The organism is Flavobacterium hungaricum (genome assembly GCF_015182285.1).
Taxonomy (GTDB): Bacteria; Bacteroidota; Bacteroidia; order Flavobacteriales; family Flavobacteriaceae; genus Flavobacterium; species Flavobacterium hungaricum.
This window is the reverse complement of the sequence record NZ_PRDM01000004.1, coordinates 634,387-692,057: the sequence shown is the minus strand read 5'-3', so window position 1 is coordinate 692,057 and position 57,671 is coordinate 634,387. Positions and strand designations below refer to the sequence as shown.

Annotated in this window: 54 protein-coding genes and 1 pseudogene (2 of these 55 only partly in view); 23 read left to right on the top strand and 32 right to left on the bottom strand. The window is 33.8% G+C overall.

Annotated elements, in window-relative coordinates:
• The 9 genes from dnaJ to C4F50_RS19210 form a co-directional block, all read left to right on the top strand.
• A protein-coding gene (dnaJ, locus tag C4F50_RS19250) for a molecular chaperone DnaJ (protein WP_194140264.1) crosses the window boundary here: on the top strand, positions 1–288 show its final stretch. The gene continues 822 nt to the left of window position 1, outside the view; only the last 288 of its 1,110 coding nucleotides appear in the window; its start codon lies beyond the left edge, outside the window; the stop codon is at positions 286–288.
• Between the two features lie 164 nt (positions 289–452).
• Positions 453–1,382 carry an ABC transporter ATP-binding protein gene (locus tag C4F50_RS19245; protein WP_194140263.1) on the top strand — a complete coding sequence of 310 codons (930 nt, stop codon included), beginning with the start codon at positions 453–455 and terminating at the stop codon, positions 1,380–1,382.
• 30 nt (positions 1,383–1,412) lie between these two features.
• Positions 1,413–2,729 (top strand): ABC transporter permease, encoded by a 1,317-nt coding sequence (locus tag C4F50_RS19240; RefSeq protein ID WP_194140262.1) that lies wholly within the window; start codon positions 1,413–1,415, stop codon positions 2,727–2,729.
• A 202-nt stretch (positions 2,730–2,931) separates the two neighbouring features.
• Positions 2,932–4,095: a sigma-54-dependent transcriptional regulator gene (locus C4F50_RS19235; protein WP_194140261.1), complete on the top strand. Its 1,164-nt coding sequence runs from the start codon at positions 2,932–2,934 to the stop codon at positions 4,093–4,095.
• Positions 4,096–4,144: 49 nt separating this feature from the next.
• Positions 4,145–4,813, top strand: a complete 669-nt coding sequence (locus C4F50_RS19230; RefSeq protein ID WP_194140260.1) for a DEAD/DEAH box helicase — start codon at positions 4,145–4,147, stop codon at positions 4,811–4,813.
• Between the two features lie 187 nt (positions 4,814–5,000).
• Positions 5,001–5,711, top strand: a complete 711-nt coding sequence (locus C4F50_RS19225) for an alpha/beta hydrolase (RefSeq protein WP_228012085.1) — start codon at positions 5,001–5,003, stop codon at positions 5,709–5,711.
• A 28-nt stretch (positions 5,712–5,739) separates the two neighbouring features.
• A complete protein-coding gene (locus C4F50_RS19220; RefSeq protein ID WP_194140258.1) occupies positions 5,740–5,958 on the top strand; it encodes a putative signal transducing protein in 219 nt (72 codons plus the stop codon).
• Between the two features lie 118 nt (positions 5,959–6,076).
• Positions 6,077–6,880, top strand: coding sequence for a Cof-type HAD-IIB family hydrolase (locus C4F50_RS19215; RefSeq protein ID WP_194140257.1), 804 nt, complete (start codon positions 6,077–6,079; stop codon positions 6,878–6,880).
• A 6-nt stretch (positions 6,881–6,886) separates the two neighbouring features.
• The gene (locus C4F50_RS19210; protein ID WP_194140256.1) at positions 6,887–7,414 is read left to right on the top strand and encodes a GNAT family N-acetyltransferase; all 528 of its coding nucleotides are present in this window, start codon (positions 6,887–6,889) and stop codon (positions 7,412–7,414) included.
• Positions 7,415–7,497: 83 nt separating this feature from the next.
• Here the strand turns inward: C4F50_RS19210 and C4F50_RS19205 are convergent, their stop codons facing one another.
• Positions 7,498–8,022 carry a hypothetical protein gene (locus C4F50_RS19205; RefSeq protein ID WP_194140255.1) on the bottom strand — a complete coding sequence of 175 codons (525 nt, stop codon included), beginning with the start codon at positions 8,020–8,022 and terminating at the stop codon, positions 7,498–7,500.
• 481 nt (positions 8,023–8,503) lie between these two features.
• On the opposite strand from C4F50_RS19205, the gene mtaB reads away from it, so the two are divergent.
• Positions 8,504–9,838 (top strand): tRNA (N(6)-L-threonylcarbamoyladenosine(37)-C(2))-methylthiotransferase MtaB, encoded by a 1,335-nt coding sequence (gene mtaB, locus C4F50_RS19200; RefSeq protein ID WP_194140254.1) that lies wholly within the window; start codon positions 8,504–8,506, stop codon positions 9,836–9,838.
• Between the two features lie 191 nt (positions 9,839–10,029).
• Here the strand turns inward: mtaB and C4F50_RS19195 are convergent, their stop codons facing one another.
• The 11 genes and pseudogenes from C4F50_RS19195 to C4F50_RS19145 all read right to left on the bottom strand — a co-directional run bounded on the left by C4F50_RS19195 (position 10,030) and on the right by C4F50_RS19145 (position 21,178).
• Positions 10,030–10,536 (bottom strand): hypothetical protein, encoded by a 507-nt coding sequence (locus C4F50_RS19195; protein WP_194140253.1) that lies wholly within the window; start codon positions 10,534–10,536, stop codon positions 10,030–10,032.
• 84 nt (positions 10,537–10,620) lie between these two features.
• The gene (locus C4F50_RS19190; protein WP_194140252.1) at positions 10,621–11,337 is read right to left on the bottom strand and encodes a 3-ketoacyl-ACP reductase; all 717 of its coding nucleotides are present in this window, start codon (positions 11,335–11,337) and stop codon (positions 10,621–10,623) included.
• A 114-nt stretch (positions 11,338–11,451) separates the two neighbouring features.
• Positions 11,452–12,039, bottom strand: coding sequence for an LURP-one-related/scramblase family protein (locus C4F50_RS19185; RefSeq protein ID WP_194140251.1), 588 nt, complete (start codon positions 12,037–12,039; stop codon positions 11,452–11,454).
• A 263-nt stretch (positions 12,040–12,302) separates the two neighbouring features.
• Positions 12,303–14,449 (bottom strand): annotated as a pseudogene (locus tag C4F50_RS19180) (vWA domain-containing protein).
• 77 nt (positions 14,450–14,526) lie between these two features.
• Positions 14,527–15,486, bottom strand: a complete 960-nt coding sequence (locus C4F50_RS19175; RefSeq protein WP_194140250.1) for a hypothetical protein — start codon at positions 15,484–15,486, stop codon at positions 14,527–14,529.
• Positions 15,487–15,488: 2 nt separating this feature from the next.
• Positions 15,489–15,989, bottom strand: coding sequence for an RNA polymerase sigma factor (locus tag C4F50_RS19170; protein WP_194140309.1), 501 nt, complete (start codon positions 15,987–15,989; stop codon positions 15,489–15,491).
• 168 nt (positions 15,990–16,157) lie between these two features.
• Entirely contained in the window at positions 16,158–16,583 is a 426-nt protein-coding gene (locus C4F50_RS19165; protein ID WP_194140249.1) for a CPBP family intramembrane glutamic endopeptidase, read from the bottom strand.
• A gap of 355 nt (positions 16,584–16,938) precedes the next feature.
• Complete coding sequence (locus C4F50_RS19160; RefSeq protein WP_194140248.1) at positions 16,939–19,095, bottom strand: prolyl oligopeptidase family serine peptidase; 2,157 nt, start codon at positions 19,093–19,095, stop codon at positions 16,939–16,941.
• Between the two features lie 81 nt (positions 19,096–19,176).
• Positions 19,177–20,013 (bottom strand): DUF6929 family protein, encoded by an 837-nt coding sequence (locus C4F50_RS19155; RefSeq protein WP_194140247.1) that lies wholly within the window; start codon positions 20,011–20,013, stop codon positions 19,177–19,179.
• Between the two features lie 337 nt (positions 20,014–20,350).
• Complete coding sequence (locus C4F50_RS19150) at positions 20,351–20,701, bottom strand: hypothetical protein (protein ID WP_194140246.1); 351 nt, start codon at positions 20,699–20,701, stop codon at positions 20,351–20,353.
• The gene (locus tag C4F50_RS19145) at positions 20,702–21,178 is read right to left on the bottom strand and encodes a hypothetical protein (protein WP_194140245.1); all 477 of its coding nucleotides are present in this window, start codon (positions 21,176–21,178) and stop codon (positions 20,702–20,704) included.
• 213 nt (positions 21,179–21,391) lie between these two features.
• Between C4F50_RS19145 and C4F50_RS19140 the strand changes: the two genes are divergently transcribed.
• Positions 21,392–22,270: a PPK2 family polyphosphate kinase gene (locus C4F50_RS19140; protein WP_194140244.1), complete on the top strand. Its 879-nt coding sequence runs from the start codon at positions 21,392–21,394 to the stop codon at positions 22,268–22,270.
• Between the two features lie 131 nt (positions 22,271–22,401).
• Here C4F50_RS19140 and C4F50_RS19135 read toward each other — a convergent pair whose 3' ends face one another.
• Complete coding sequence (locus C4F50_RS19135; RefSeq protein WP_194140243.1) at positions 22,402–22,923, bottom strand: hypothetical protein; 522 nt, start codon at positions 22,921–22,923, stop codon at positions 22,402–22,404.
• 192 nt (positions 22,924–23,115) lie between these two features.
• Between C4F50_RS19135 and C4F50_RS19130 the strand changes: the two genes are divergently transcribed.
• The 3 genes from C4F50_RS19130 (at position 23,116) to C4F50_RS19120 (ending at position 26,818) form a co-directional block, all read left to right on the top strand.
• Positions 23,116–24,501, top strand: a complete 1,386-nt coding sequence (locus C4F50_RS19130; RefSeq protein WP_194140242.1) for an MATE family efflux transporter — start codon at positions 23,116–23,118, stop codon at positions 24,499–24,501.
• A gap of 109 nt (positions 24,502–24,610) precedes the next feature.
• The gene (locus C4F50_RS19125) at positions 24,611–24,838 is read left to right on the top strand and encodes a DUF8828 family protein (protein ID WP_072973177.1); all 228 of its coding nucleotides are present in this window, start codon (positions 24,611–24,613) and stop codon (positions 24,836–24,838) included.
• Positions 24,839–24,883: 45 nt separating this feature from the next.
• Positions 24,884–26,818 carry an LTA synthase family protein gene (locus C4F50_RS19120; protein WP_194140241.1) on the top strand — a complete coding sequence of 645 codons (1,935 nt, stop codon included), beginning with the start codon at positions 24,884–24,886 and terminating at the stop codon, positions 26,816–26,818.
• A gap of 75 nt (positions 26,819–26,893) precedes the next feature.
• On the opposite strand, the gene meaB is transcribed toward C4F50_RS19120, so the two are convergent.
• The 3 genes from meaB to C4F50_RS19105 form a co-directional block, all read right to left on the bottom strand.
• Positions 26,894–27,982 (bottom strand): methylmalonyl Co-A mutase-associated GTPase MeaB, encoded by a 1,089-nt coding sequence (gene meaB / locus C4F50_RS19115; protein WP_194140240.1) that lies wholly within the window; start codon positions 27,980–27,982, stop codon positions 26,894–26,896.
• A 196-nt stretch (positions 27,983–28,178) separates the two neighbouring features.
• The gene (locus C4F50_RS19110; RefSeq protein WP_194140239.1) at positions 28,179–28,820 is read right to left on the bottom strand and encodes an NAD(P)-dependent oxidoreductase; all 642 of its coding nucleotides are present in this window, start codon (positions 28,818–28,820) and stop codon (positions 28,179–28,181) included.
• Between the two features lie 58 nt (positions 28,821–28,878).
• Positions 28,879–29,286: an RrF2 family transcriptional regulator gene (locus C4F50_RS19105; RefSeq protein ID WP_194140238.1), complete on the bottom strand. Its 408-nt coding sequence runs from the start codon at positions 29,284–29,286 to the stop codon at positions 28,879–28,881.
• Positions 29,287–29,403: 117 nt separating this feature from the next.
• Between C4F50_RS19105 and C4F50_RS19100 the strand changes: the two genes are divergently transcribed.
• Complete coding sequence (locus tag C4F50_RS19100; protein WP_194140237.1) at positions 29,404–30,315, top strand: AEC family transporter; 912 nt, start codon at positions 29,404–29,406, stop codon at positions 30,313–30,315.
• Positions 30,316–30,490: 175 nt separating this feature from the next.
• A complete protein-coding gene (locus C4F50_RS19095; protein WP_073408764.1) occupies positions 30,491–31,129 on the top strand; it encodes a peroxiredoxin in 639 nt (212 codons plus the stop codon).
• Positions 31,130–31,323: 194 nt separating this feature from the next.
• Here C4F50_RS19095 and C4F50_RS19090 read toward each other — a convergent pair whose 3' ends face one another.
• From C4F50_RS19090 to C4F50_RS19080, 3 genes are all read right to left on the bottom strand, one after another.
• On the bottom strand, positions 31,324–33,561 hold the full coding sequence (locus tag C4F50_RS19090; protein WP_194140236.1) for a cation:proton antiporter domain-containing protein: 2,238 nt from the start codon (positions 33,559–33,561) through the stop codon (positions 31,324–31,326).
• 173 nt (positions 33,562–33,734) lie between these two features.
• Positions 33,735–35,081 carry an adenylosuccinate lyase gene (purB, locus tag C4F50_RS19085; protein WP_194140235.1) on the bottom strand — a complete coding sequence of 449 codons (1,347 nt, stop codon included), beginning with the start codon at positions 35,079–35,081 and terminating at the stop codon, positions 33,735–33,737.
• 181 nt (positions 35,082–35,262) lie between these two features.
• Entirely contained in the window at positions 35,263–35,952 is a 690-nt protein-coding gene (locus C4F50_RS19080; RefSeq protein ID WP_194140234.1) for an SIR2 family NAD-dependent protein deacylase, read from the bottom strand.
• 146 nt (positions 35,953–36,098) lie between these two features.
• Between C4F50_RS19080 and cysC the strand changes: the two genes are divergently transcribed.
• From cysC to C4F50_RS19060, 3 genes are all read left to right on the top strand, one after another.
• Positions 36,099–37,328 carry an adenylyl-sulfate kinase gene (cysC, locus tag C4F50_RS25710; RefSeq protein WP_228012083.1) on the top strand — a complete coding sequence of 410 codons (1,230 nt, stop codon included), beginning with the start codon at positions 36,099–36,101 and terminating at the stop codon, positions 37,326–37,328.
• A gap of 9 nt (positions 37,329–37,337) precedes the next feature.
• Positions 37,338–38,306, top strand: coding sequence for a sulfotransferase family protein (locus tag C4F50_RS19065; protein ID WP_194140233.1), 969 nt, complete (start codon positions 37,338–37,340; stop codon positions 38,304–38,306).
• A gap of 62 nt (positions 38,307–38,368) precedes the next feature.
• The gene (locus tag C4F50_RS19060; protein WP_194140232.1) at positions 38,369–39,040 is read left to right on the top strand and encodes a TrmH family RNA methyltransferase; all 672 of its coding nucleotides are present in this window, start codon (positions 38,369–38,371) and stop codon (positions 39,038–39,040) included.
• 81 nt (positions 39,041–39,121) lie between these two features.
• Here the strand turns inward: C4F50_RS19060 and C4F50_RS19055 are convergent, their stop codons facing one another.
• The 7 genes from C4F50_RS19055 to C4F50_RS19025 all read right to left on the bottom strand — a co-directional run bounded on the left by C4F50_RS19055 (position 39,122) and on the right by C4F50_RS19025 (position 46,924).
• A complete protein-coding gene (locus C4F50_RS19055) occupies positions 39,122–40,039 on the bottom strand; it encodes a YARHG domain-containing protein (RefSeq protein ID WP_194140231.1) in 918 nt (305 codons plus the stop codon).
• Positions 40,036–40,671 (bottom strand): DUF2306 domain-containing protein, encoded by a 636-nt coding sequence (locus C4F50_RS19050; RefSeq protein ID WP_228012082.1) that lies wholly within the window; start codon positions 40,669–40,671, stop codon positions 40,036–40,038. Before C4F50_RS19050 ends, C4F50_RS19055 begins: the two co-directional genes overlap by 4 nt.
• Positions 40,672–40,831: 160 nt before the next feature.
• Complete coding sequence (secA, locus tag C4F50_RS19045) at positions 40,832–44,173, bottom strand: preprotein translocase subunit SecA (RefSeq protein WP_194140229.1); 3,342 nt, start codon at positions 44,171–44,173, stop codon at positions 40,832–40,834.
• 85 nt (positions 44,174–44,258) lie between these two features.
• Entirely contained in the window at positions 44,259–44,480 is a 222-nt protein-coding gene (locus C4F50_RS19040; RefSeq protein ID WP_007138072.1) for a DUF2795 domain-containing protein, read from the bottom strand.
• A 263-nt stretch (positions 44,481–44,743) separates the two neighbouring features.
• Entirely contained in the window at positions 44,744–45,313 is a 570-nt protein-coding gene (locus tag C4F50_RS19035) for a cob(I)yrinic acid a,c-diamide adenosyltransferase (RefSeq protein WP_194140228.1), read from the bottom strand.
• A 207-nt stretch (positions 45,314–45,520) separates the two neighbouring features.
• Entirely contained in the window at positions 45,521–46,069 is a 549-nt protein-coding gene (locus tag C4F50_RS19030; protein ID WP_194140227.1) for a hypothetical protein, read from the bottom strand.
• 162 nt (positions 46,070–46,231) lie between these two features.
• The gene (locus C4F50_RS19025; RefSeq protein WP_194140226.1) at positions 46,232–46,924 is read right to left on the bottom strand and encodes an ABC transporter ATP-binding protein; all 693 of its coding nucleotides are present in this window, start codon (positions 46,922–46,924) and stop codon (positions 46,232–46,234) included.
• Between the two features lie 289 nt (positions 46,925–47,213).
• Between C4F50_RS19025 and C4F50_RS19020 the strand changes: the two genes are divergently transcribed.
• Positions 47,214–47,873 (top strand): DUF6565 domain-containing protein, encoded by a 660-nt coding sequence (locus tag C4F50_RS19020; protein ID WP_194140225.1) that lies wholly within the window; start codon positions 47,214–47,216, stop codon positions 47,871–47,873.
• A gap of 80 nt (positions 47,874–47,953) precedes the next feature.
• On the opposite strand, the gene C4F50_RS19015 is transcribed toward C4F50_RS19020, so the two are convergent.
• The 6 genes from C4F50_RS19015 to C4F50_RS18990 form a co-directional block, all read right to left on the bottom strand.
• Entirely contained in the window at positions 47,954–48,352 is a 399-nt protein-coding gene (locus C4F50_RS19015) for a helix-turn-helix domain-containing protein (RefSeq protein WP_194140224.1), read from the bottom strand.
• A 229-nt stretch (positions 48,353–48,581) separates the two neighbouring features.
• Positions 48,582–49,361: a class I SAM-dependent methyltransferase gene (locus C4F50_RS19010; protein ID WP_194140223.1), complete on the bottom strand. Its 780-nt coding sequence runs from the start codon at positions 49,359–49,361 to the stop codon at positions 48,582–48,584.
• Between the two features lie 24 nt (positions 49,362–49,385).
• Positions 49,386–49,871, bottom strand: coding sequence for an FKBP-type peptidyl-prolyl cis-trans isomerase (locus C4F50_RS19005; RefSeq protein WP_194140222.1), 486 nt, complete (start codon positions 49,869–49,871; stop codon positions 49,386–49,388).
• A 69-nt stretch (positions 49,872–49,940) separates the two neighbouring features.
• A complete protein-coding gene (locus C4F50_RS19000) occupies positions 49,941–51,803 on the bottom strand; it encodes an ABC-F family ATP-binding cassette domain-containing protein (RefSeq protein WP_194140221.1) in 1,863 nt (620 codons plus the stop codon).
• A gap of 315 nt (positions 51,804–52,118) precedes the next feature.
• On the bottom strand, positions 52,119–53,741 hold the full coding sequence (locus C4F50_RS18995) for a serine hydrolase domain-containing protein (RefSeq protein ID WP_194140220.1): 1,623 nt from the start codon (positions 53,739–53,741) through the stop codon (positions 52,119–52,121).
• A 442-nt stretch (positions 53,742–54,183) separates the two neighbouring features.
• Positions 54,184–55,158: a T9SS C-terminal target domain-containing protein gene (locus tag C4F50_RS18990; RefSeq protein ID WP_194140219.1), complete on the bottom strand. Its 975-nt coding sequence runs from the start codon at positions 55,156–55,158 to the stop codon at positions 54,184–54,186.
• Between the two features lie 279 nt (positions 55,159–55,437).
• On the opposite strand from C4F50_RS18990, the gene C4F50_RS18985 reads away from it, so the two are divergent.
• The 3 genes in view from C4F50_RS18985 to C4F50_RS18975 are tightly spaced (at most 11 nt apart) and all read left to right on the top strand, a layout consistent with a single transcriptional unit that may run on beyond the window.
• Positions 55,438–55,863 carry an adenylyltransferase/cytidyltransferase family protein gene (locus tag C4F50_RS18985; protein WP_194140218.1) on the top strand — a complete coding sequence of 142 codons (426 nt, stop codon included), beginning with the start codon at positions 55,438–55,440 and terminating at the stop codon, positions 55,861–55,863.
• A gap of 11 nt (positions 55,864–55,874) precedes the next feature.
• Complete coding sequence (gene gmd, locus C4F50_RS18980; protein WP_194140217.1) at positions 55,875–56,966, top strand: GDP-mannose 4,6-dehydratase; 1,092 nt, start codon at positions 55,875–55,877, stop codon at positions 56,964–56,966.
• Positions 56,967–56,973: 7 nt separating this feature from the next.
• A protein-coding gene (locus C4F50_RS18975) for an oligosaccharide flippase family protein (protein ID WP_194140216.1) crosses the window boundary here: on the top strand, positions 56,974–57,671 show its 5' portion. It continues 586 nt past the right edge of the window; only the first 698 of its 1,284 coding nucleotides appear in the window; the start codon lies at positions 56,974–56,976; its stop codon lies beyond the right edge, outside the window.

Sequence of the window (57,671 nt, the reverse complement as noted above, 5' to 3'; positions counted from 1 at the left end):
TTAGGAGTTTCTAAAGATATTGATGCGATCAACGGAAAAGTTCGTATCAAACTGGAAGAAGGAATTCAGTCTGGAAAAATCTTAAGATTAAAAGGAAAAGGAATTCCAAGTTTAAATGGTTACGGAAGTGGTGATTTATTAGTTCACGTAAATGTTTGGACTCCAAAAACTTTGAACAAAGAACAAAAACAATTTTTTGAAAATGCTTTAAATGATGAGCATTTTGTTCCAAGTCCAGAAAAATCAGAAAAATCATTTTTTGAAAAAGTAAAAGACATGTTTTCATAACTGGAACTTTTTTGAAATGTTTAAATAAAAATGAAAACCCATTCTAATGTAAATTTTAGGATGGGTTTTTTGCTTATTCATACTTAGAATAGCATTGAATTAATTATTTTTACATCCGCGCTGTGCGCAAAGGTCAATTTGACATAGAAAATCGATAAAAATACATGAGCAACTTATTAGAAGTACATAAAGTCGTAAAAAAATACGGTGATTATGTAGCGCTTAACGAAGTTTCATTAAATGTGCCAAAAGGGAGCATTTATGGGCTTTTAGGTCCAAATGGAGCTGGAAAAACTTCCCTTATTAGAATCATCAACCAAATTACAATGCCGGATAGCGGTGAAGTAATTTTGGATGGAGAAAAACTGCAGCCCAAACATGTACAGACTATCGGATATCTGCCAGAAGAAAGAGGGTTATACAGTACCATGAAAGTTGGGGAACAGTGTTTGTATCTCGCGCAGATGAAAGGACTTTCTAAAGCCGAAGCCAAAAAACAACTCGATTATTGGTTTGACCGTCTAGGAATTCAGGGCTGGTGGAACAAGAAAATTCAGGAACTTTCTAAAGGAATGGCGCAGAAAATTCAGTTTGTGGTCTGCGTGCTGCATAAACCTAAATTACTGATTTTAGACGAACCCTTTTCCGGTTTTGATCCTGTAAACGCCAATGTGATCAAAGACGAGATCTTAGCCTTAAAAGAGCAGGGATCAACGATTATTTTTTCTACTCATAGAATGGAAAGTGTTGAGGAACTTTGTGATCATATTTCATTGATTCATAAATCGAATAAATTAATTGAAGGGAAAGTTGGGGATGTAAAACGACAATTTAGAACTAATAGTTTTGAAGTCGGAATTTTAACCAATAATGTCGAAGGTTTAATGTTTGACATTACCCAAAAGTTTACAGTTTCGCCGGCTAATTTTAAATCACTGAATGATGATTTGAAATTGAATATCCAAATCGGAAATGCTGCTCCAAATGAATTGTTGAATATCCTGACACAACGCGGGCAAGTAACCCATTTTGTAGAGAAAATCCCGAGTATCAATGATATTTTTATTCAGACAGTAACCGAAAATAAAATCTAAAGTCAACAATCTAAAATCTAAAATAAAGAAATGAATATTATTTCATTAATTATAAAAAGAGAGTTTATCGCAAAGGTTCGTAATAAATCTTTTGTGGTCATGACTTTTTTAAGTCCGCTGCTTTTTGTGGCGGTGGCCTTTTTTATTGGATATTTAAGTTCGATGAAAGCTGAAACCAAACGAATTGCAATTCACGATGAAACGGGTTTATTTGCCAGTGACTTTTTGAAAGAGAATAAAAAAGGAGGCGAATATCGATATCTTAATTTATCTGAGATCAGTGTCAGTGCCTTAAAAGACAGTATTGCCAAAGAGAATTTTAGCGGGTTACTCGTAATTCCTAAAACGGACTCGGAAAAAGAACTGGAATCTAAAATTGAATTTATTTCTAATAACAGTCCGAGTATTTCTTTTATCGAAAATACGCAGGACGTTATTGCTTCAAAAATTACTAAAATAAATTTAGAGAAAGCAAAACTAGATACTTTGGCCATAGAGAAAGCACAGGCTGCTGTGAATATTCATTTAGCCAAAGCTTCTGGAGAAGAAAGTTTAAAGGGATTAAACGAAATAAAAATCGGAATCGGCGGCGCGTTTGGATACCTGATTATGATGTTTATTATCATTTACGGAAACATGGTAATGCGAAGCGTAATTGAAGAAAAAACAAACCGTATTATCGAAATCATTATTTCGTCTGTAAAACCATTTGATTTAATGATCGGAAAAATTGTAGGAACTTCACTTGCCGGCATACTTCAATTTATGATTTGGGCGATTATAGGTTTGGGATTAATGTTTGCCGCATCTGCATTTTTTGGTGTCAATGTCGGACCGACAGCGAGAATTTCGCCAGAACTGATGCAGTCGGCGCAACAAGAACTTTCGGGAACGGCACAAATGTATATAGCCGAACTATGGAATCTGCCTATTTTGAGTATCATCATTGGCTTTGTAGTTTATTTTATAGGCGGTTACTTTTTGTACAGTTCGTTTTACGCAGCAATTGGAGCGGCGGTTGACAATCAAACCGATTCACAGCAATTTTTACTGCCAATCATAATGCCGCTTATTTTAAGCGTCTATATCGGATTTTTTACAGTTGTTAATGATCCGCACGGAAGCGTTGCGGTTATATTCTCGATGATTCCGCTTACATCACCAATTGTTATGCTGATGCGTATTCCGTTTGGAGTGCCGTGGTGGCAAATTGCAATTTCGGTATCATTATTGTTTGCAACGTTTTTCCTTGTGGTTTGGTTCGCTGCAAAAATTTACCGAGTAGGTATCTTAATGTACGGCAAAAAACCAACGTGGAAAGAATTGTATAAGTGGCTCAAGTACTAGCTTTTTAAAGTTGCAAAGGTTCTGAGTGACAAAGGTTCAAAGGTTTTTTTTGAATTTTGTAACTTAGAAATGAACAGCTCAAAAGTATACTAGGACTTAAAAAAAAGATATTACGAATAACAGTTTGAAAGGAATTAATAGTGACAAAGATTTGAAACTTTGTGCCTCTGAACCTTTGCAACTTTGAACCTTAGAAAAAAAAATGAGTAAAATCCTAATTATAGAAGACGAAGCGGCGATCAGGAGAGTTTTGGTAAAAATTTTATCAGAAGAAAATGATTCTTATCAAGTAGATGAGGCCGAAGATGGTGCGGCTGGACTTGAAAAAATTAAAAACAACGATTACGATTTGGTTTTGTGCGATATTAAAATGCCAAAATTAGATGGAGTTGAGGTTTTAGAAGAAGTGAAAAAAATCAAACCAGAGATTCCGATGGTGATGATTTCCGGACACGGAGATATGGAAACGGCGATTCATACCATGCGTTTGGGGGCATTTGATTATATCTCGAAACCGCCAGATTTAAACCGTCTTTTGAATACAGTTCGTAATGCTTTAGACAAAAAACAACTGGTTGTTGAAAACAAAATCCTAAAGAAAAAAGTCAGTAAAAATTACGAAATGATCGGGGAGAGTGAGTCAATCAATCATATAAAAGTAATGATTGATAAGGTTGCACCAACCGAGGCGAGAGTTTTGATTACAGGTCCAAACGGAACTGGAAAGGAATTAGTAGCACATCAATTACATGAAAAAAGCGAACGTGCTAATTTTCCTTTAATTGAAGTAAACTGTGCAGCGATTCCAAGCGAATTGATCGAAAGTGAATTATTCGGACACGTAAAAGGAGCTTTTACATCGGCTGTTAAAGACCGAGCAGGAAAGTTTGAAGCGGCAGACAAAGGAACTATTTTCTTAGATGAAATTGGAGACATGAGTCTTTCGGCGCAAGCCAAAGTATTACGCGCCTTGCAGGAAAGCATGATTACTCGTGTTGGTGCCGATAAAGATATTAAAGTAGATGTTCGTGTTGTGGCAGCGACCAATAAAGATTTAAAAACAGAAATTGCCGAAGGCCGTTTCCGTGAAGATTTGTACCATAGATTGGCAGTAATTTTAATTAAAGTACCGCCGTTGAACGAAAGACGTGATGATATCCCAGCTTTGATTTCGCATTTTGCAGAAAAAATAGCTTCAGAACAAGGAAATGCAGTTAAAGGTTTTTCGGCACAAGCGATAACATTATTGCAGGAATACGATTGGACAGGAAATATTCGTGAACTTCGTAATGTGGTTGAAAGATTGATTATTCTTGGCGGCAGCGAAATCTCTGAAACTGATGTCAAAATGTTTGCAAGCAAATAATGATTTAGTTTTCAATCAGAAATCTAAAATCTAAATTCTAAAATTAGAAATGAAACTAAAAAAAATAAACGAAAAGCTGCAGGACGGCTTAATTGAAAATGGTTTAACAGAAGCAAATGCTTTGCAGTTAGAGACTTTTTCAACTATTAAAAGTGGTGCAGACTGTATCATTATTTCGCCAGAAGGAACTGGAAAAACAACGACTATTGTCTTAAATGTGATTCAGCAATTGGCTGGAAAAACAGAAGAGTCACCTCGTGCTTTGATTATTGTAGAAGATAAGCCGAAGGTTTTGGAAATGGTAGAACTTTTCAATAAATACGGTAAATATACTAATCTCGAAGTTTACGGCGTGAATGAAAAAGGGGATATGGATTATGATAAAAACTATATTTCGACAGGAATTGATGTTTTAATTGGAACACCAGTCAAATTAAACGATATGTTTACAACGGCTGGTTATAATGTAAACCGCCTAAAAATGCTGATTCTGGATGATGCCGATCCAATTTTGAAATTGCGCAACGAAACAAAAATCATGCGGATTTCTAACAGTATCGCCAAAGTACAGCGTATTATTTTTGCTGAAGAATTGACAGAACGTGTCGAAATCCTGGCAGATAAAATGCTGATCGAACCTTATCTTTTTGATATGGATGAAGAAGGTGAAGAAGAACTGGATGAGGAGGAAGAAGATATTGAAGAAGAAGAAGAGTAATTGTAAATTGATCTAAATTTTTCGGTCTCAGTTTTTAGTAGTAATACTGAAAACTGAGACTTAAAATTTTATAGTAGAAAATATGGAGGTTTTTAAAACGCTTAAATTTTTGATAATTATTCTCTTGTGTACTTTCCTTGTGATTTATATTTTGATTATCTCATATGTCTATTTTAATCAGGTTGGAATGGTTTTTCAAAGTACCGCACTTCCAAAAGATTATAAATTTGATTACGTTCAGAACTTTGAAGAATTAAATATAAAATCGTTCGACGAAACGAACCTTAATGGTCTTCTTTTTAAAGCAGAAAATTCCAAAGGACTCATTTTTTATCTTCATGGAAATGCCGGAACGCTCGAAACTTGGGGGAAAATTGCTAAAGTATACACCAGTTTAGGATATGATATTTTTATTTTGGATTACAGGAGTTTTGGAAAAAGCGAAGGAAAAATTGAAAATGAAGAGCAGTTGAATAAAGATATTGCTGTAGTATATAAAGAGTTAAAAAAACGCTATGCCGAAAATAGCATCATAATTACGGGATATTCTATTGGCTCAGGTTTGGCGGCAATTTTGGCATCAGAAAACAATCCAAAAGCATTGATTCTGCAGTCGCCTTACTACAGTTTTACAGAATTGTCGGGGACAAGAGTTCGGTTTTTTCCAAATTTCATGAAAAAATTTCAGATGGAAACGTATCGATATCTTCCAAAAGTTAAAGCGCCAATTTATATTTTTCATGGTAAAGAAGATCATTTGATTCCGTACGATAATGCTGTTCGTTTAAATACGGCTTTAAATCAAAAAGCACATCTTTATTTACTCGAAAATCAAGAGCACATTGGGATGAATGAAAATGGTGTTTTTCAAAAACAGCTTAGTATAATTTTAAAATAAAGAATAAATAATAATAAAACATAATGTTATGGGATTAATGAAGGTATTTTCAGGAAGTGAAGTATTAGCAATTGCTTTGCAGGAAAGATTAGAAGAAGCAGGGGTTGACACAGTAAAAAAAGACAATATTCAATCGGCAAGATTAGGCGGGTTTGGCGGCACAGATTTAGCAGTTGAATTGTTTATTCAGGAGACAGATTATGCAAAAGCAAATCCTGTTGTAGAACAGTTTAGAATGAGTATTTAAAAAGTGTTCAGTGGTCAGGATTTTAGTTTGCAGTCTGAGAAAATATTTTCTTCAAAGAGTAAAAACTAAGTTTAAAACTGAACACTAAAAAAACTGAACACTGAAAACTAAAAAAAAAATGCAATACAAAATGATTGTGCTCGACATGGATGATACCTTGTTGACAGACGACCACAAAATTTCAGATTTAAATAAAAAAGTACTTTTAGAAGCGCAGGCAAAAGGTGTTTATGTAGTTTTGGCTTCAGGAAGACCCACTATTGCGATGACTTCTTACGCCAAAGAATTAGAATTGGATCTAAACGATTCGTATATGCTTTCGTTTAACGGAGCCATAATAAGCCGTGTAAAAGATGATTTGGTTTTGTTTGAACAGAAATTAACAGTGGAACAAATTCATGACTTATACGACTACAGTGTTAAAATGAATACGCATATTATCACGTATTTGGATAATGAAATAATCAGCGAAACTGATTCTGAATATATCGAAATCGAAAAAGAGATAACCGGCATGGTGCATCGCAAGGTTTCGAGTTTTAAAGCGTATGTGGACAGACCCGCTGTAAAGTGTATTTTACTGCAGGATCCTGAATATTTGAAAACGGTTGAAAAAGACCTGATTGATTTTATGCCTCATTTGAGTGTTTCAACATCCAAGCCTTTTTTCCTGGAAGTTGCCCAATTAGGAATTGATAAAGCGGCCAGTTTAAAACTTTTGGCAGAAAAGCTGGGAATTCATCAAAGTGAAATTATCGCTGTTGGAAACGCAGGAAATGACTTAACAATGATCGAATACGCAGGATTGGGGGTTTGGGTTGATAATGTTACGCCAGAATTGCGTGATAAAGCAGATTTAATTGTATCTTCAAATAATAATGATGGAGTTGCTGAGGTTGTACAGCGTTTTATTTTAAATTAAAAAAAGATGAAAACAATTGAAACAGAACGTTTGATTTTAAGAGAGTTGCTGCTTTCTGATAAAGAAGGTATGTTTGAATTGGATTCGAACCCCAATGTGCATTTGTTTCTTGGCAATAGACCTGTAAAACATATTGAAGAAAGTGTAGAGCAGATTGAGAATATTCAAAAGCAATATGCCGCTTTCGGAATTGGACGATGGGCGGTTATTTTAAAAGAAACTAACGAATTTATCGGATGGTCCGGAATTAAATATATTACATACGAAATCAATAATCATAAGAATTTTTACGAATTAGGATATCGTTTTATAGAAAAACACTGGGGAAAAGGATATGCCTCTGAAGCTGGAAAAGCTTTTGTAGAGTATGCTTTTAATGAATTGAAAGCAGAAGCACTTTATGCGTATGCAGATGCAGGAAACGAAAACTCCAGAAAGATTCTAGAAAAATTAGGTTTTCATTTTGTGAATTCGTTTACTTATCAAGAAGAACTAGAAGTTTGGTACGAACTCAAAAATCCAAACTCAAACTAAGAAATGTATCCCAAATCTTTACATACTTAAAAGTCAGTAAAGATTTGGAAACAATTCAGAGTTAAAAAATATATTTTGAAATATTATTTTTTAGCTACAGAAACAAAATATTTATTTCCGTCACCCATAGTCAATTTTACACGCTCGTCGCAAAGATCGATTGCAAAGCTAGCACTTTCGTAACAGCTGCAAGTAGTGTTTTTGTCTTTAGACATTTCTGTTTTACAGTTGTTGTTTTTAAAAGTTGCCAATTGCGGTGTATACAAGCTAACTAAGTCAGTTGAAGCTGTTACAAGCGAAATAATACTTGCTGAATTATTGTTTGTGATTCTGTAAACAATTCTATCCGTATAGTTTACTTCATTTACAGTTACTTTACGAATATAAGTGTAAGCCGTAGAACCTTCACCTGGCTCTTTAACTTCAAATTTAAACCCAACTGCGCGAATAGCAACATCAAATTGCTGCTGCGAGTTAAAGCTCGCCCAAGTCGTTAATGTGCTAATGGTAGGAAATGGATTTGTGGCAGGGACATTAGTATTAGTTTGCGCTTGCGAACTAAATAAGGTTAAGAACATCAAGCAGATCGTGGGTAAAAATGCTTTCATAAAGCGTGGTATTTATATAATATTTTGCCTACTCTCTTTGGTTTTCGGCTTTCCCATTTCATTTTGTAACACAAAACAACAACATAACGAGTAAAATTCAAAATTGTTATGTGTGAATTATTATTTAATTAATCAAATCTTGTTAAAATTCTAAAATTTGAATTATTTTAGTGAGATTCATAACAAAGGTAAATGTAAGAAATTTTGATTTTAAATCCATAAAAAACGCACTTAATCGATAAAAAATGCTTTTAATCGACAATTTTGTCGTTTTATTCTTATTTAATGTTAAAACCGCAAATTTACAGGACGCAATTTAGTCAAAATTTGCCTTTCAGCTGTGTTTTTTCTTAAAACCTGTAAATGTTTTTTTAGCAAAATAATGGAGGTAAATGTTTATTAACTTTCTTTTAATGAATATTGTTTGTAAATTTGCAGCCTTAAATTTTTTGACAACGATTTCATTAATTTAAGATCAATTATGGAAAACAGAAAAAAAGTTGCCTTTTATACCCTGGGTTGTAAACTGAATTTTTCAGAAACTTCTACAATCGCCAGAAACTTTAACGACGAAGGTTTTGACCGCGTTGACTTTGAAGAAATCGCAGATATCTATGTAATCAATACTTGTTCGGTTACAGAAAACGCAGACAAACAGTTTAAACAAGTGGTGAGAAAAGCCATGAAGCTTAACGAAAAAGCTTTTGTTGCCGCGGTTGGTTGTTATGCGCAATTAAAACCAGAAGAATTAGCTGCTGTAGATGGTGTAGATTTGGTTTTGGGAGCAACAGAAAAATTTAAAATCACAGACTACATTCATGATTTGAGCAAAAACGATATGGGTGAAGTGCACTCATGCGAAATTGCCGAAGCCGATTTTTATGTTGGAAGTTATTCTATCGGCGATCGTACGCGCGCATTTTTGAAAGTGCAGGATGGCTGCGATTACAAATGTACGTATTGTACAATTCCATTAGCAAGAGGAATTTCAAGAAGTGATGCTTTAGAAAATGTTCTTAAGAATGCCAAAGAAATCTCTGCTCAAAATATCCGTGAAATTGTTTTAACCGGTGTGAATATTGGAGATTATGGAAAAGGCGAATTCGGAAATAAAAAACACGAACATACTTTTCTGGATTTAGTTCAGGCATTAGATAAAGTTGAAGGAATCGAACGTTTAAGAATTTCGTCGATCGAGCCGAATTTATTGAAAAATGAAACAATCGAATTTGTTTCTAAAAGCCGCACTTTTGTACCGCATTTTCATATTCCATTACAATCAGGAAGCAACGATATTTTAAAATTAATGAAACGTCGTTATTTACGTGAAGTATATACAGATCGTGTCAATAAAATTCGTGAAGTAATGCCGCACGCTTGTATTGGTGTTGACGTTATAGTTGGTTTTCCAGGAGAAACAGATGAGCATTTTTTAGAAACCTATCATTTCTTAAATGATTTGGATATTTCGTATCTGCATGTATTTACCTATTCAGAAAGAGATAATACAGAAGCAGTAGATATGGCTGGTGTTGTTCCTTCAAATGTTAGGGCAAAAAGAAGTAAGATGCTTCGTGGCTTATCGGTGAAAAAACGCCGTGCTTTTTACGAAAGCCAATTAGGAACTAATAGAACGGTTCTTTTTGAAAGTGAAAACAAAGAAGGATACATTCATGGTTTTACTGAAAACTACGTAAAAGTAAAAACACCGTGGAATCCTGAGTTGGTAAATACATTGCAAGAAATTAATTTAACTAAAATAGACGAAGACGGAAGTGTCCGTTTGGAGTTTTTGAATAAACTTGCTGAGGTTTAATTTATTTCCCAAAGTTTTCTTTAAAATTTATATTAGACATATTGTAGAGATGGACTACTGTGCATCTCACGCAAAGTTTATCAAATAAAAACGACAAAGCTCTTTAACTTAATAAAGAGCTTTGTCGTTTTTATTTATTCTCCGTGTATCTCTGCGAAAAACCTTTGAGAATTTCTGTGCTAAAAAAAAAATCAATTATTGTCCTCGACAATCAATTTCAAAGAATTGATATAATCGGTATCAAATTCTATAACACGAATTTTTTCTGGGTTAAAACTCAATTCACCGCCAAACTGACCGCGAATATCAATAAAATTAATCGTCAATTCTTCATCAGTCAATTCTATTAATTTTCCTAAGTAAGCTGATTTAGATGATTTTTTTGCAATTTGAAAAATCCCGTATTTCTCAGAAATATAATTTATTATAGAAGCTAAATCCTTAATCGGAATAATATCATCAGAATTAATTTTTAAGCCCTTTAAACGAATTACTTTTTCTGTAAAAGCTAGATCTTGATCGCTATTTACTGCTTGAATGTTTTTATTTCTTAAAATCACAAATCCATCCAAAATAAAATCGACAGGATTATTTCGAAGCAAAATCCATTCATCAGAATAATCGATCAAAAAACCGTTAAAGATTTCTTTTTTATCCAGAAATTCTATTTCGACCAATTGTCTTAAATATTGTTCCATTGTTTTTGTGTTTAATAATTTCAAAATTCAAAATCTTTAACAGTCTGTAATTGGATTTGAAATTTGATTTTTGAAATTTATTTTTTAGGGATTAGTAGACCAAATACTGCTGTTTTTTACAAAAACTCTTCGGTTAAGTTTTAACTGCGAAATGATTAATTCTGCCATATCTTCAGACTGCATTACTTTTTCTGGATTTCCGTCTGTCAGGTTTAAATCTTTTGCCATATCAGTCGCAACGGTACTCGGCGTCAAAGCCGTAACGCGGATATTGTGTTTTCTCATTTCCTGCATCAAAGAATCGGTTAAACCTAAAACTGCAAATTTTGAAGCACTGTAGGCACTTGTCAATGCATTTCCGTTTAAACCTGCAGTTGAAGAAATATTGATAATGTCTCCAGTTTGTCTTTCGATCATATTCGGGATAACGGCACGAGTTGTGTAGTACGTTCCCATTAAATTTACTTGAATAATTCTTTCAAAAGCTTCTGGCTCTAATTCTAAGAATTTACCAAAAGAAGCAATACCGGCGCTGTTAATCAAGATGTCGATATTTTTAAATGCTGCCAAAGCTTTTTCTACAGCCGAATTAATAGAAGTAATATCAGCAACGTCAGCAGCCAATGCCAATGCTTTTACACCAAGGTTAGAAGCTTCTTGTGCCAGTTGGTCAATGTCGCTTTGTGTTCTTGAAACCAAAATTAAATTAACACCTTCTTTTGCCAAAGCAATTGCAACAGCTTTACCGATTCCTTTTCCAGCACCTGTAATCAGTGCATTTTTATTTTTTAAGTCCGTCATGATTGTATTTTTTGAAATGCAGAAAGCATTATTTTAAGTCTAACAAAAATAAGCTTTTGCAAACTAAAAATAATGCTTTCAGATGTATTCTTAATCTAAGTTTAACAACTTTTGTTATTCTTTCAAAACCATATCAATACACATTACTGCGCCCAAAATTAATTGTCGCAATGCACTGTCGGCAGGAACTGTATCTTCAATTTGAAGTACATAATTGTCGGCACTTGTAAAAAGTTCTTTTCCTACGCCGGCCCATTTTTTGCTTACCTGAGCAAGCTGTCTGCCCTCATGAGAAAATTTAAAATCCCAGCCGGTCCATTTTCCTTGTAAAGTTGCAACAGGTTTTTCATTTTTGTCTAGAATGTCAAACTTTCCTCCGATAGAAAAGAATTTTTGTTTGAAGGTTCCAACTAGACGATCCTTCTCGTCCAAAACTTCTACAGTAGAACGGAAAATAGCAACACCGCGTTTAACAGTAATTAATTTTTCTCCAGACGGAGTTGAGATTTCAACATTAAAAGGAGTGGCTCTTTTATAATCGGTAAAACGTAAAACTTTGGTAAAAAATCCTAAGTTGTTTTCGCGGCAGTTTAAAATAATTTGATTGTTTTCTGGGTTATAAATATCGTAATTGTTTGAGGCCTTAAACATTCCGACATGTTCTTTAACTAAAAATAAATTTTGGCTTAAAATGGGATTCATTGAGTGTAAATAATATTGTGGTGAATAAAATCCAAATGTAATAAAATATAGATGAAATGTATTCGTGATGCTTATTTTACATAGAGATTCGCAAATGTTTTTTTCTAAAGATTTCAAAGAATCGCAAAGATTTTCTGCAGAGATGTACAGAAAGGTGTGTAGTACAAAGTTTAAAAAATAATCTTTGTCAAAGTTTTAAACTTTGACAAAGATCTTTCTTGGTTATGCGAATTAATAAAAAACTATTTTGTCGATTTAAAAAGTTAGTTAAACTGTTTCGAAGTTTCCGCCAATCTAACAAACTCAGCTTTGTAACCGTCTATATCGTTAGACAATCCTTGTTTTGCCAATTTCACAATCTCTTCAGAAGATTTGTCAGCAATCAATTTGGAATCTCTCAATTTTAACCCAAACCAAGCGACAGCGGTACTGAATTTCATGTCATCACTCGCTTTCTCCATAGCAACCGATTTGTTCTCAATAACCTGAACCATTTCGATGCTTTTATCACCGTCTGGTTTTTTGTAGCGAAATTTTACAGTTGCCAATTCAGTACTGTAATTCGTTGAATTGGTTTGTGTTTTAGTATATTTTAAATCATCTGGTAAACTCGTAATATATTCGCTGGAAACTCCTGCTGGAATAATTTCGTACAACGCCGTAACAATGTGGTTGCTTCCCAATTCACCAGCATCAATAGCATCATTTTTAAAATCCTCTGGGCGAAGTTTTCTGTTTTCATAACCAATCAATCTGTACGACTGCACTTGTTTCGGATTAAATTCAATCTGAATTTTGACATCTTTTGCAATGGCAAACATCGAACCTTTAAATTCTTTTCCTAAAAAACGATTGGCTTCCTGATGTTGTCTATGTAGGCATAATTTCCATTTCCTTTATCGGCTAACGTTTCCATTTTACTGTCTTTGTAATTTCCCATTCCGTAGCCGAGACAAGTTAAGAAAACACCTGTTTTTCTTTTTTCTTCAATTAAAGTTTCCATATCTGAGTTTGATGTGCTGCCCACATTAAAATCGCCGTCGGTTGCCAAAATCACTCGGTTGTTGCCGCCTTTAATAAAGTTTTCTGCCGCGGTTTTATACGCTAGTTCGATTCCGGCGCCGCCGGCAGTACTTCCTCCAGATTGTAATTTGTCCAAAGCATCAATAATTGTTTTTTTCTCTTCTCCAGAAGTTGGAGGCAAAACCATTCCTGCCGCACCAGCATAGACTACGATAGCAACTTTATCTTTTGGACGTAATTCGTTTACCAAAATTTTCATCGATTGTTTTAATAAAGGCAGTTTGTTCGTCTCGCTCATAGAACCCGAAACATCTATTAAGAAAACAAGGTTTGATGCAGGTAAATTTTCTGTTGGAATATTTTTTCCCTGCAAACCAATTTTCAGGATCTTATTTTTTGAATTCCAAGGCGAGTCGCTCAATTCGGTATTGATTGAAAATGGATTTTCTCCTTTTGGCTGCGGATAAGCATATTTAAAGAAATTTACCATTTCTTCTACACGAACAGCGTCTTTAGGAACGGCTTGGCCATTATTCAAAAAGCGTCTGATATTGGTGTACGATGCATTATCAACATCAATTGAGAAAGTGGAAAGCGGTGCTGTTTTCGGACTTTCGAAAGCATTTTCTACAAAAGAATCATAATCTTCCTGATTTGGTTCAACAGGGATTGGCGTAATGTTTAATTTTTTGTCTAATTCTTTTTCCGAAAGATTTTTGTAAATCGCGTTTTTGGTTGCAATAATGACAACGCCATTTGAAGCTCTGCTTCCGTAAATTGAAGTAGCTGCCTGGTCTTTTAAAACAGAAACATTGTCAATATCGTTAGGATTAATTTTTGACATTTGATTGGCTTTCATCGGAATACCGTCAACAATATAGATCGGCTCATTTGCTGGTGATAGTGTTGCTACACCGCGTATAACAACATTTGGACTTGGAGAGTAAGCGGTATTATTTTGAATCGCAGGAACACTTCCTGTTAATGCTTTCTGAGTTTTGGCTTTTTTTCTTTCTGTGCGGGTATAACTTCTGTCTTCGTAATTAGAATTACTTGATCCGTAACCCGTAACTACAACTTCACTTAAAGTCTGATGCGCTGAACTCATAACTATATTTATGGTGTTTGCATCCTGCACTTTTTGCCTTTGTGTATCGTAACCAATACAAGTAAAAACCAAAAGGTCTCCCTTTTTTGCTTTAATACTATACAATCCGTCAAAATCAGTAACAGCTGTCGTTTTTGAGGTTTGGTTGAAGATATTCACACCTGGAATTGGCAGTTTGGTTTCTTCGGTAACAATTCCAGTAATTGTTTTTTCCTGCGCCATACTTACGAAACAAATAAGCATAGCAAGGACTGATGAAATAAGTTTTAGACTTTTCATGATATTATTTTTTAAGTTAATGATGAGTTTGAAACTTTGTCAAAGTCCACGGCTTTGACAAAGTTTTCCAGAATTGACTATTTCTTCGGGATCGGCTTTCCTGTTTTTGTAGTGATAATTACGACTCCTTTTTTACCTTTTTCGCCATATTTTGAAGTAGCTTCAAGGTCTTGCAAAATGGTGATGGTTTTTATGTCTTGTTTGTCTAGAGGCGCATACGGGCTTGTAGGGTTGTTTCCGAATAAATCATTTTCTGAGTAATAAATTCCATCGATGATGTACAATGGTTCTTCAAGAACGACAAGAGAATCAACATTTTCCGGATTTAAATTCGGAAGTTCATTCTGCATCATTTTGTCTTTTTTTATTTCATTGCTGTGAGCCATCGCGTTTCCGTTTAAAATGACCAACGGAGCAGGTTTCTTTGTACTTGCTGCTTTTCTTTCTGCAAACACTACTCTGGCAGATTCTCTTTCTTCGCCGTTCATAAATCCGTAATTAGAAAGAGCTTTATCTTTTGAGATTTTATCGTTTTCTTCGGCAAAATGATCTTCCTGAACTGGTGCAGAGGCAGCACTTTCGGTACTCATTTTTGGGGTAGATAGTGGCGCCGCCACTACATTATCTGTTGGAGTAATTAATTCTTGAACTGCAACTGTTTCTTGTTTTTTAGATTGTTTTTTAATGATTTTTACAGCTTCTTCATTAGCGATAATTCCGGAGTCATTACGAATAATTTCATTATTTTGATTAACGATCGGTTCGTTAGATTTTTCTTTTTCCTCAAGAACCACTTTTTGGGTTTCATTCCCTAAATTATTATCTGAATGAAGAAATTGATATCCCAGCGAAATCAAAAGCAGGAGAGAAGCTGCTACAGCAATTTTCTTCCATAAGGCAATTGTTTTTTTATCGGCTTTTTTATCCAGTTTTTCTTCTACGCGCGACCAGACCTTTTCCATTCCGGGAAAGTCTTTGAATTCCGCATTTTGCGAAGCTTCTTTTATTTTATCGAATAATTTATCTTGATTGTCCATGACTACTTTGCTTTTTGATAATACAGTTTATTAACCAGTTCTTTGAGTTTGGTTTTGGCGGCATTCAATTGTGATTTAGAGGTGCCTTCAGAGATTTTTAGCATTTCGGCTATTTCTTTGTGTCCAAAACCTTCTATGACAAAAAGGTTGAAAACTGTTTTACAGCCGTCGGGAATATGGTTTAATAAGTTAAGTAAATCTTCTTCTTCCAATGTGTTCAGTTCGTCAACAGAAGGCTGCGAAATAAGTTTCACATCGTCGAGATACATATTAAAATTGGTGTTTTTGCGAATAGATGCCAAACAGTGGTTTACAGTTATTCTTCGCGCCCAGGCTTCAAAAGCATACGCTTCTTTTAACTGATCTAGTTTGGTGAAGATGGTAAAAAATGCGTCAGCCATTGCTTCTTCAATTTCCTCTTCCTTTTTTAAGTATCTTTTGCAAACGCGGTACAACTTTGGTGCCATGTATTCGTACACCTGACGCTGGGCATCGCGGTGCATTTTTTTACAGTTTGCTATTAGAGTTTCGTTTATCACAATTGTTGTCTTTTTTATATAGAGCACTAAAAAGATAAAAAGGTTGGGAGGGAATGAAAAAAATATAAGATAATTTTAAAAATACTTTGTAAGGTATTGATTTTTATGTGTTTTATTTTTAAAAATATGGTTTTATGTTTTTAGGGTCAGAATTAAAAGGTCCCATAAAAAATGACATAAAATCAGAATTTTAATGTTTCGATATTTCTCATATTGAAATGCAAATACAAGTCCAATCACAGTGGGGCCGATTATATGTAATAAAGTTCCGTAGCCAATATGCATTAATCCAAATAAGATGCTGGAAAGAACTATAGCTGAAATTTTATTCTTTAATACAATTTCTAATCTTGGTAATAAATAACCTCTAAAAATTAACTCTTCGGTGATGCCTGCAGTTACACAAGTGAAAAAAAGCAAGAAATAACTCTTTTTAAAAAGCAGCAAGGCATTATTTAATGCCATACTTTCTTTTGGTACGCTAAACAAAAGCAGTAAAAAACCAGTTACAAAAACAGCTGTATATAATTTTAGGAATGTTATTAATAACGCCTTCATAAAAGTTAAAAAAGAATAATTTGTTTCTCCCCAAAGCAGAAAGTGCTGTTTCTCTATTTTAAAAGAATATAAGAATAGGAGCAGCAAAGAAGCCCAAATTGCAAATCTCGAAATGTAAAATTGAGTTACATTGTCAATGCTGGGACTTTTTGTAAAGAAAGAGACAAGCATTGCGAGAAAAGGCAAAATAACGGAAAGCAGAATACCAATAATTAATGTTTTCTTTTTTAAATTAAGATCAGAGAGCATTTAGTGAGTTTTGTAGATTTGGTTTTAAAGAATGGGGGCGTTTTATGAATTTCTGTAGAAACAGATTAACTGCCTCTACAGAATTTTTTATTTTTTTGTTCGAATTTTACTTCTGAATCTGAAATTTAGGATTTCCAGTCTGCCATAATGCAAAAGCATACATATCTGCTTCATCATTAAATGTTACGTCTAGATCACTAGAGTGGTGACCGTTGACATAATTAACATGTAATAAAACAGGATTCTGGGAGCTGCTGTAATTTTGTAGTATGGCTGCAAATTTCCCAGGTTCCCAAGGCGTCACTCTTGGATCGTTAATTCCGGTACGAATTAGTACAGCAGGATATTTCACCCCTTTTTTTACTTTGCTCTGTGCATCCATTTCTAAAATGTGTTTTACATCTTCTTCATTTTTTAAGGTTCCAATCTCTGGTATCTGATTTGGACCATTTGGAGTTGTTTCCATTCTGATTGTATTGGTACAACCTACTTCAACAAGTGCGACTTTATAAAGATCAGGACGTTCCGTAATGGATCTGCCGATTAAAACCCCTCCCATACTAATACCATTTCCAATCAATTTTTCTTTAGAAGTATATTTTTCATTAACCAAATATTCTGAACAGGCAATAAAATCTTTCCAAGTATTTGGTTTTTTCGCTTTCATTCCGTCAGTATGCCATTTATTGCCTTTTTCGCCCCCGCCGCGGATGTGGGCAAACGCAACAATTGTATTTTGTTCTAAGAGCGTCATTAAAGCAGGTCCCACAAAATGTGGATATTGACTTACGCCATACCCGCCGTATCCTGTAATGTAGCAAGGTGTCGAGCCATCCATTTTAATGTTTTTTGGATAAATAATAGATAAAGGCACCATCACGCCATCATGACTTGGAACTTCTATTTCTTTTACAATATAATCTTTACCGAAATCTGGAAAAGCACCGTTTGAAGTTAATTGTGTGCTTTTTACTAATTTACCCGTTACGCTGTTATAATCGTAATCTGTTGAAGGTGTAACCCAAGAGCTGTTAAAAAATATCAGATCATCGTTCTGACGGGGATTTAAAGCGTATCCTGCATTAGAACCCATTGGCAATGGAATAGGCTTGGTTTCTAGTGTTTTGGCATTAACCTGAAAAATTTCCTGATTGATTCCGTCGCTTAGATTGTAATAGACAAAGTTTTTAGATTTTCTTAATTTTCGTATCACTTTATCATTTTCAGGGACTAAAATCACAGCGTTATTAAAATCTGGATTTTTTAAACTTGTATATCCGATTTTAAAATTTGGAGCATTTTTATGAGTAAGAAAAAATATTTTATCACCAATAATATGACTGGCAGTTATCTCATCTTCATATTTAATTAACGGTTTCCAGTTTATTTTTGATTTTGAAAGTTCTGATATTGATGCATAAAAAGAGAATTCTTCATTTTTTGTTGATCCGATATTTAGTATGATATGACTGTAATCATTGGAAAAACTTATCTCAGGAAACTGTTCTTTCAAAATAGTAAGCTCAGGATTGTTCGCTTTAGACGCTAGTATTTTGTCCGTTTTTGGATCGGTGCCGATAACGTGCAGTAAAGATTTCATGTTCTTCAAAAAATCATCACTCTTATTGTCTCCGGTAGCCATTTGAGTATAGGTAATGGCTTTACTGTCGGGTGTAAATTCAAAGTTAAATTCGCTCCAAACAGGTGTCAATCTATCTGCAAGAAATGTTTTTGATTCAAGATTCATAATTTTGATATCGCAGACTTCTGCACCGTCTTCGGATATGGAAACCGCTAATTTCTTATTATCGGGACTAATGTTAAAAGTTGTGATCGTTGCCCCTTTTTTGATTGTATTTGGATCTATCAGCAAAATTTCAGCTCCGCTTTTGCCTTTGCGGGAATACAATTTATAAATACTTTCTTCTTTTTTGTTTTTGGTATAATAGTAAATGTCTCCAACTTGTTTAATAAATCCGTAACTGTCACCGCCTAAAGCCTGAATTTCTTTCATTCTATTGAATAGAATGTCGCGCCCAGAAATTGTTTTTACGATAGAGTTGGTGTAATCCGATTCGTCTTTGAACCATTTTTGAACTTCTGGATTGTTCATGTCTTCCAGCCAGCGGTAAGAGTCTGTAATTTTTGTACCAAAATAATCATCAGTTACAGGACGTTCTGGAGTACTTGGATATTTATATTGTGCTTGAGAAATTTGACTCGCAACAAATAGTAAAAATGCAAAAGTTGTTTTTTTGATCATTGGTTTTTTAGTGGTTTATAGTTTATTTGGTATGAATCTCGCAAAAGCCAAAATTGGAATTTGGACTTTTTTTATTGGAATTTATTTTATCGGCAAAGTCAATTTGTAAATCTTTGTTTCCAGCAAATCAGTATCATTATCTTCGCAAAGTAAAAACTCGATTTTATTGCTTTCTTTTTTATAGAAAGTCAAACCTTCAAATTTATTGGTTGAGGTGATTTTTTGGGTAAAATCTATTTTCATGGTTTTAAGATCGATTCGGCCGATGAAGCTGCCTAAGATTTCACCGTCGTCGTAAGTCGATTTGGTATCTTCTGCTGTAGAAAGAAAATAGATTTTATCATCAACCAAAACAGCGTCTGTAAAGCTGGAACGAACACCTTTTATTTTAGGTAATTTATAATTCACAGAAATCAAAGCAAATTCTTCTGCCAGACTTTTGGCGTGAACGGTAAAAATGGTGTTTTTGTTGGAGATTCCGTTGCCGCGATTGAAAAGATACCAGTTTTCTCCATCGAAAATGGCGCCTTCGAGATTAAAATCTTCTGGTTTGATTTCCCCAAAACTCTGCATTAAACCGTATAAATCAACTAAATTGTTTTTTTGTAAAACCGTTTTGTTTTTAAGGTCAAAAGCAATCATTTGATTTCGTTTTTCGGTAGAACCAGAACCAAAAACATAAAGTGTATCGTTATGATTGGTCATTGACTCAAAATCAGGTTTCAGATTTTTTGGGATATTCTGCGTCGGATTGTCTATTAAAGGATGCTGATTCAATTGCTGATTCTGCATATTGTATTCGTACAGAAATCCACTGTTGTCGCCAATAACATAAAGTGCATCGTTATTGAAGAATAAGCCCGATGCAGAACCGATTCCGATGATTTGAAATAATATTTCTAAGGTGAATTTTTCCATGAATTGTTTTTTTTAAGTCTGTGAATTATCTGGACTTTATCTTTTTAAATGCATTGTTTTTTTGGGCTTCTGAAGTTATTTTTTCAAGAATATCAACGATTAGTTTACTTTTTAGATTAATGTTATTGTTGTAATTGATATTTATTTGTTTTGAATCATATTCTTTTTGTAAATCGAAATTATTAAATCTTTTCTCAATTGTTTTTCCATTTATAATGAGTTTTAGATTTTTGTGACTAGTGTGATCAACTCCCAATCTATAAATGTTCTTTTTGGAATTTATTTCAGTTTCATATTCAAAATGTTTAAATTTTTCATTCTCAATTATATCTTTGTTTTAGAAATAAATTTGCCAAAAATTATCATTCCTTATTAGAATTTTCGAATATTCGTAACAGTAATTAGCTTTACTTAAAAAGGTTTTTTCTTTTTCTTTCCAAAAAATAAAAACAGGCGAATTTGTTAAATCATCTATACATTTTTCTGCGTCATCATTTAAAGGACTGTCAAAAGTCATTACGCATCCTACACAATAACTTTCATAAACAGAAATTGTATCTATTTTTCTAGATTGAAGTTCTTTTATATAATTAGAAACTAAATCGTCAATATTGAGTTTGGTATTTGTTTGTGAATTTCCATTAAAACTAAACAAAAGGAAAAGGGGAATGATAATTTTGAGTTTCATTTAGTTTGTTTTATTAATTAATTCCATTGTCCTTTTATTTATTGCGTCACTTATTTTTATTAAAGAATCTGAAACAATACATTGACCAACACTTACGTAAATCAAATTATTGTCATCTGTCAAAATTTCATTATCAGAGATGGCTTGACCTAAGCTTTCTGCTCCGTATGTTAAATATATTGCAGTTCCTTCGTTAAAAAGCCGAGTTGTGATTTCTAGGGCTCTTTTAATAATTTTCTCTTCTATTATCTTATGTTTTTCTGCATATCCAATTCTTGAGACACATTGATATAAGGAGCAAAATTTTATATTCTTATTTAAAGGAAGAATATTTATTGTTCCTTCAATGGGATCGAGATCTTTATAAAGTTTTCCGTAAATTTCTGTTACTAGTTTTTCCGAATTTGTGTCGTTTTCATTTTGACAAAAAACTTGATTTATAAAAAGAATCAAAAATGTTACAATTATATTTCTCATCAGTAATGAATGTTTTTTTGAAAATGTCTGCCTAGCCCTGATAGCAATGGAAATACTTTGAAAAGAAATTGCATTTTTTTCTGGACAGAACAAAGCGACCAGCGGAAGCTCTTGTTATGGCTTAGAAAAAAGCAATTTATTGAAAAGTATTGCAATGAATAGCAGGAATGTGCTTCGTAAAAGTAGTATATTTATATTACAAAATTTAAAAATATGAAATCGATAGATCCGAAAGATTTTAAAGTTGTTGAGAAAATTAAATTGAAAAAGATTCCAACTTTATTAGATATAAAAGCCGATGACGACGAAAAAGAAGAAAAACTGGATAAAGTTCAGGCGAAATTGAGCGATTTGCAGGATGTCATGTATGCACACAATAAATATTCGGTTTTGATCTGCCTTCAGGGAATGGATACTTCTGGAAAAGACAGTTTGATTCGTGAGGTTTTTAAAGAATTTAATCCGCGCGGGGTGGTGGTGCATAGTTTTAAAACGCCAAATTCGACTGAATTGGAACATGATTATTTGTGGAGACATTATATCGCATTGCCTGAAAAAGGGAAGTTTGCGATTTTTAACCGCACGCATTATGAAAACGTTTTGGTAACACGCGTGCATCCTGAATTTATTTTGGCTGAAAATCTGCCTGATATTACTTCGGTTAAGGATATTAAGCCTAAGTTTTGGGAAAATAGAATAGAGCAGATCAATCATTTTGAAAAGCATATCGCGCAAAACGGAACTATTGTAATGAAGTTTTTTCTGCACTTAAGTAAAGACGAACAAAAGGAGAGACTTTTACGCCGCTTGGAAGAAGGAAAACACAACTGGAAGTTTTCGCCAGGGGATTTGAAAGAACGCGGACATTGGGATGAATATCAGCAATATTATGAGGAAGCTATAAATGCGACTTCAAAAGAACACGCGCCTTGGTATATTGTTCCTGCTGATGACAAGGATATGGCACGCTATATTGTAGCGAAGATTATTTGGGAAGAAATGAAGCAATATACGGATATCAAAGTTCCGGAATTGAACAAAGAGATTAAGGATAATTTTGAAGTTTATAAAAAGACTTTGGAGGATAGTTAAATTAAACAATTAGATAATTAGATAATTTGGCAATTGAATAATTAGATAATTTTATCAAATAAAAAACCCGGCAGACTATGCTCAACTGCCGGGTTTTTACCAAAAACAAAAAAATAAATTAAACCTTATTTTTATAAATCAAAACCATATGCAACACGCAGTGCTACTTGATTGGTTCTGAAATCGTGATAATCTTCATAACGAACACTTAAGTCGATGTATTTATTGGCGTATCCAATTCCTGGAGCCCATAAAAAACTGGTTTTATCGTAACCATTTGTTACGGCAAAAGCAGCACCAACTTCTCCTAATACATAAAATTGATCTTCCCAAAAAAATGCTTTAAAACCTGCTTTAGCTGGAATAAATCCAAGGTCTTTAATGTCATTTCCTAGGTCATCTTTTTTCCCATTAAATAAATTGGTAAAACCTGTGGTTAGGGTTAACGATGTTTTTTTTGACAAATCGTATTGCAAACGAACATCTCCACCAAGAGCCCAGTCATAATCACCGTCGGTTGGCAATCCTCCATTTACTCCAAAACCTAATCTAAATCCTTGATCGTAGTTTGTTGCTGCGGTTTCTTGAGCGAAAGTTGTGTTGGAGAATAAAAAAGCAAAAGCAGCTAGGCATATAAACTGTAATTTTTTCATGGCAAATATTTTTTGAATTATTAATAATGTAAAATTAAATTAGGGGTGTTTTGATGTTGTTATATAATTTTTAAAAATTGTTATATAATATTTGACTTTGACGAAAATTGACTTAATATTCGCTTATGTTTTTATTAATATGAAAGAATTGCAAGCTTCTGACTATCTTTGCCGCTTTAATAAAGAATAAAAGTGAATTTAGAGCAGTATACAAAAGAGTTCTCCTATAATTTAAAGCTGGCATATCCGATTATTTTAGGAATGGTTGGGCACACTTTAATAGGTATTGTTGATAATATTATGGTGGGAAAACTGGGCAGTACAGAACTTGCAGCAGTTTCTCTGGGTAACAGTATGATATTTATTGCAATGTCGTTAGGAATTGGCTTTTCTACTGCCATTACGCCAATTGTCGCAGAAGGAGATGCTGAGAAAAATGACAACAAAATTCGATCTGCTTTTCACCACGGATTATTTCTCTGCACGATTTTAGGTTTAATCCTTTTTGGTGTCATTATGATGGCAAAACCTATAATGGAATTACTGCACCAGCCTGCCGAAGTTATTGTACTGGCAAAACCGTATTTGGGCTGGGTTGCTTTTTCTTTGATTCCGTTAATCATGTACCAAGGTTACAAACAGTTTGCAGATGGAATGTCGATGACCAAATATTCGATGTATGCCATGGTTATGGCAAATTTGCTGCATGTGGGAATTAATTATGTCTTGATTTACGGAATATGGATTTTTCCTAAAATGGGTATTATCGGCGCAGCACTTGGTACGGTGATTTCGAGAATCTTCCTCGTTATGTTTATGCATATTATGTTGTCTAGACGAAATGATTTAAAACGTTTTTTCAAAGGTTTCAGTTTTGATGAAATTAAAAAATCGACGATTAAGAAAATCGTAAGCATAGGTTTTCCGTCCGCAATGCAGATGCTTTTTGAGGTTGTTTTGTTTACCGCTTCGATCTGGCTCTGCGGTAATATAGGCAAAACAAGTCAGGCTGCTAATCAGATTGCGCTGAGTCTTGCTTCGTTAACTTTTATGTTTGCAATGGGGTTGAGTGTTACTTCTATGATTCGTGTGAGCAACCAAAGAGGTTTAATGGATTATAAGAAACTGCTCGTTGTGGCCAGGTCAATTTTCCTGCTGGCCATTATTTTAGAAGTTTTATTTGCCATTATTTTTATCGTATTCCATACAGTACTGCCTTATATTTTCCTGAATATGGAAAACACTATACAGCTGACAGATAATACAGAAGTGATCGCAATCGCATCAAAACTATTATTAATTGCTGCTGTTTTCCAGATTTCTGACGGAATTCAAGTAGTAGTTTTAGGTGCTCTTCGCGGATTACAAGACGTAAAAATCCCAATGTACATCACCTTTGTTGCTTATTGGGTTATCGGTTTTCCGATTTCGTATTATCTGGGAGAATTTACAGAATGGAAAGCAGAAGGTGTCTGGATCGGACTTTTGGCAGGTCTAACAACCGCAGCAATTTTACTGTACCTTCGCTTTAATTACCTGACCAAGAAATTAATCAAAAATTCATCTACAAATAACTAATTTTGAAATATAATTAATGCTATTAGATTACAGAGATTAAAAAGTTTGCAATTCGTGGCGAAAAAATAATCTGTAGCAAAAGAAAATATAAAACTAAAATATAAATAATATGGAATTACCTAAATTTTTACTTGGAGACAATACTGATTTTCCAGATGATATTTTTATCATTCACTTAGATTACCCTAGATTCATTATCAATTTGAAAGATGATGAGGTAGAATTCTTAGAAGAGGCAGAAGATTTGGATGAAGCTGAATTAAACGCCGAAATGGAAGGTTTGATTGAAAAAGCTAATGAGTTTTATGACCGCGAAATAAACCGCTACGAAGAGTAATCTTTTAGCGGACTTTATTTTCTTTTACGTTCTAATTTTTTATTGATGAAAAAATTATCTTTTTTAAAGCCTATTTTTAATTTTATTGCAATAGGTTTATTGATTACCACTTTAAGTAGAATCTTTTTGTTCTTTCTGTTTAAAGACCGAGTTGAACAGACACCAGAATATTGGTACATCTTTCCGATTGGTTTACGAATGGATTTGATTCTCCTTTGTTACTTGTCATTTCTTCCGGCATTACTGATTACTTTTTTACCGAATAAATGGCTGCAATTCACCAACCGTTTTTTGGTAATTTACAGTTTCTTGTTTTTGTTTCTGATTCTTTTTGTAGAATTGGCTTCGCCAGATTTTGTTAAGCAATATGATACAAGACCCAACAAGATTTTTCTGGATTATCTTATTTATCCAAAAGAGGTAGTCGGGATGCTTCTAAAAAGCTATTTGATCTCAATTATTGTTACGTTTTTAATTTTAGGCGCTGCTTTGTATTTTGCTTTCAAAAAAGGTAAAAAATATTTTCATACAAGTGCTTCCGAATATAAACTCAAATTACTAATTTTTCCGTTAGTAGCATTTTTGCTGTTTTTTGGAGCGCGTTCAAGTCTTACTTCAAAACGTCCGATTAATGCTAGTAATGCTGTATTTTCTACAGATCAACTTACAAATTGTTTAGGATTAAATTCATTTTACACCGTTGCTTTTGCCGCTTATTCGATTAAAAACGAAGGAAACACTAAAATGTACGGCAAAATGGACGAAGCCGAAGCCATCGCTCGTGTAAAAAAATACATGATGGCAGATAAAAATGATTTTAAAGATCCAGAGATTCCATTTTTGCACCTGCAGCAGCCGGATTCTGCAAACGCTAAACCGTATAATCTGGTAATCTTTTTGCAAGAAAGCTTAGGCGCTGAGTATGTTGGAATTTTAGGGGGAAAACCTCTGACTCCAGAATTTGATAAACTTTCTAAAGAAGGATTGCTGTTTACCAATTTGTATTGTACAGGGACAAGAAGTGTTCGTGGTATAGAAGCCGTTGTAACTGGATTTCTGCCTTCGCCTTCTGAAAGTGTTGTAAAATTAGGAAACTCGCAGCAAGGATTTTTTACGCTGGCAGATGCTTTAAAGCAAAAAGGTTACGACACCAGTTTTATTTACGGCGGCATGGCTAATTTTGATAATATGGCTTCTTTCTTTAACGGAAATGGTTTCTCAAACATTATTGATCAGACAGAATTTGAATCTGATGGAAATAAATATGCTTTTAAAGGGACTTGGGGGTATTCAGACGAAGATTTAGTAACCAAAGCCAACAGTTATTTTAAGTCTAAAGGAGACAAACCTTTTTTCTCTTTAATGTTTTCAACTTCAAATCATGAGCCTTTTGAATATCCAGAAGGAAGGATAAAAACCTATGATAAAAAAGCTGCTACTGTAAACAATGCAATGAAGTATGCTGATTTTTCTATTGGAAAATTCTTTGAAATGGCCAAAAAAGAAGCCTATTTTAAGAACACTATTTTCATCGTAATCGCAGATCATAACACCAGAACGTACGGAAAGAATTTAGTTCCAATCAACAAGTTTCATATTCCCGCATTAATTATGGGGCCTGGAGTTCCAAAAGGAGTTTCGTATTCCAAATTGGCAAGCCAGATTGATATTCCGCCAACATTATTAGGTTATTTAGGACTTCCGTTCGAAACACCTATGGTGGGGCGAAATTTGACCAAATTAAAACCAGAAGTGAAGGGAAGATCCATCATGCAGTTTAATGATATCAATGCTTTTAGAGTAGAAAATCAGGTTGTGATTATGCAGCCCAATTTAAAACCGCTTCAGTTCAAGATAAAAAATGATACGACTTTAGTACCTGTAAAATTAAATGAAGACTTGGCAAAAGATGCTTTGGCGCATGTAATTACGGCAGGAAATCTGTACAAAGAAAATGAATACAAATTGAGGAAAAAATAAGTTTTACTATGTAAGGGATATGAGGGAATTTAAGTTTTCAAATGAACTTATATTGCTTACATGGTTTTAAAAAGACTATTTTTTGAAATACAATTGTAATAAACTCTGAGCAGCTGCAAACGATGAAATTTCATTGTTTTGCACTGCTTTTTTATTTTCTTCTAATGCTAGAATAACTTCAGGGTTATTGTAAAAGTTTGTTTTTAGCTGATCGTTAATAGTTTCCAGCATCCAAAAATGATTTTGATCTTTTCGTTTTTGTTCAAAATAACCACTTTGCTTCGTTAGGTCAAAGTAACTTGAGATTAACTCCCAGATCTCAGAAATACCAGTTTTTGTTACTGCGCTGCAGGTTGTGACTTTTGGTTCCCAAGAAGATTCTCTTTTAGGAAATAAATGCAAAGCACGGTTAAATTCTACTTTTGCCAGATTAGATTTTTTAATATTATCGCCATCAGCTTTGTTGATTACAATGGCATCGGCCATTTCCATAATCCCGCGCTTAATGCCTTGAAGTTCGTCGCCGGCACCAGAAATTTTTAAAAGTAAAAAGAAATCTACCATACTGTGTACAGCGGTTTCACTTTGACCAACACCTACGGTTTCAATAAGAATAGTATCAAAACCAGCAGCTTCACATAAAATGATGGTTTCTCTGGTTTTACGCGCTACACCGCCTAAAGTTTCTCCAGAAGCACTTGGCCTGATAAAAGCATTTTCATCTTTTACCAATTCTTCCATTCGGGTTTTATCACCGAGAATACTTCCATGCGAAAGCGAACTGCTCGGATCGACAGCCAGAACGGCAACTTTTTTGCCCAGCTGGGTTAAGTGTTTTCCAAAAACTTCGATAAAAGTACTTTTTCCAACACCAGGGACGCCCGTAATGCCGATACGTATGGATTTATTGGCATGCGGCAGGCAGCCTTGAATGATCGCTCCAGCTTTTTCAAAATGAGCAGGATTGGTGCTTTCCGCCAAAGTTATAGCACGGCTCAAAGCCGTTCGGTTTCCGTCTAGTATAGCAGCAATTAATTCTTCTGAAGTAGGTTGCTGTTGTCTGTTTTTTTTTATCTGATTGATAGCAGTCTTATTGGTGATTTCTGGAGGTGAAATCCCAGCTTTTTCTTGTAAAGCACTCGATTGTTTTCTTAAATCAGACACAGCAGTTTTTTTGTTCTGTAAAAGTACAGAAAACAAAAACAGTTACAAAAAGTTAGTTAGCCGCGAATTAAACGAATTTTTACTAATTTGTTATTCTCAAAGTGCTATTTGAAAAATAGAATTAATAAAAATTTGTCTAATTCACGGCTAAAAAAGCTCAGACTATTAGCATCTTAGTGCCTTTAGTATCTTAAAATTAATATCCCGCAGTAAAACGAACTTGGTGGTGTTTTGGATTTTCAACTTCGTCAGCAATAACAACGGCTAAATCTTCTACTGATAAAATACTTCTTTGTTCGTCATTAAAAACTGGATTTTCTAATCCTAAACGATATTTCCCGGTTCTTCCTGTTTTAGTTCCTGCGTGCATTTCAAAAGCCGGACTGAAAAATGCCCAATCCAAATCTTTTTCTTCTTTGATTATGTTTAAATAATGTCTTGCTGCGTTGGCACCAGGATAAATTTCTTTTGGAAAATCTGGCGTATCAACGGCTTGTAAATCTGGAGCAACAAACAAACTTCCTGCACCTCCGATAGTAATAAAACGTTTAACTCCCGATTTTTTAGCAGCTTCTTGAATCGCTTTTGATCCAGCTAAAAAATCATCGTAAATGTTTGGGTTTGTCCATCCCGGATTAAATGCGTTTACAATTACATCATGTCCTTTTAGAATTTCTGCCAAAGCTTCAACATTATAAACATCTGCTGCAACCCATTTGGCGTTTGCGGTATCTTTTGGAGTTCTGGCAACAGCCGTGATTTCATGTTTTCTGTCTGCGAATTCATTTAATAAAGCTGAGCCTACAAATCCTGTTGCTCCGATAATTGCAATTTTCATAATTATATAATTTTAATTAGTAATAAAAAATGTTACAGTTTTGAATAAAAAAAGGTTTTTAAAATTGATTCGAAAAATCTTCTAATGAAATGTTTTCCAGCTGTGCGCTGACATTTTTGTTCATTTCACTATACAAAGCTTCCAAATTTTGATTGATTTTTTTTCCGACGGGACAATCTGGATTTGGCTGATTTTTAGCAAAACCTAAACCGATACTTTCAAAAGTCATTTCGAATATTTCTTTTAATGACAAATTTGAAGCGTTTACAGCCAGTTTTGTACCGCCATTTTTACCTTCTTTACTTTCTACAATATGATGTGCTTTTAGGTTGGCAATTTCTTTTCGAACCAAAACCGGATTTAAATTCATGCTTCCTGCAATAAACTCCGATGATAAATAATCGTTCGGAAATTTATTCAGCAAAGTAAGAATGTGAACCGTTATGGCAAATTTACCTGAAATCATACTGTAATAAAATTTGTTACAAATATAGTTTGTTTTGTAACACAAAAAACGATTTTAACTAAAAATTAATCTTTTACCTCAATTTATAAATCCCTATTTTTGTTTTGATCTTACGATATGAACAACTTTATACTAATATTTTTCTTCCTTGCGCTTGGTTTAGTTTTACAACGAGTAAGACAATTTCCAACTCATATCTATAAGACTCTTAATAAAATTGTCATTTATTTTTGTCTTCCTGCTATAACTTTATACCATATTCCGAAGATTAAGTGGAGCAATGAATTGTTGTTTCCGATAGGCGCGGGCTGGATCACTTATATTTTAGCTTTTTTATTTTTTCATATTTTAGGAAGAATACAAGGCTGGTCCAATAAATTAATTGGATGTCTGATTCTGACTGCTGGACTCAGTAATAGTTCATTTCTAGGATATCCCATTATTGAAGCTTTGTTCGGAAAAAAAGGTTTAGAAACAGCTGTTTTGGTCGATCAGCCGGGAACATTTGTTGTGGTTTCTACATTGGGCGTTTTTACGGCCGCTTTTTATTCTAAAGGAAGCACAAATGCGTGGGGGATTATAAAAAAGGTTCTTTTATTTCCGCCATTCATAATGTTTGTCATTGCCTGTTTGATGAATATTTTAGATTTTGATTTAAATGAAAATATTCAATCTCTTTTGTTGAAAATCGGAAGTCTGGTTACGCCTTTAGCTTTGCTTTCTGTTGGTTTGCAATTGACTTTTGATAGAAAAAGCCAGCATTGGAAATTTCTTCGTCTTGGGCTCTTCTTTAAGTTGCTTTTGGTACCGTTTATAATTTTTGTGCTGTATGTTTTTATTTTCAACCAGCATTCAGAAGCCATAAAGATTACAATAATGGAAACCGCTATGGCGCCCATGATTACAGGCGCTATTTTAGCCTCTACTTATGGACTGAAACCAAAATTAAGCAGTATGATGATTGGTTTTGGAATCCCAATTTCTTTTGTAACGCTCGCTATTTGGTATTTTATTGTGGGTTTTATTTGATTTTAGTGATGTTTTATTAAACTCATAAATCTAATGCAGGTATTTAAAAAATTAAAAATATCTCATTTCGTATTAATTATATAGAGCTAGTAGAATTTTAACTTTATTTTAATTTTTATATGTTTTCCAAATCCATTTTTTAGTTAATTTTAGTGGAACTAAAAACTATAAAATTATGTCAACATTACGATTAGGCGATATAGCTCCAGATTTTCATGCAGAAACCACACAGGGACCAATTAATTTTCACGAATGGCTTGGAGATTCTTGGGGTGTTTTATTTTCACATCCAGCAGATTTTACGCCTGTCTGCACAACAGAACTTGGAACTGTAGCGAACTATGTTCCAGAATTTACTAAAAGAAATACTAAAGTAATCGCTTTGAGTGTTGACGGTCTGGACTCACACAAAGAGTGGATTAAAGATATTAATGAAACTCAAAATACAGAGGTTAATTTCCCGATCATAGCCGACGAAGATAAAAAAGTAGCCAATCTGTACGATATGCTGCATCCAAATGCGAGTGATAAATTTACAGTTCGTTCTGTTTTTGTAATCGGGCCAGACAAAAAAATCAAATTGACTTTGACTTATCCAGCTTCGACAGGAAGAAATTTTGATGAATTACTTCGTGTGATTGACAGTTTACAATTAACGGCAAATTACAGCGTGGCAACGCCTGCAAACTGGAAAGACGGAGAAGATGTAGTAATTGCGCCTGCAATTCCAGATAGTGATATTCCGGCCAAATTTCCAAAAGGACACACTCCGATTAAACCATACCTGCGTTTGACACCGCAGCCAAATAAGTAGTTTGAGCTTCTGGTATTCTAAGGAACTAAGTTTCTGAGGTACTAAGCTTCTAAGATAAAGATATGAAGAACAAAAAAGCTTCTGAAATTCTAATTGAAATTAGAAATTCAGAAGCTTTTTCTTTTGTCAGATTCGAAAAAATCAAAAAAACTTAGCACCTTAGACTCTGAGAACCTTAGCACCTTAAAAAAAAACTATACCTTCCTAAACAAAGCATTCATTTTCTTTTTATCACCCACAACCCAGATAATATCATTTTTCTGCAAAATAACATTCGATTCTGGATTTAGGTTTCGATTTCCGTTTCGTTCAATTCCAACAACCATTCCTCCGGTTTTAAATCTAAACTGGCCAATACTTTTTTCAATAAAATCATCGTCAGCAATTTCTAATTGTCTTAGAACAATTTCAGCTTCTTCTACTTCTTTCGCAGCTTCAGTTTCGTTTTGGTTTAGATATTTGGTAAACTCTGTAATTTGAGCATCTGTTCCGATCACGCAGATTTCATCACCAGGAAAAAGACGTTCAGTTTTCGTCGGTATAGAAATCATGACATCACCGCGTTTAATGTACGCAATATTAATCCCCATTTGTTCTCGAATACGAAGTTCTTGCAATGTTTTTCCAGCAAGATTCGATTCTTTTCCAATGTCAAAAAAAGACATGTGACCGTCCCAAGGCATTAAATTGGCATAACGACGGTCGATTTTTTTGTTTTCGCGGTCGTTTAAGTTTTTAAGGAAATGACTTTCGATGCGATGATATTGTTCGTTTAACTTTTTAGGAAAAATTTGATAAGCTCCAATAGCAATAATCAAAGCAACAAAAGCAACCAAAGGTGAGAAAAAAATGTTCAATAAAAAGCCGACAAAAAATAACCCAAGGCTCATTCTGATCAAAATAAGCATCAAAAGCGCACCTCTGTATTTTCGTTCTTCCCATAAAGATTCTACTTCATCTACTTTTACACGACGCAGCGAAAGTGCCCATAAAAAAGGTGCAATTACGGCCAATGTAATTAAAGCTGCCAAAGTGTTTCCAAATCTGGTGTCGGCTACCAGCGGCGCAACAAATTTGGAAGACAATAAAATAATAGCTGTTATAATAATAGTATGAAGAATAATCTGTGTAACTGACGCGCGAAGTACAACCTGCCAAGTACTAACAGACTTTATCGCCTGTGCATTGACACTGTATCGGTTGATGTTTTTAATCCATTTTTTGGGTAATTTTTGTTCTAAAGCCAGTGCAAAAGATTCTGAATATTTAATTAAAAAAGGTGTTGTAAATGTAGTCACTGCAGAAACAGCCACGATAATAGGATATAAAAAGTCGCTTGTTACTTTAAGCGTCATTCCTAAAGTTGCAATAATAAAAGAGAACTCTCCAATTTGTGCGAGACTCATACCTGTTTGCACAGATTGTTTTAAAGGCTGCCCAGATAGTAACGCACCAAAAGAAGAACTGAATGCTTTTCCGAAAATTGTAACTAAAGTAATTATTGCTACCGGAAGCGCATAATTGACCAAAGTTTCGGGATTGATTAACATTCCAACAGAAACGAAGAAAACGGCACCAAAAAGATCTTTTACAGGCTGAATCAAATGTTCTATTTTCTCGGCCATTGTAGTTTCTGCTATAATAGAACCCATAATAAAAGCACCTAAAGCAGGAGAGAAGCCTACTTCATTAGCGAACATAACCATCATTAAACAAAGAGCGAGCGAAATAATCAAAAGCATTTCGTCTGTTAAAAGATGTTTGGCTTTTTTAAAAATAGTCGGAATAATGAAAATACCGCCCAAGAACCAGATAATTAAAAAGAAAATTAGTTTTAAAACCGACTGCAGCAATGCGCCTCCAGAAACTTCGTTGCTTACAGCAATTGTAGATAATAAAACAAGCATTAAAATGGCAACAATATCTTCTACAATAAGAGCTCCAAATACTATACCGACGAACTTTTTTCCTTTTACATTCAATTCATCAAAAGCCCTGATAATAATAGTTGTGGATGAAATTGAAAGCGTAGCACCTAAAAAAATACTATCCATTTTTCCCCAGCCCATCCATTGTCCAACAAAATAACCAATCATCACCATAAAGATAATCTGGGTTATGGCCGTGACTGAGGACGTGCCGCCGACTTTCATCAATTTCTTAAAACTAAATTCGAGACCGAGACTAAACAGCAGGAAGATTACCCCAATTTCTGCCCAGACTTCAACGCTGTGCATGTCTGATATTGATGGAAAGAAATCAAAATGATTTCCAGCCAAAAATCCGGCGATTAAATACCCAAGGACTAAAGGCTGTTTCATTTTTTTAAATAATAGAACAGCGATTCCAGCAGTCATCAGGATTAATCCCAAATCACTAATTAAAGGTTTTAAGTGGTGTGTAGTTTCAGCAGCGGCGCTTAAGGCAATCATAAAGTGGTATTTTTTCTTTAAGAACTCATCCAGCTTTTATTAAAATAAATTCACTTTAATTTTTACGAAAATTAAATTAGGTGTAATCTGGGCTGGTTTCGCTCGAAATAATTAATAAAAAAAAGCTATCTCGATAAAGATAGCTTTTTTTGACAAAATATTTTAGGTTTTCTTTAAATTCCTGTGTAATTACTAGGTGTTATCTGCATTAATTCTGCTCTAACAGCTTCTGAAACTTCCAAAGTCGAAATAAAATTATGAATTGCATTTTTGTCAATTGCCTCATTAGTTCTTGTTAAACCTTTTAAAGCTTCGTATGGATTTGGATACGCTTCACGACGCAAAATAGTCTGAATAGCTTCGGCCACAACAGCCCAGTTTTTCTCTAAATCTTCAGCGAATTTATTTTCGTTTAAAAGTAATTTGTTCAAACCTTTCAAAGTAGCTTCAAAAGCGATAATAGTATGCCCAAACGGAACGCCCACATTACGTAAAACGGTACTGTCAGTAAGATCACGCTGTAATCTTGAGATTGGTAATTTGGCTGCTAAATGCTCAAAAATAGCATTTGCAATTCCTAAGTTTCCTTCAGAGTTTTCAAAGTCAATTGGGTTTACTTTGTGCGGCATTGCAGAAGAACCAATTTCGCCGGCTTTGATTTTTTGTTTGAAATAATCCATCGAAACATACGTCCAAATGTCGCGGTCTAAATCGATGATGATGGTATTGATTCTTTTTAAAGCATCAAAAAATGCTGCAAAATGATCGTAGTGCTCTATCTGAGTTGTTGGGAAAGAATGTTGTAAACCAAGATCGGTTTCAACAAATTTGTTTCCGAATTGTTTCCAGTCAATTTGAGGATAGGCTACATGATGTGCATTAAAGTTTCCTGTTGCGCCTCCAAATTTTGCCGCAAACGGAATATTGAATAACAAACGCATTTGTTCTTCAAGACGTTCAACAAAAACTAAAATTTCTTTTCCTAAACGAGTAGGAGAAGCCGGCTGTCCGTGCGTACGTGCCAGCATCGGAATGTCTTTCCATTCGGTGCTTAACTCTTTTAATTTAGAAATTAAAGATATTAAAGTCGGCATGTAAACCTGCTCAAAAGCTTCTTTTGTAGAAAGCGGAATGGCAGTGTTGTTAATATCCTGAGATGTTAATCCGAAGTGAATGAACTCTTTGTATTGAGATAAACCTAATTTTTCAAAAGCATCCTTAATAAAGTATTCTACTGCTTTTACATCGTGGTTGGTTACTTTTTCTGTTTCTTTAATCCAAAGTGCATCTTCTGTAGAAAAATTTTTGTAAATGTTTCTAAGGCTGTCAAATAAACCAGAATCAATACCTTTTAATTGTGGTAACGGAATTTCGCATAAAGCAATAAAATATTCCACTTCAACCAAAACGCGGTATTTTATTAAAGCTTCTTCGGAAAAGTAAGGTGCTAAATTTTGGGTTTTATTTCTATAACGTCCATCAATTGGCGATATAGCATTCAATTCGTTTAGAGTAGTCATTGTTATGTTGTTTTTCGAAAGGTGCAAATATAAACAGAATTTACGGATTTAAAGTAATCACAAAGTCAATTGGAAGTATTTTAAAAGGGAAAAAGAAAACAAACACTAATTTTTCAATTGGTGTTTAAATGATTCCAAAATAAATAATCTTCATGATCATTCGTGTTTAATGATTAGGTGTTTAAAGTGATTTTAATCGTTCTCTTAGATCCGCAACTCCTTCAGAAGCAAACTTGGCAATTGTTTCAACTTTATTTCTAATGTTCGGAATCGAAATAGGTTTTGGATCAATATAAAAAACAGGCGTTGTACTTGGCGTATACGAGATTAAACCTGCTGCAGGATAAACTTGCAGCGAAGTGCCAATTACCGCAAAATAGTCGGCTGTTTCGGTTATGTCAATTGCAGATTCAAGCGCAGGAACTTCTTCGCCGAACCACACAATATGAGGGCGAAGTTGATGACCATCTGCATCGAGATCGCCTGTAAATAAATCTTCTGTCCAATCCAGAATAAGGTTTTTGTTTTGGGTACTTCTTACTTTTAACAATTCTCCGTGAAGATGTAAAACTTTTGTGCTTCCGGCGCGTTCATGCAGATCGTCTACATTTTGAGTGATAATATGTACATCAAAATCTTGTTCTAATGCTGCCAAAATAATATGTCCGGGATTAGGCTGTACTTCTTTTAACTGCTGGCGACGTTTGTTGTAAAAATCCAAAACCAGTTCTTGATTTTTGTGCCAGCCTTCCGGCGTTGCAACTTCCATTACATCGTGTCCTTCCCACAAACCGTCACTGTCGCGAAATGTTTTAATACCGCTCTCGGCACTAATTCCGGCGCCAGTTAAAACCACAAGTTTCTTTTTCATTTCTTCTTTTATTAAAAGATAAAAATAACAATTTCTAAGATGTATGGTCACTATTTTTTTTGAAAGAAAAAACCGTATTTTTACTTATTGCGGCATTTTTGTAAATTATTTAGCTTTAAAATAATTATTCAACAAAAAAAATCGAAATGATTTTACTACAATTTACAGGATTATCAGGTTCAGGAAAAACTACATTGGCAGAAAATGTCAGTATGATGTTATCAGCAAAAGGGTATCAGGTAAAAATTGTAGACGGTGATGTGTACCGGAAAACAATATGCAGTGATTTAGGATTTTCTAAAGAAGACCGCCTCGAAAACGTAAGGAGGCTTTTTAAGGTCGGTTGCGATTTTGTAGAATCCAATTGTATTGTTTTAATGTCTGTTATAAATCCGTACGAAGATTTGAGAAAAGAAATTGCTCAATTTGAATTTGTAAAGACGGTATTTTTAGATTGTTCGCTCGATAAATTGATCCAAAGAGATCCAAAAGGGCTTTATCAAAAAGCACTACTGCCAGAACATGACAGTAATAAAATTAAAAATTTTACTGGTATAAGCGATGTTTATGAAGTACCGTTAAAGGCAGATTTAGTGTTGAAAACAGGTTTGGAAACCGTTCAAGATTCTACTCAGAAATTATATGATTTTATTATCAACAATATAGTGACAAACCAATCTTCTTTTAAGCCTACGAATCCATCTTCATGCCAGCTTCCGATTTCTTTTTCTATAGAAAGATTACAGCAGGATCTTCTGATCTGCGAAACCAATTTATGGACACCGCATTTTAATACAGGACGTTATGAAGGCAATTGGACAAGTGTTTCGCTGCGTTCTCAATCGGGAAAAGAAACCGATATACTTTCTTTTCCGGATAAAGAATATAAAAACACGCCCTTATTAGACAGTTGCTCTTATTTTAAAGAAATTATGGATTGGTTTGAATGTGAAAAAGAAGCAGTACGATTACTAAGGCTTGGATCAGACAGCGAAATTAAAGAACATGTGGATAATGACACTTCTTATGAAGACGGTTTTTTCAGGATTCACGTGCCGATTGTAACTAACTCGGAAGTATTTTTCTATGTAGATAAAAAACTAGTTCCGATGAAAATGGGAGAGTGCTGGTATGCTAATTTTCAGCGGCCCCACTACGTGCAGAATAAAAGTTCAGAACCTCGCGTTCATCTTACACTCGATTGCATTCGGAACGAATGGTCTGATAATTTGTTCTCTCAAATGGGTTTTGATATAAGTTATACTCCTAATAATGATCAATACTCAGAAGAAGAAAAACAGCAGATAATTGCTGAGCTTTCTAGAAATCCATCTGAAATTAATAATCAAATTATTGCTGATCTTCAATTAAAATAAAAATCAAAAATGGAAAACTCTCAACAGCCGCTCGTAAATTGGATTCCGAATAAATTGGTAGAAAAAGATAATGGAATCTATGTAGAATGGGTGTATTTATCGGATTTAAAATTTGCAGAACCCTTTTTTGATGAAACAATTGCCAAATGCAGAAGTCATGCTTACAATTCTAAAAGTTTTAAAGTTTTAAGTACGATTGAGAATACAATTGATTGGTCTCAAGAAATGGTTTCGGTTGAATTGAAATCATTGATTTTTCATATTTCAAGATGTGGTTCTACTATGCTGAGTCAGTCATTGGCTACTTCGTCTGAAAATATTATGATTTCTGAAGCACCCATTATTGATCAGATTTTGAGAAATGAAATTTTCGGAACAGAAACGAAAACGGCTTTGTTAAAAGCGGTTTTACGCTTTTTTGGGCAAAAAAGATTTCCCAAACAAAAACATTTGATTCTTAAACTAGATGCTTGGAATATCTTTGAAATTGATTATTTGCGATCTATTTTCCCAAATATTCCTTTTGCTTTATTGTATCGAAATCCGGGAGAGGTTTTAAGATCCCATCAAAAGATGGCAGGGATGCATATGGTGCCAAATTTGATTCCGCCAGCTGTATTTGGAATTACCCCAAATGAAATCGATCAGATAGATTCTAAACAATATAGGGCATTAGTTCTCGAGAAATATTTTCAAGGCTTTTTAGATTTTCATCAAACAGACAAAAATGTAATCATTCTTAATTATAATGAAGGAATGAAAAGTGTTGTAGAACAGTTTGTCTCTTTTATTAAAGTTGATTATTCTAAAGATGAAATGGATAAAATGCTTGAACGCCTAAAAAAACATTCTAAAAACGAAAGCTCCGTCTTTATGGGAGATTCTTATAAAGATGATGTTTTAATAGTAAATCATAAAAAGGCTGATCTATTGCACCAGAAACTAAATGAAAATTTCAGCAGGCAATTGGCGCGTTGAAAATAAAGATAAATCTTTATTCTATTTCATTAATAGTGTATTTTTGCGCAAATTCAAATAAAATGATTGATTTAGATTACCTCGCATTTTTAGAAAACATATTAACAGAAAACCGCAAAGAACGATTTTTAGAAGTACTCGACAATCGCACCAAACATTTTACCGTTGCTGTAGAAGATGTTTATCAGATGCATAATACAAGTGCTGTCATGCGCAGTTGTGAAGTTTTTGGAATTCAGGAATTGAATATAATCGAACAGCGTTTTGGAAAAAGAATAGATAAAGAGATTGCTTTGGGAGCTCAAAAATGGGTAGACATCAATCGTTTTGAATCGGTGTCGGCATGTTTGACAGGTTTAAAAAATAGAGGCTACCAAATCATTGCGACAACACCGCATGAAAAAGACTGCATGCTGGAAGATTTTGATATTACAAAACCAAGCGCTTTGTTTTTTGGAACAGAAAAAGAAGGTTTGTCTCCAGAAATCATGGAAAATGCTGATGGTTTTTTAAAAATTCCCATGGTTGGTTTTACAGAAAGTTTAAATATTTCGGTTTCTGCGGCCATTATTATTCAGGATTTAACCAACAGACTCCGCAGATCTGATATTGATTGGAAGTTGTCAGCAGAAGAAATTTTGGAAAAACGTTTGCATTGGGCAAAGAATTCTATAAAAGATATTAAAAGAATTGAAGCCCGTTACTATCAGGAAAATCCAAGATCATTAATCTAAAAAGTTAGCCGCGAATTCACAATCTTTTTGATAAAAAAATTGTGAATTCGCGGCTAAAATATACTGGTTAAATTTTAAAAATTACCTTCCGAAAGAATCATAATTGTCTTCTGCGTATTTTTCAAAACGTTTTAAAATAGCAATATTTTGTTTTTCAACAGCTGTCAGTTTATCGTCTACATTGCTGTACATCGGAATATACCATTCTACTTGATTAAAAAACTGACGGATTGTTTTGGTTTTAAAAGTAAGTCCGTGGCGGGCAAAAATGGTGTTTCTAAGAATTTGAAGATCTATTTTCTTTAGATTTTTTAGATCCGATTCAGTGAATTTTTGAACAGAAGAATTCAATGTTACAACTTTTTCCGACGCCACTCTGTACAAAGAAGTATTTTCGTATTCTGTTTCTTCATTTTCGATTCCGATATTTTCTGCATCTTCGGTTTCTTCCGCTTCATATTTTACTTTTTCTATTTTAGGATTTTGATAATCCACATACATTCCTTCTTCTGGAAGTTTTAAGTACGGATTGTATCTAAATTCTTTTTTAGAAAGTGTAAAACTTCTTTTTCGCACTTCCTTATTAGGGTTATTTGCTGTCCAAGTTCCCACAAGAAGCGTATCATTTTTAATTTCGCATTCAAAAAAACCGTCATTTTTATCGTCTCCCGGTTCATTCAAAACGAAGTGTATTTTATCTCCTTTTTTTGTCATTCTGCCTGTAAAAGGTCTGTTGTTTCCAGCAACAATGCTTCGTCCTGTAACTTCAGACGAAGTAATTTTTTTAATTGAAATGTTAATTTTATTGCTGTACATCTCATTTTGTGTTTCTGTATTGGTTCGTTCTTCTGCAACAAAATCGCCGACCCAAGAGCCATAAAGTTCTGTCATTAGTTCAGGTTCCTCTGTTTTTGCAGGAATGACTTCTAAAGCTTTTTTCTCTTTTGAATTGCATGAAAAAAGCAAAACGGCAAGTAATAAATAAAAAGGTTTTTTCATTTTTTTGATTGGTTGTATAAATAATATTCGATAATTAATAAGTTCGGAATCCAGCCCAGCCATGCAATAATCTGGTAAACGTCCATAGGGCCGGGATGAAATATAGTAACGATAACTACTTTCCAAAATCTTAATGTTATAGCAGAAAAACTTAAAGCAAAGCTTCTGTACATAAAGATTTTGTGAGCATTAACGTCTTTGTTTTTTATGGCTGTAACACCTTTAAGAGTAAAATAAAACCAAAGAGTTGCCAGTGTTACAAATGATATTTTTGAAAATAAACCGCCATTGGCAAAAAGACCTATGAAGAATCCCGAAGGTGCGCTGAGAAAAAGAATAGTATAGGAATATAATTTCCCCATCATTTGATGGAGCTTTGGATATTTTTTTAAAATCGTTGAATTAAACTGCGAAAATCCAGCTAGTAAAACAAAAATAGAAGAACAAACATGAATATAGAAAAAGACAAGGTATAAGGGAATTTCTGTAACTTCTGTCTGTTTGATTTGAAGAAAACCTGCGTCAGTTTTAAACGGGAAATACTGTATTGTAATCTTAATCATTAAGATGAAAAAGTAACCAAAACATATTGTCAGTAACAATAATAATGGAGATTTTAGATATTTTTTCAATTTAGCTTATAAGATTTTGATGAGCAAATGTAGGAAAAAAGGTTTTAATAAAAGGGATGTGAAATTAAATATCATTGAAATAAGAAAATAAAAAAATCTCCGACTACTTTTCAATAATCGGAGATTTTATATTTATTCTCTAAAAGAGATTTTCGTAAAATTAACTAACCAAAACCCAAGTTCCAGCAGCGATTAAGCTTTCGGCTTTTTTAAACTTCATTGTTTCGGTTTTACCAGTGGCAACTTCCTGAACGGTAACCGTATCATTTCTGTTGATTTTTGGCATGTCTCTTACAATTGTTTCAGTTACCTGACGCTGTTGCGTTTCTCCAGCTTCACGATTGATGTTTTCGCTGTTAGGAATTTCGTCTTTACTTAATTGTAAATTTTCTTTTTGACGAACTTCTCTTGCTTCATGAATTTCAGGAACATTTTGAGCTGGTAAATCACCTTTGAATAAGAAAGAAATAACCTCTTTGTTTACGTTGTCCAGCATTCCTCTAAACAAATTGAAAGCCTCTAATTTGTAAATAAGCAATGGATCTTTTTGTTCGTGAACAGCCAATTGAACAGATTGTTTCAATTCGTCCATTTTACGTAAATGTTTTTTCCAAGCTTCGTCAACAATAGAAAGCGTGATGTTTTTCTCGAAATCAGCAATTAATTGCGCTCCTTCGCTGTCATAAGCTTTCTTTAAATCTGTTACTACATTCAAAGTTTTGATACCGTCTGTAAACGGAACTACGATTCTTTCAAAATGATTGTTTGGTTCTTCATAAACACCTTTGATAATTGGGAAAGCTTCTCTGGCACTTCTTTCTGTTTTTTCAGTGTAGAATGTTAAAGCTTCTTTGTATACTTTTCCAGTAACTTCAATATCCGATAATTTAGTGAAATCAGCCTCTGAAATTGGAGAAGTGATTCCGAAATAACGGATTAAATCGAAGTCAAATCCTTTAAAATCATTGGTTACTTTATTTTGGCTTACGATCAATTCGCAAGTATCATAAAGCATGTTTGCGATATCTAGTTTAAGACGCTCACCAAATAAGGCATGACGACGGCGTTTGTATACTACTTCACGCTGTGCATTCATTACGTCATCATATTCTAATAAACGTTTACGAACACCAAAGTTGTTTTCTTCTACTTTTTTCTGTGCACGTTCGATAGATTTAGTCATCATAGAATGCTGAATAACTTCACCTTCTTTAAGTCCCATTCTGTCCATAACTTTTGCAACTCTTTCAGAACCGAACAAACGCATTAAGTTATCCTCAAGAGAAACATAGAACTGTGAACTTCCTGGATCTCCCTGACGACCAGAACGACCACGTAACTGTCTGTCTACACGACGCGAGTCATGACGCTCTGTACCAACGATTGCTAAACCTCCCGCAGCTTTTACTTCTGGAGATAATTTAATATCGGTACCACGACCAGCCATGTTTGTTGCGATAGTAACTACTCCAGCTTTACCAGCTTCTTCAACGATTTGAGCTTCTTGCTTATGCATTTTAGCATTCAATACGTTGTGTGTGATTCCTCTCATTTTAAGCATACGGCTTAATAATTCTGAGATCTCTACAGAAGTTGTTCCAATAAGAACTGGTCTTCCTGCTTTTGATAATTCTGTAACATCTTCGATTACAGCATTGAATTTTTCACGTGTTGTTTTGTAGATATAATCTTCCTTGTCAATTCTTGAAATTCCACGATTGGTCGGGATTTCAACAACATCCAGTTTATAAATCTGCCATAACTCACCAGCTTCTGTAACCGCTGTACCTGTCATGCCGCCCAGCTTGTTGTACATTCTGAAATAATTCTGTAATGTAACAGTTGCAAAAGTCTGCGTAGCAGCTTCGATTTTTACATTTTCTTTTGCTTCGATTGCTTGGTGAAGACCGTCAGAATAACGACGTCCGTCCATGATACGGCCAGTCTGCTCATCGACAATCATAATTTTGTTGTCCATGATCACATATTCTACATCTTTTTCAAAAAGAGCATATGCTTTTAAAAGCTGTGTTAAAGTATGGATGCGCTCACTTTTTACACCAAAATCCTGAAATAATCTTTCTTTGGCTTCTGCTTCAGCGTCTTTGTCTAATTTTTGTTTTTCGATTGCTGCGATTTCTGTTCCGATATCTGGAAGTACGAAAAAGTCTGAATCAGTATCTCCAGAAAGGTATTTAATACCATTATCTGTTAATTCAACCTGATTGTTTTTTTCTTCAATCACAAAATATAAAGCTTCATCAATTTTATGCATTTCACGGTTGTTATCCTGCATGTATTGATTTTCAGTTTTTTGAAGCAATTGTTTAATTCCTTCTTCACTCAAAAACTTAATTAAAGCTTTGTTTTTAGGCAAACTTCTGTAAGCTCTTAATAATAAGAAACCTCCGTCTTTAGTATTTCCTTCTTTGATTAATCTTTTAGCTTCTGCTAAGAAACCATTTGCTAACTGACGCTGTTGTGCAACTAAGTTTTCAATTTTTGGTTTCAATTCGTTAAACTCATGACGATCTCCCTGAGGAACTGGACCTGAGATAATAAGCGGTGTTCTGGCATCATCGATTAATACCGAGTCAACCTCGTCGACAATCGCATAATTGTGTTTTCTCTGTACCAGATCACTTGGTGCGTGCGCCATGTTATCTCTTAAGTAGTCAAAACCAAATTCATTGTTGGTTCCGTAAGTGATATCGGCATCGTATGCTTTTTTTCTTTGTTCTGTACTTGGCTGGTGGTTATCGATACAATCTACAGATAAACCGTGGAATTCAAATAATGGTGCTTTCCAAGTGCTGTCACGTTTTGCCAGGTAATCATTCACAGTTACTAAGTGTACACCGTTTCCTGTCAAAGCATTTAAGTAAAGCGGTAAAGTTGCCACTAATGTTTTACCTTCTCCAGTCTGCATTTCGGCAACTTTTCCTTCGTGTAAAACCATACCTCCAATTAACTGAACATCATAATGGATCATGTCCCAAGTAATGTCCTTTCCTGCAGCATTCCATTTGTTTGCCCAAATTGCTTTTTCACCTTCAATGGTGATATAAGATTTTGCAGCAGAGAATTCACGGTCTTTTGGAGTTGCCGTAACTTCGATATGTGAGTTTTCTTTAAAGCGGCGAGCCGTTTCTTTAACAACCGCAAATGCTTCAGGAAGAATTTCCATCAAAGTTTTTTCAGAGATTTCATAAGCTTCTTTTTCAAGAGCGTCAATAGCATCATAAAGATCTTCTCTTTTGTCGATGTCTTCGATGTTTTCTACTTCTGCTTTAAGCGAAGCAATTTTAGCATCCTTATCAGCTCTGGCTTCTTTTATTTTTTCTTTAAAATAAACGGTTCTTGCTCTTAATTCGTCGTTTGAAAGACTCATTAGAGAAGATTCGAATGTTTTAATTTTGTTTAAGTAAGGTTGTAAAGCTTTGACATCTTTTTGCGATTTATCGCCGACAAAGACTTTAATAATACTGTTTATGAAACTCATGATTTATTGTATTTCTATTTTACGTATATATTTGAACCAAAAAAAAAGCCTCTATGATGAGAGACTTTTTCATTTGGTTTATTTTTTAATATTCATCCTCATTCCAAAGATAATCTTCGTCTGTTGGATAATCAGGCCAAATTTCTTCCATTGATTCATATATCTCGCCTTCATCCTCGATAGACTGAAGGTTCTCTACTACTTCTAATGGAGCACCAGCTCTAATAGCATAGTCTATAAGTTCATCTTTGTTAGCAGGCCATGGCGCATCACTTAAATAAGATGCTAATTCTAATGTCCAATACATCTGTTATCTGTTTAGTTTTGTGCAAAAATAAATTTTTTACTGAAAAAGACAAGTAATTTTTGATTTATTTTAATAAAATTTAAGAACGTCTCTTGTTAAATTCCAATATTTAAACTCAAAATCCTAAAAAAGGCGTTTAAAAAACCAATATTTAAATTTCAATTTCCAATGCTGGAAGGCTATTTCAGTATTTTCTAAAATCGAAAGAATTTAATTTTTTTCTTTGGAATTTGGGATTTCAAAAAGCTGGATTTTTAAGAAATTTACTTTCTCGGAATCCACTTCACTTCCTCCGCTTTTAGGTCAAACGACAACTTCCGTGCCAAGACAAAAAGGTAGTCAGAAAGTCGGTTTAAGTATCGAATTGCGATTTCAGGAACGTGTTCGTTATGGCTTAAATGGACGGCTAATCGCTCTGCACGACGACAAATACAACGTGCGATATGACAATGTGACACGGTAGAGTGGCCGCCTGGTAAAACAAAATGCGTCATTGGCGGCAGACTTTCTTCCATTTTATCTATTTCATTTTCCAATAATTCAATATCCGAATCAATTATTCCAAGATTTTTTAATCGAAGTTCGCCGTTTTTTAAAACTTCTTTCTCCTGAGGTGTTGCCAAAATGGCACCAACTGTAAAAAGACGATCCTGAATTTCGATTAAAATAGTTTTATAATGCGAATCCATTTCCTGATCGCGAATTAATCCGATATAAGAATTTAATTCGTCAACAGTTCCATAACTGTCAATACGGATATGATCTTTTGGCACACGGGTTCCTCCAAAAAGTGCTGTGGTTCCTTTATCTCCCGTTTTTGTATATACTTTCATTTTTTTTAAGGTTCTAAGTTTCTAAGCTGCAGAGGTTCTAAGTCCTTTACTCTGAAATTAATTCAAAGAATTAATTTCAGAGTAAATCTAAAATCTAAAATCTAAAATCTAAAATCTAAAATCTAAAATCTAAAATCTAAAATCTAAAATCTAAAATCTATCCCGTCCCGAGGTTTCGGGATCGGGACTAAAATCTAAAATCTAAAATCAGAAACCAAGTTCATCATGCAGTTTTTTAAATCGCAGTCGGGCTTTTTTATTAAATTCCCATTCATTTCCAAATTCGGCGGTTGATTCAATTTTTGAACATTCTAGGCAGAGTATGGTCTGGCAGATGAGTTCATTATTTTTAAAATATAAAAATCCAAGTTCTGGCTGATAGCAGCCTGTTATATTAGCATTTTGGTATGTTTTTTTGTCTTTTATAATTGCGTTTAATTCCGAAATTTGAAAAAGACTAAGTTTTTGTTTTTTCCGAATCGTATTGATAAACTGACCTTTTTCGTTAATAGGAGTAAAGGTATGCTCTCCTTTATAACCAATATAATCAATTCCGATAACAGAGTCACAGTCAAAACCTTTTAAATAGGATAAATGTAAGCCGGTTTTTATTTTAACTGGATTTTCGCTCAACCATTTTATTTCTATACTTGGTGGTTTTGGCGGAAGCAGCTGTGGAAGAGAACTTTCAATTTCTGCTTCTTTTTTACAAGATGCGAAACTCAATAGCATAAATAAAAAATACAGTAAACGCATGGTTTGATTTTAGATTTTAGTCCCGATCCCGAAACCTCGGGACGGGATAGATTTTAGATTTATTCTGAGACTTTAAAAAAGTTCTTATAATTTAAAATTTTAATCAGTAATGAATTTAGATTTCAGTTCATTTTTTCCAATCTAAAATCTAAAATCAGAAATCTACAATTTTTTACTCGTGTCGCTTTCTATCAAACCGTCGCGCAAACGAATTACGCGATGTGCGTACGCCGCGATATCTTCTTCATGAGTTACCAATATGACCGTGTTTCCTTGTTCGTGGATATCTCCAAAAAGTTTCATTATTTCTACCGAAGTTTTACTGTCTAAGTTTCCCGTAGGTTCATCGGCAAGGATTATCGATGGTTTGTTTACCAACGCACGCGCAACAGCCACACGCTGGCGCTGTCCTCCAGAAAGCTGGTTGGGCTGGTGATCCATTCTATCTGCGAGATTAACCTGTTTTAAAACTTCTGTGGCGCGGGCAATTCGGTCTGCTTTTCCGTAGCCGGCATAAATCATTGGCAGCGCAACATTATCCAAAGCGGTTGTTCTCGGTAATAAATTAAAGGTCTGAAAAACGAAGCCGATTTCTTTGTTTCGAATTTCGGCCAATTCATCATCCTGCATTTGACTAACATCTTTTCCGTTCAAAACATAATGTCCAGAAGTGGGAGTATCCAAACAGCCTAATAAATTCATTAAAGTTGATTTTCCAGAACCAGAAGGCCCCATCAACGCAACGTATTCTCCTTTGTTTATTTCTAAATTAATTCCTTTTAAAACGTATACGATTTCGTTGCCTAAAACAAAATTTCGTTTAATGTCGGTTATTTTAATTAATGGTTCAGCCATTTGATTTTACAATTTTGGATTTAAATGTACAAAACACTTTTCAATAAATCATAAGTAGTTTGTAATTGCTTTTTGTTACAAAAACGCTTTCATAAATAAGGGTAGCCTGCTATATTTATAAAGCTGAAAAGGTTAAGATTGGGTTGATTGGTTTTGAATAATTGTTATTTTTTTTAAATGTTTTATAGTTTTTAAATGTTTTAAATTTTAAAAACATGATAATAATGTAATATATGAAGCTTAGGTCTTTAGTAAATTTGAATTATATATTAATTAAATAATCAAAATTATGAAAAATATAAAAATAGCTGCAGTAGTTGCAATGTTAACGTTAGGATTTACATCATGTAAAGATGAAAAACAAGAAAAAGCACAAAAAACAATTGATTCATATGTCGCTTACGTTGACTCGGTAAAAAATGTAAAAGCCGATGATTTAAAAGAAAATTGGAAAACTGTAGAAGCAGAGTACGATAGAAAATCTGCAGAAGCAAATTTAGCTTTGGCTGACATTAAAGATAATACAGCTGAAAGTGAAAGAATTAATACAAGTAAAGCAAAATACGAAGAATTTAAAAATGAAGTTACCGCCCTTTTTGCCCCTCCGGCTCCAAGCCCGAAACAACAATTGCGTAACGCTTTATTTGGTGAAGGAAAAATTGGAGACGATATGAGTTTCAGCTGGGTAAATGCTCAAAATATTCATAGTGTTTACCAACAGTTTGTTCATACTGTCGAAAACAATAAAGACAGTTATTCTAGAGAAGACTGGGATGAAATAAAAGTATTGTATGAAGCACTAGACAGTAGAAAGAATACTGTAGAAAAAGAAGGTTTAACAGCTGAAGACAATAGAAAAATTGCCGGTCTAAAAATTAAATTTGCACCTATGTATACTGTAAACAGAATGGGAGCAAAAGCTGAAGAAAATAAAGACGCAAAAAAATAAATTAAATTTTGAATTAGTGAAAAAAGGCGATCCATATGGATCGCCTTTTTTATGTTCTAATGGTAAAATGACACTGAGATTTATTTACTAATTAGTTTTTCAAGTCTTGTAATCATTTCCTCTTTTTCTTTCAGCATACGCTCATAGAGAGCAATTTTTTCTTCATGTAACTGAATAATCTTATCTATTGGATTATTGTTATTAATTATAAATCCAATCGTACTCTCATCGTTAAATGTATTCGCAATAACATTTAATGCCTGTTCTTCATCAAAATTTTGAAAAGCTTCAACAGGAATTCTCAAAGAATTTGAAATTTGTCTAAGCAGATTGTCTTCAATTATTTCTTTCTGTTCCAACATAGAAATTTTTTTCTGGTTCCAGTCTTCTCCCAAATCATAAGCAAGTGCTTCCTGTTTGATACCAAGCATTTCTCTGAATCGTTTTACGTTTCTTCCCTGATGAATTTTCTGTTCCATAATTGAGTGTCATTTTCTAGAGGTTCAAAGATAAAGTTATCCGCATAAAAAGTATGAATTTCAAAGATAAAAAAACATCTTATAAAAGTTCTTTTTTTGTCAGATATTATGTCAGAATGTAGAATGATTCCTCTTAGTAGTAATAGGATCAAAACTGAAGAACACAAAGCAATTAAAAAACAAACTTTTAAATTAGATAAAAAAAAGACGACCAATAGGATCGTCTTTTTTATACTCTTATGATAAAATGTTCTTTTGGTTGTTCGTATCTAAAAAATACAAATCCCCATTGAAAGGTGTCGATGGTTACTTTTACTTTAGGATGATTTTTTATAATTTCCCAAGCATCTTCCATTTCCTGCGACCAATGAATATCATCAAAAATCCAGACAGAATCGTTATTTATTGTAGGCAGTAAAAGTTCAAAATAGGCCAAAGTGGCTTTTTTAGAATGATTTCCGTCAAAATAAATCAGATCGTATATTTTTGACTGCAGGTTTTCTGCAATTAAAAAAGATTCAAATTCAGAAATTATACTTTCTACATTCGTGCAGTCAAATTGATGCAATTGATTTTTTGCGGTATTTCCTGTATTGGGGCAGCCTTCGAGCGTTGTTACTTTTGCTTTAGGGTTCCCGAGAGCCAAAGCAGCTGTTGCCAAACCTAAAGAAGTCCCTATTTCTAAAATAGTATTGGACTGAAAATACCTGGTAACACGAAATAATAGTTTAGCTCTTTTCGACGAAATTCCCGCTGTTTTAGCAATTTTCGCAATCTGTCTTCGGTTTGATTTGAAAACTTTTGAGCCCGCTCCAAAATCAGTTACTTCAATAAAATTCTTATTTTCTAAAAGTGATTTGCGATAGTTTTCTAAAACCTGATATTCAGGTTTGGTTTTTTTGTCATAAAAACACTTTGTCAGTAAATTGAAAACAAAAGGCGAATGAACCGCGTGTTCGTTTTTAGATTTCCAAAGGAATTTTAAATAAGAATTTATTTGAAAGAACATTTTGTTAACTTTTCAGGATCAATTTTAATTAGTTACAGCTACTAATTTAATATCAAAAATAAGTACAGAACCCGCTGGAATCCCTTTTTGATTGTAACTTCCGTAACCCAAATGAGCAGGAATTATAAGAACACCGCTGCCGCCTTCTTTAAAATATGGAATTCCTTCTTTCCAGCCTTCAATTAACTGACTAAGCGGAAAAGTTGCTCCGTCGGCATTACTTTGGTCAAAAACAGATCCAGATAGTAAAGTTCCTTTATAAACAACTGTTACTGTTGATGAAGCAGATGCTTGTTTTCCTGTTCCTTGTTCATTAATAATAAAATATAAACCAGTTCCGGTTGCCTGCGCTTTTGCAGTAAGATTGTTTTTGGCTAAGTATTCTGTAATTTGTGTTTCGTTTTCTGCAGAATAATCTTTTGGCGTAATGTTTTCAGGATTTTTGCCTCCGTCAATAGAACAAGAAGTAAAAAGTGTTAGGATAAATAACACTGCTAATAATTTTTTCATGTGGTATTGTTTTTTTTATGATGGCTAATATAATAAAATTAGTTTTTCATGTTCTTCTGACACATAATTTTAACTTTCGAGTTTTGCCGAAAGTTCAAACCAGCGTTCTTCTTTTGCATCAATTTTTTTGATAATATTTTGAAGCTCGTTAGCTTTTTTCTCAATATCAGCATCGGCAACTTTTCCGTCAGAAAATAATTGTTCGATTTTAGTTTTCTCGATTTCAAGATCTTTAATCTCTCTTTCGATTTTCTGATATTCTTTTTGCTCATTAAAACTTAGGTTTCCAACCGGATTGTTTTGTTTCCAATCTTTCTTTTCGGCTTTGTTTTCTTCTTTTTGAGCAACATCGGCACTGTCTTCATACGCTCTAAAGTCAGAATAGTTTCCTGGGAAATTTTCGATTTCACCTTGTCCTCTGAAGATAAATAAATGATCCACAATTTTATCCATAAAATAACGGTCGTGCGAAACAACCAGTAAACATCCAGGATAATCTAAAAGGAAACTTTCTAGAACATTCAGCGTTACAATGTCCAAGTCGTTGGTAGGCTCATCGAGAATTAGGAAGTTTGGGTTTTGAATCAAAACGGTACATAAATACAAACGTTTCAATTCGCCTCCGCTTAATTTTTCGACATAATCGTATTGTTTTTTCGCATCAAAAAGAAAACGCTCTAACAATTGCGAAGCCGAAATGATTTTGCCTTTTGCCAGCGGAATGTATTCTCCATATTCTTTGATGATATCGATAACACGCTGTCCTGGTTTTGGGTTGATGCCAGATTGTGTGTAATAACCAACTTTTATAGTGTCACCTTTTACAACACGTCCGCTGTCTGGCGGAATTGTTCCTGTAAGAAGATTTAAGAAAGTAGATTTTCCTGTTCCGTTTTTACCGATAATTCCGATTCTTTCGCCACGCTGAAAATCAAAACTAAAATTATCCAGAATGGTTTTCTCTTTAAATTTTTTAGAAAGTTTATGAAGCTCAATAATTTTGCTTCCCATTCTTTCCATATTGATTTCAAGCTCGACTTTATTTTCTTTTCGTCGGCTTTGGGCTTTTTCTTTAATAATATAAAAATCGTCCTGACGGGATTTAGATTTTGTAGTTCTCGCTTTTGGCTGACGACGCATCCATTCTAACTCCTTTACAAATAAGTTTTTAGCTTTGTCTACACTGGCGTTTTCAGACGTAATGCGCTCTTCTTTTTTCTCTAAATAATAAGAATAGTTTCCTTTATACTGGTATAATTTTCCATTGTCCAATTCAATGATTTCATTGCAGACACGTTCTAAAAAGAAACGGTCGTGCGTCACCATAAACAACGTAATGTTTTCTTTTGCAAAATAACTTTCAAGCCATTCGATCATTTCAAGATCTAAATGGTTGGTCGGCTCATCCAAAATCAATAAATCGGGACGATTAATTAAGATAATTGCCAACGAAAGACGCTTTTTTTGTCCTCCCGAAAGATTTTTTACTTTAAGTTTAAAATCTTCAAGTTTCAGTTTAAAAAGAATCTGTTTGTATTGTGTTTCAAAATCCCATGCATTATGCTGATCCATTCCGTCAAAAGCTTTTTGATAGGCTTCTTCGTCTTGAGGATTTTCTAATGCTTTTTCGTAAGCTTCAATAATTTTAAGAGTTTCATTATCCGAAGCAAAAATGCTTTCTTCGATAGTCAGTTCGTCCTGCAGATTATTGTTCTGAGAAAGAAACGCCATTCTAATACCTTTTCTTAATACTACTTGTCCGGTATCCGGCTCATCCAAACCATTAATGATACTCATAATGGTTGTTTTTCCAGAACCGTTTTTGGCAATAAAAGCGATTTTTTGATCTTTATTGATTCCAAAAGAAATGTTGTCAAAAAGAACTCTTTCGCCAAATGACTTTGATATATTTTCTACTGATAGATAATTCATGTTTGTAAAGTGCTTAAATTAAAGTCTTTATTGGTGTCGTATACTGTAAAGATCTCTAATAAGGTCTCTAATTTTAGAGAACTGTTTTTTATTTTTGTTGGCAAAGATACCCTTTTGAACGTAACAAAAAAAAATAGCGGGGCGCTATCTTTTACTTTGAAAATTTAATGACTCCGTAATATTGGTATTCTAAACCGCCTTAGCTTTTTTGTGACAAAAAAGAGGGTAATTTGTTTAAGTTACTCATTCAATCTTCGCATTTACAATTTCAAATTTTTCTATTATCGAATAAGCACTATCTCTACTAAATAAAATTTAGGGTAATTTAACGAATTCTATATTGCGGGCTCTGGGCAGACTCACTTTCATGGCGTTAATTTTATTTTTTTTGTCTTTTAAAAAATAGACACTCCCATTGTAATCCATAATATTAAAAGCATTTTGGTAAGTTGAAACTAATTGATATTCGTTTTTTGGTTTTAATTGAAAAAAAAGTTTTCCTTCTTTTTGAAAGATCAGTAGTGTAGAATTGGTTTCGGCAGAAAAATACTTCCCAGTAAAAGAATCTAAGTCTGCATGTTTTGCAATTTGAACTTTTGAAAATGTAATGGTATCTGTACTAGTGATATAATTTAGAAACCCCTTTTTGTGGTTTAGTTCCATTATCCTTGAACCATTTTTAAATCTATTTTCGGATTCTGCTTCAAATGGAAGCTTGTTAAAAAAAAGTTTTCCATCTTTTATTTCCATTTTAAGTCCCGCACCAGTTCGTTCATTTTTATACCAGCCCGTATAAGTATATAATACAGATTCAGGTATGTTTATTGTTTTTTCTTTTTCTTCAGTTTTAGTTTTTTCTTTTTCTGAAATAAAAAGATTTCTCAGAATGTCGTTCAGAGGGTTTTTGCTTTTGTCAAACTGTGAGGTATTGCTCAAGAATGCAATTGAAAGATTCAATTCTGGAAATGTTTCTAAATTTGCCCTATAGCTTGCTGTAGCCCCATCATGCGCAATTTGCTCATAGCCATTATATTTTAGCATAAATAAACCCGCAGCATAATTATTCATTTTACCATTATTAAATTTTTCAGTTTTACATTGTTTAGAAAATAGAGAAGGAGTTCCAAATTTCCCCGATTGATAAAATTCATTCCATTTTAATAAATCTTCTGTATTTGTTATTAAACCGCCATTACCATATGCATCTTCATTGGGCATATTAGTTTGATATTCACCCTTGTCAAAATCATAGGCTATAGCTCGTTCTTTTACGATTCGATTATGGTTGTCTCTCCATTCTGTATGGATCATTCCTGCCGGAATAAAGATATTTTGCTTAGTAAACTCTGCCAGACTTAAGCCGGTAACTCTTTCTATAATAATCGCAAATAAGGTATAATTTGAATTGCTGTAGATAAATTCGGCTCCGGGTTTATTGTTTAAGGTTTTTTGGGATGAGATTATTAGTAAAGCATCATCATTTGTAAAAGTTTTTGTGGTTCTTCCCCAGCCGGTAAGACCAGCAATAGATCCCCAATCTTTTATGCCGCTGGTGTGATGCATCATTTGTTCCAGAGTGATAATGTCTCCATAATCAGGAAGTTCTGGAATATATTTTCTAACATCATCATTTAAAGAAAGCTTTCCTTGCTGTTCCAGCAGTAAAATTGCAGCTGCTGTAAATTGTTTAGAAACAGAACCGGCTTCAATTTTAGATGTTAAGGTGAGAGGAACATTATGTTCTAAATCGGCCATTCCGTAAGCTTTTGAGAAAATGATTTTTCCATTTTTCTTTATAGATAACTGCGAACCAGGATTTTCTGGTAAATAAACCGCCATCGCTTTATCAATAAGAGCAATAGTATCGTTTAATGTCTGTGAATTGCAAGCAAGAGATGTTAGCAGGAGTAAACAAAGAAGTATTCTGATCTTTTTCATAGGCATTCTTTTTTGTCGGTCTTATTTTTTGTAATTGTACAAAAATGAATATGCTGACTTAGTATGAAATTCTAGTAACAACTAAATCATAAAGTTCATAATCAAATAAAATAATTCTAGAATTATTTTGCAAGAGCAAGTTACACAATAATCATAAATACAGTTTGATCTTTTGTGTCTTCTTCAACTCTGTCTTTTAAAACTTTTGTAATCATTTTAAAAAATCAGGTAAAATCAACTCATTTATTTGCATTTTTAATTCTTTGGGGACCTTGTCAAGAATATATTTTAATGTGCTGTTTTGTTTAAGAGTAATCACACAATAACATATAGTAATTACTGGAGTTCTTTTGAAAATCTTATGCGCAAAAGAAAAGAAAATAGTATTTTTTATGATTTACACTTGAATCAAGACAAACTGCAGAGGGATTGAAAAAAGGTTTTACAATTTTTCCTGTTTGATGTAGTTGCTTAGAAAAGGACTTAAATCCAGATAATGCAGCTGCTGTGGCACATTGATAATAGGTTTTCGAATTAGGGATTCATTCGTGAGAAAATAATGAAGTCCGTCTTTCGTTGCAATTCCTTCTATTTGATGAAAGGAAAGTTGCAGTTGGATTCGGCGTTTGTTTCCAGATAAAAAATCATAGTTTTTAAAATCGTAGAGCAGATATAGAAACGGTTTGCCAATTTTAGAATAACCGCATAAAACGAGTAGTTTTTTGTTTTCTAAATAAGTCGCTCCAGTCACCAAACCTTGGGTATCGAGCGTCGATTTTAATTTTGCAACTTGAGAGCCAGACTTTTTGGAGAGTGAATAAATACTTGTTTTAGAAGTTTTCCACTGTTTGGTAAACAAATAAATACTGTCTTTGGAAACGATAAAAGCTTCACAATCAAAATCGGTTTTATTGGGTTTAGAAGTAGAAAGAGCAGCTTGATTAGAATAGGAAAACGAAATCGTTTCTATTTTAGGATTTTGCTCTAAGAAAGATTTTTTCTCGATTTTAAAGATTTTTAAATCAGATCTATTTCCGGAATAATTGTTTCCAAAATCACCAATATAGATATGGGAACTATCTTGTGAAATCTCTTCCCAATCGTTATTTACAATCTCATTTAAAATTATTTTCTTTTTGATTTTTCCTAAAGAATCAATCCCGTAAATAGTCTTGTCGTGATCGTCATTATGTGTCCAGAGTAAATTCTCAAAAGCAATTAATCCCGAAGTTTCTTTAATCGAATCAGACAGTTGCATTGAATAGAGAGGTTTTACTTTAATATTTTCATAAACGCAGCTTTCGTCATTAACAACAGCGCTCTCATTATAATTTTTTGCAAGCAAATCTCTGCAGCCGGCAGTTTGACCTTGTGCTGTTGTGATTACTAAGAAGAAAAACAGGATTGTCCTTTTCATTTAATTGTATTTAACACCTGTAAAAATAAGACTTTAATGCCGATTAGAAAGGTTTTTAGAGTTATAGAAAACTCCCTTAAAAGTCCGATTTATAATAGTATAAGACAATTCTTACTTTATAGCTTTTTTTAATCTGCTTACTAAAATACTTTTGGCAAAAAATAGAAAATAGAGGTTTATCTATTGAGGTTTTTGATTTACATCCTGCTAAAATTTCCAAAATTATGTGACTTGGAGATGCGAAGCTGTGCCAGAAAATAAGACCTAAAATTTAAAATTATGAAAATAGGAATAACTTTTAGTGCTTTTGATCTGCTTCATGCCGGACATATTAAGATGTTAGAAGAAGCTAGAAAACAATGCGATTATCTGATTGTAGGGTTACAGACAGATCCTGCATTAGATCGTCCAGAAAAAAATAGTCCAACACAAACAGTAGTCGAAAGATATATCCAGCTCAAAGGCTGCAAGTTTGTAGACGAAATTATTCCTTACGCAACCGAACAGGATTTAGAAGATATTTTACGTTCCTTCGAGATTGACTTGCGCATAATTGGAGAAGAATATAGAGAGCTAAATTTCACAGGTCGTAACTACTGCGAAGAGAAAGGAATTGAGATCTATTACAATACACGCGACCATCGCTTTTCGAGCAGTGGCTTGAGAAAAGAAGTTGCTTTTAGGGAATTGTCATTAGGTAAATAGTTGTAAAAAAATTGAATAAAGATACTAATCAAAAAGTAGCACTTGTAACTGGTATTACAGGTCAGGACGGATCCTATTTAGCCGAACTATTATTAGAAAAAGGATATCAGGTTCATGGAATAAAGCGACGTTCCTCTTTGTTTAATACCCAGCGAATTGATCATATCTATCAAGATCAGCATGGAGCGAATGTAGATTTTAAGCTACATTATGGAGATTTGACCGATTCTACTAATATTATCAGAATAATTCAGGAAATACAGCCTGATGAAATTTATAATCTGGGCGCTATGTCACATGTAAAAGTTTCTTTTGATTCTCCAGAATATGTTGCAAATGTAGACGGATTAGGAACTTTAAGAATTTTGGAAGCCGTCAGAATCTTGGGTTTACAGAAAAAAACAAAAATTTATCAAGCCTCAACTTCAGAGCTTTATGGAGGTTTGGCCGAAAATAAAAATGAAAAAGGATTCTACGATGAAAACTCACCTTTTTACCCCCGTTCGCCGTACGGAGCAGCAAAAATTTATGGATTTTGGATCACTAAAAATTATCGCGAAGCCTATAATATGTTTGCCTGTAATGGTATTCTTTTCAATCACGAATCTCCAAGACGAGGCGAAACTTTTGTAACGCGTAAAATTACAATGGCAACTGCAGCTATTGCGAAAGGAAAACAAGACTGCCTATACCTTGGAAACCTAAATTCGCAAAGAGATTGGGGGCATGCCAAAGATTATGTTGAAGCAATGTGGAGAATTTTACAGCAGGACATACCAGAAGACTATGTGATTGCTACAGGTATAACCACTTACATTAGAGATTTTGTCATTATGGCTTTTGCAGAGGTTGGGATAGAACTAAAGTTTGAAGGAGAAAATGAAAGCGAAGTAGCTAGAGTAGCAGCATGTAACAATCCTTTATACCAATTAGAAAAAGGAAAAGTGGTAGTACGAGTAGATCCAGAATATTACCGACCTACAGAAGTGGATCTTTTAATTGGAGATCCTGCCAAATCTAAGACAAAATTGGGATGGAAGCCTAAATATGATTTGGACTCTTTGGTTAAGGAGATGGTAGCGAGTGATTTGAAATTATTCTAATAAGCTATTGAAAAAAATATATAAAATTAAAGATAGAGTTTTAAAGAGTAAATTTACAGTTGACTCATTTTGGGCTTTATTTGGAAACATAATCGCGAAAGGACTGGCTTTAACATCGGGGATTTTAGTAGCTAGATTTCTTGGAAAAGATGTTTATGGTGAATTTGGCATGATAAAAAATACTTTAATGTCTCTTGCTATTTTTTCTACTCTGGGATTAGGTTACACGTCAACAAAATTTATAGCAGAATACAAATTAAGTAAACCAGACTACATTCCTTTGATTTTGAAGTATTGTCGTCTTATTACTTTGTCTGTAAGTAGTTTTTTAACTTTAATATTTTTTTTTACCGCAAAAGAAATTGCTTACTCAATTCTGGAAAATGTAAATTTAGAGATTCCGCTTAAGTTTATGTCATTTTGGTTAATTTTTAATGCAGTTTCTACAACTCAACTTGGGATATTGGCTGGTTTCGGCTCCTTTAAAGAAATTGCTAAAAATAGTATTATAACAGGTATTGCGACTTTTATGTTAAGTCTTTTGCTCACATTCTTTTTTGGCTTGAAGGGTGCACTTACAGCTCTATTAATTGTACAGATATTGGACTGTTTTTTAAATTATAGACAAATAAAAATTAATTGTAATGAACTCATTATTAATAGCGTTAGAGATAAATCGTTTTTAAAAGAAATACTTTTATTCTC

Bases quoted from the DNA above. Each gene is read 5' to 3' on its own strand.
- C4F50_RS19245 (WP_194140263.1), top strand. From the start codon at position 453: ATGAGCAACTTATTAGAAGTACATAAAGTCGTAAAAAAATACGGTGAT.
- C4F50_RS18995 (WP_194140220.1), bottom strand. From the start codon at position 53,741: ATGAAAAAGATCAGAATACTTCTTTGTTTACTCCTGCTAACATCTCTT.
- C4F50_RS19155 (WP_194140247.1), bottom strand. From the start codon at position 20,013: ATGGAAAAATTCACCTTAGAAATATTATTTCAAATCATCGGAATCGGT.
- C4F50_RS19120 (WP_194140241.1), top strand. From the start codon at position 24,884: ATGAAAAAATTATCTTTTTTAAAGCCTATTTTTAATTTTATTGCAATA.
- C4F50_RS19165 (WP_194140249.1), bottom strand. From the start codon at position 16,583: ATGAAGGCGTTATTAATAACATTCCTAAAATTATATACAGCTGTTTTT.
- C4F50_RS19170 (WP_194140309.1), bottom strand. From the start codon at position 15,989: ATGCACCGCGATGCCCAGCGTCAGGTGTACGAATACATGGCACCAAAG.
- C4F50_RS19065 (WP_194140233.1), top strand. From the start codon at position 37,338: ATGGAAAACTCTCAACAGCCGCTCGTAAATTGGATTCCGAATAAATTG.
- C4F50_RS19195 (WP_194140253.1), bottom strand. From the start codon at position 10,536: ATGGAACAATATTTAAGACAATTGGTCGAAATAGAATTTCTGGATAAA.
- C4F50_RS19205 (WP_194140255.1), bottom strand. From the start codon at position 8,022: ATGAAAGCATTTTTACCCACGATCTGCTTGATGTTCTTAACCTTATTT.
- C4F50_RS19035 (WP_194140228.1), bottom strand. From the start codon at position 45,313: ATGAAAGTATATACAAAAACGGGAGATAAAGGAACCACAGCACTTTTT.
- C4F50_RS19060 (WP_194140232.1), top strand. From the start codon at position 38,369: ATGATTGATTTAGATTACCTCGCATTTTTAGAAAACATATTAACAGAA.
- cysC (WP_228012083.1), top strand. From the start codon at position 36,099: ATGATTTTACTACAATTTACAGGATTATCAGGTTCAGGAAAAACTACA.
- C4F50_RS19230 (WP_194140260.1), top strand. From the start codon at position 4,145: ATGAAACTAAAAAAAATAAACGAAAAGCTGCAGGACGGCTTAATTGAA.
- C4F50_RS19000 (WP_194140221.1), bottom strand. From the start codon at position 51,803: ATGAATTATCTATCAGTAGAAAATATATCAAAGTCATTTGGCGAAAGA.
- C4F50_RS19140 (WP_194140244.1), top strand. From the start codon at position 21,392: ATGAAATCGATAGATCCGAAAGATTTTAAAGTTGTTGAGAAAATTAAA.
- C4F50_RS19080 (WP_194140234.1), bottom strand. From the start codon at position 35,952: ATGAAAAAGAAACTTGTGGTTTTAACTGGCGCCGGAATTAGTGCCGAG.
- C4F50_RS19090 (WP_194140236.1), bottom strand. From the start codon at position 33,561: ATGATTGCCTTAAGCGCCGCTGCTGAAACTACACACCACTTAAAACCT.
- C4F50_RS19235 (WP_194140261.1), top strand. From the start codon at position 2,932: ATGAGTAAAATCCTAATTATAGAAGACGAAGCGGCGATCAGGAGAGTT.
- C4F50_RS19240 (WP_194140262.1), top strand. From the start codon at position 1,413: ATGAATATTATTTCATTAATTATAAAAAGAGAGTTTATCGCAAAGGTT.
- C4F50_RS19150 (WP_194140246.1), bottom strand. From the start codon at position 20,701: ATGAAACTCAAAATTATCATTCCCCTTTTCCTTTTGTTTAGTTTTAAT.
- C4F50_RS19010 (WP_194140223.1), bottom strand. From the start codon at position 49,361: ATGTTCTTTCAAATAAATTCTTATTTAAAATTCCTTTGGAAATCTAAA.
- C4F50_RS19175 (WP_194140250.1), bottom strand. From the start codon at position 15,486: ATGGACAATCAAGATAAATTATTCGATAAAATAAAAGAAGCTTCGCAA.
- C4F50_RS19215 (WP_194140257.1), top strand. From the start codon at position 6,077: ATGCAATACAAAATGATTGTGCTCGACATGGATGATACCTTGTTGACA.
- C4F50_RS19040 (WP_007138072.1), bottom strand. From the start codon at position 44,480: ATGTATTGGACATTAGAATTAGCATCTTATTTAAGTGATGCGCCATGG.
- C4F50_RS19025 (WP_194140226.1), bottom strand. From the start codon at position 46,924: ATGGCTGAACCATTAATTAAAATAACCGACATTAAACGAAATTTTGTT.
- C4F50_RS19005 (WP_194140222.1), bottom strand. From the start codon at position 49,871: ATGAAAAAATTATTAGCAGTGTTATTTATCCTAACACTTTTTACTTCT.
- C4F50_RS19105 (WP_194140238.1), bottom strand. From the start codon at position 29,286: ATGATTTCAGGTAAATTTGCCATAACGGTTCACATTCTTACTTTGCTG.
- C4F50_RS19055 (WP_194140231.1), bottom strand. From the start codon at position 40,039: ATGAAAAAACCTTTTTATTTATTACTTGCCGTTTTGCTTTTTTCATGC.
- C4F50_RS19210 (WP_194140256.1), top strand. From the start codon at position 6,887: ATGAAAACAATTGAAACAGAACGTTTGATTTTAAGAGAGTTGCTGCTT.
- C4F50_RS19190 (WP_194140252.1), bottom strand. From the start codon at position 11,337: ATGACGGACTTAAAAAATAAAAATGCACTGATTACAGGTGCTGGAAAA.
- C4F50_RS19030 (WP_194140227.1), bottom strand. From the start codon at position 46,069: ATGCGTTTACTGTATTTTTTATTTATGCTATTGAGTTTCGCATCTTGT.
- C4F50_RS19125 (WP_072973177.1), top strand. From the start codon at position 24,611: ATGGAATTACCTAAATTTTTACTTGGAGACAATACTGATTTTCCAGAT.
- C4F50_RS19145 (WP_194140245.1), bottom strand. From the start codon at position 21,178: ATGAGAAATATAATTGTAACATTTTTGATTCTTTTTATAAATCAAGTT.
- C4F50_RS19220 (WP_194140258.1), top strand. From the start codon at position 5,740: ATGGGATTAATGAAGGTATTTTCAGGAAGTGAAGTATTAGCAATTGCT.
- C4F50_RS19160 (WP_194140248.1), bottom strand. From the start codon at position 19,095: ATGATCAAAAAAACAACTTTTGCATTTTTACTATTTGTTGCGAGTCAA.
- C4F50_RS19020 (WP_194140225.1), top strand. From the start codon at position 47,214: ATGAAAAATATAAAAATAGCTGCAGTAGTTGCAATGTTAACGTTAGGA.
- mtaB (WP_194140254.1), top strand. From the start codon at position 8,504: ATGGAAAACAGAAAAAAAGTTGCCTTTTATACCCTGGGTTGTAAACTG.
- C4F50_RS19225 (WP_228012085.1), top strand. From the start codon at position 5,001: ATGGTTTTTCAAAGTACCGCACTTCCAAAAGATTATAAATTTGATTAC.
- secA (WP_194140229.1), bottom strand. From the start codon at position 44,173: ATGAGTTTCATAAACAGTATTATTAAAGTCTTTGTCGGCGATAAATCG.
- C4F50_RS19110 (WP_194140239.1), bottom strand. From the start codon at position 28,820: ATGAAAATTGCAATTATCGGAGCAACAGGATTTGTAGGCTCAGCTTTA.
- C4F50_RS19135 (WP_194140243.1), bottom strand. From the start codon at position 22,923: ATGAAAAAATTACAGTTTATATGCCTAGCTGCTTTTGCTTTTTTATTC.
- C4F50_RS19185 (WP_194140251.1), bottom strand. From the start codon at position 12,039: ATGAATCCCATTTTAAGCCAAAATTTATTTTTAGTTAAAGAACATGTC.
- purB (WP_194140235.1), bottom strand. From the start codon at position 35,081: ATGACTACTCTAAACGAATTGAATGCTATATCGCCAATTGATGGACGT.
- C4F50_RS18985 (WP_194140218.1), top strand. From the start codon at position 55,438: ATGAAAATAGGAATAACTTTTAGTGCTTTTGATCTGCTTCATGCCGGA.
- C4F50_RS18990 (WP_194140219.1), bottom strand. From the start codon at position 55,158: ATGAAAAGGACAATCCTGTTTTTCTTCTTAGTAATCACAACAGCACAA.
- C4F50_RS19100 (WP_194140237.1), top strand. From the start codon at position 29,404: ATGAACAACTTTATACTAATATTTTTCTTCCTTGCGCTTGGTTTAGTT.
- C4F50_RS19095 (WP_073408764.1), top strand. From the start codon at position 30,491: ATGTCAACATTACGATTAGGCGATATAGCTCCAGATTTTCATGCAGAA.
- C4F50_RS19015 (WP_194140224.1), bottom strand. From the start codon at position 48,352: ATGGAACAGAAAATTCATCAGGGAAGAAACGTAAAACGATTCAGAGAA.